Origin of the sequence: Alloacidobacterium dinghuense, from assembly GCF_014274465.1 — a bacterium.
In the GTDB taxonomy this organism is placed as follows: Bacteria; Acidobacteriota; Terriglobia; order Terriglobales; family Acidobacteriaceae; genus Alloacidobacterium; species Alloacidobacterium dinghuense.
The window spans coordinates 4,031,998-4,089,668 of record NZ_CP060394.1 but is presented as its reverse complement, the minus strand read 5'-3'; the positions used below and the strand labels follow the sequence as shown (position 1 = coordinate 4,089,668).

The window sequence follows — 57,671 nt, the reverse complement described above, 5'->3', positions numbered from 1 at the left end:
CTGTTCGCAATAGCGAGGCGTGAATCAGGAGCTGCCGAGTCGGGTTTCTTTTGCGGCGTATTGCCCACTGTCTTAGTGTCCATGGTCTGGACTAGAGGTTCCTTCGGCATTCACTGCTAGCCGACACCGGGTTGAAAACAGACGCTTGGCGCTGCACTCGGAACTGAGCGTGAAGAAAGAGTGCGTCGCGTAAGCGTTCGGGTGGAGGATCCAGTTTCTTCTTTTGGCCGCCTCAGCCGGGCCAGATGGAATGGTCTACCCTGAGGTTGGAGAATTAGCCATCGGAAGGCACAATCGCTTCTGAGTCGCGCGGTGTTGCATCTGCGGTTGGAATCGGGGACTGAAAGCCAAAATCCCCAAAGTCGCGGCTTGTCTTTACTCCTTCCGGGACCGCTCCATAATTCTACCTGTTTGTTGTTTGGGATCAACCCTTGGTGAAAAGGCCATTCCCATCAATAGGCAGATATGAATTCAAAAAGGTCCCAAAGGAACTGAGGATCGACGACTGTTATGGGGTTAAGGCTGTCACCCAAGCCGTTTCTAAGCAAGACTTGGTACGCCCCAACTGGAGGGTATAAACCGTCTTCTGGATTGTTGGGCGAAACGCCATCGAATTGGTCATGCAGTCCACGCGATCGTAACTGCCGCATAAAGGGTTAACTGCGGAAAAGTCTTGCTCGATAAAAAGCTGCCGTATAACCTTTGGACAATGTTTCTAAAACATCGAGCACGACACATCGTTCAAGATCTGGCCTTGGCAAACATGTTATTGAAAATATTCGCTACTGGGCAATCCCGTGAGTTATCTACTCTTGGTTCGGGATCTGCGAACTGGCGGGTGACCGACGATAATTTCTTAGATGTTTGTTATTTTTGGATAATGTTGTTTTCTTGTTATTGTGCCCGGGGAAAGAGAGAGAACTATTACATCAAAAATTCTCCAAATGCCTCAATCGAGAGCTTGTCATTTCCACATCCAGACAGTAGGTTCTGCTCAAGGAGTGTTTGATGAAAAAAATGGAGCTTGCATTCTTAGTGATGTTATTCATGCTTTCTCCGGTCATAATGCGGGCGCAAGTTGCTCCGGCTCAAACAGGGGGTAGCACTTTTAGGCTAGCTCTTGGAGCGGGTTTTTCCCCATTCAAGACGGACTATGCTCCTCAGTGGATGTATGGAGTTGCCGCATATGGGGACTTAGATTTCCGCAGGTGGATCGGAGTAGAGGTTGAAGGACGCACGGTTCAGTGGAATGTCACTGGCAATCTTCGCGAGGATACAATAGGAGGTGGCCCGCGGGTTAGAATTGCACATATTGGGCGATTTGTTCCATACGCTAAACTGATTACAGGTCTAGGGAGTATTGATTTCCCGCCCGGTCGTACAAGTCCTCACTATACCCACGATACCTTTTTTTACTGGGCTCTTGGCGGTGGTTCCGATTACAAACTTACACCGCATGTTTATCTGCGGGGTGAATATCAATATCAGTGGTGGCCTGGATGGAAGCCCAATGGCTTGACTCCCTATGGTTTTACCGTCGGGGCAAACTATCGGTTCTAGGGTCTAAGTCCAGATTTCTACACCAGAATAGTATGCCATCAAAGCCAACGCTCCCAGCACTCTTGAAGCATTCTCGTCACAAAAGGATCTTAACCATAGGGACCTCTATGCCATAGTTGTGGGACTGCAACCCTTGCAATTCGCTACGGAGTCGCGTGCCCTTGTGTGAGGCCATTCCGTGTATTCTGAGTTTAAATGTGAACTATGATCTCTATGGCATGTTGAATAGCTCTGCAGTACGAGTGAAAATCTTACATCACTTATACTCGCCGTCAGTATTCATGCCGATTCAATTAGCACTTGAGGTGCGCACTGCATCATGAAAAAGGCTTTAATCACCGGTGTTACTGGGCAAGATGGCTCATATCTTGCTGGACTGCTCTTATCAAAGGGATACGAAGTACACGGAATCAAGCGTCGTAGTTCGCTTTTTAATACCGATCGAATTGATCATCTCTATCAAGATCCACATGACCGGAACCGCCGGTTCATCTTGCACTACGGCGACATGACTGATACGAGCAGCCTTCAGCGTGTCATTCAGGACGTGCAGCCGGACGAAATCTACAATCTTGCTGCACAGAGCCATGTTGCAGTCTCGTTTGAGGAGCCGGAATACACGGCCGACGCTGATGGGATTGGCACACTCCGAATACTAGAGGCGATCCGGATTCTTGGCCTTGCTGCGAAGACGCGTTTTTATCAGGCCTCTACCTCCGAACTCTATGGAAAAGTGCAGGAGGTGCCGCAATCGGAATCAACGCCATTTTACCCGCGCTCCCCATATGCGGTCGCCAAGCTGTATGCCTATTGGATTACCGTAAACTACCGTGAGGCATATGGAATTTATGCATGCAATGGTATCTTGTTCAATCATGAGTCGCCAGTCCGCGGCGAGACATTTGTCACGCGCAAAGTCACACGAGGACTGGCTCGCATCAAGGTAGGATCGCTGGACACAGTTTTTCTCGGCAACCTCGACGCGAAACGCGACTGGGGGCATGCCCGCGACTACGCCGAAATGCAGTGGCTTATGCTTCAGCAGCAATCCCCCGACGACTATGTGATAGCAACCGGAGAACAACATAGTGTTCGTGATTTTGCCACTATGGCAGCAAGCAAGTTAGGCATTCAGATTACCTGGCGAGGGCGGGGCGTTGAAGAGCGAGGCTATGACACAAGTGGTAAGTGCATTGTCGCCGTTGATCCGCGCTATTTCCGTCCGACGGAGGTCGATACGCTGCTCGGTAATGCTGCGAAGGCTCGTCAGAAGTTAGGTTGGCAACCCCGAACTTCTTTTGAAGAATTGGTAACCGAGATGGTGAATTCCGACCTTGAAGCTGCCGAGCGCGATGCTCTGGTCCGTAACAGTGGCTATAGAGTCCTCGAACATCATGAGTAATGCAATGGATTTTGGTGCTCCTATTTTTGTAACTGGGCATCGCGGTTTAGCGGGCTCAGCTATCATGCGGCGCCTGCAAGCTTTGGGCTACAAAAATATACTACTGCGTAACCGGCAAGAATTGGATTTATTCGATATCAGGGCGGTTCGCGCATGTTTCCAGGAAACTAGGCCGGAGTATGTGTTTTTGGCTGCAGCGAAGGTTGGCGGTATTCTAGCAAATCGCGATTCCCCGGCAGATTTCATATCTCAAAACCTTCGCATTCAGAACAATATAATCGAGGAGTCATATCGCTCTGGCGTAAAGCGTCTTCTGTTCTTGGGGTCCAGCTGTATTTATCCTAAGCTTGCTCCACAACCCTTACGTGAAGAGTATCTGCTGACGGGGCCACTTGAGTTTACAAATAGAGCCTACTCAGTCGCAAAGATAGCGGGCATTGAGATGTGCCGTTCCTTCAATCGACAATATGGAACCCACTATCTTGCGGCAATGCCCACGAATCTCTATGGCTTGGGTGACAACTATGATCCGCAGACTTCACATGTCTTCGCGGCGCTGATACGTAAATTGCATGAAGCAATGGAGCGTGGTGAAGATCAACTCAGCGTCTGGGGAACAGGCAATCCTCTACGAGAATTTCTCTGCAGCGATGATATGGCTGATGCTTGTGTTTACCTAATGAATATGCCACAAGCTGAATTCGACAGGCTCGCTGCCAATGAAGTCGAGCCGCCAATGATTAATATTGGTTTTGGCAGTGACATCACAATTCGTGAACTGGCACACACGATGGCTAAGGAACTCGGGTTCCAAGGCAGAATCATATTTGATACAAGCATGCCCGATGGAACACCGCGTAAGCTACTAGATTCAACTAGGCTGTTTTCGTTTGGATGGCGGCCTAAGATACAACTTCAAGAAGGAATTCGATTAGCCTACGATGATTTCTTAAGACGTGGGCGATCCGACACTGCAGAATAAGAATCAATGAGTGCTTTTTGTCCTATCAAGGTGGTCGAGGTCTATCGGGCGGAGGATTTCAAAATATCAACGACATTTTCGATCACATAGTCGATTTGTGTTGAGGACATTGTTGGAAAAATAGGCAGCGAGAAATAACGCGCATATTCTTGAGTCGCGACCGGAAAATTGTCTGCGCTGTATCCATAAGTTTGTTTATAAAAAGGGTGCATGTGTAATGGAATGAAGTGAACGCTGCAGCCTATCCCGCGCCCGCGGAGTTTTTCAATCATCTCAGAACGTGTTATGGAGAGTTGTTCCAAATTCAGGCGTAGCACATACAGATGCCACGACGAATCACACTCGCTGCGAACGGTGGGGACCTGCAGGGAGGGTTCAGTCGCAAATTCCTTACTATAGAGACGCGCAATTCTTTCGCGAGCTATCCGCATTTCATCGCACTTATCGAGTTGAACAAGTCCGATAGCCGATTGGATATCAGTTAAATTGTATTTGAACCCGCTATCCAACACCTCATAGTACCAGGAACCCTCCGCGCTATAGCGTTTCCATGCATCGCGACCAATGCCGTGAAGCCGCATGATACGCATACGATTAGCCAGATCTTCGTTGTCCGTAGTGACCATGCCGCCTTCTCCAGTTGTTAAAGTCTTAGTGGCATAAAAGCTAAAGGCTGTGAGTTCACTAATCGCGCCGACTGGAACTCCGCGATAAGATGCCGGCAGCGAGTGCGCGGCGTCTTCGATCACGCGCAAATTATAGCGAGTTGCCAGATCTCGAATTGCATCCATGTCACATGGCTGACCAGAAAAGTGCACCGGAATAATTGCCCGAGTCTTGCTCGTGATTCGCCGTTCTGCGTCGATCGGATCTATGCAAAGGGTCTCCGGATCGATGTCGACCAACACCGGCTTTGCCTTGAAATAAACAACGACCTCCGCGGAAGCGGTGAATGTCGTTGTAGGGACCAGAACCTCATCCCCCTCTCTTAGTCCAATGGCATCCAAAGCCAGGTGCAAACCTGCCGTACAAGAGTTAACCCCGACGGCATGCTTCGCACCGACATACGATGCAAATTTCTGCTCAAATTCGATAGTCTTTGCACCCATAGTGAGCCAACCGGAGCGAACGACGTCAGCAGCCGCCTGCGCCTCCTGTTCGCCCACATCAGCGGAATGAAACGGAATAACCTGTTCTTGCACTTCTGTCATCTGATATCACACCCAAAACAACCATATAACATGTCGAAAGCACCACAGGCCAGATTTCATGTTGTGTCGAATACAATCAGCCTGAACCAACATCATAACTAATGTTTTGGCAATCATTCGTCCTGAAAACAATATGCTGCCTTTCCAGAGTCATAACATGCTAGGCGAAGGCGAAATCGGTTTATCCCTGCGGAAGATAGCAGTGATAGTCTGAATGATAATGGCCATATCTTTTCGGAAGTTCCGCGAACGTAAGTATTCTTTGCTAATCTTAATCTTGTCTGGAAGGATTACTCCTGTATAGTGTTTCACTGGATCTGGTGCAGCGCCTAAGAGTTCAGCCTCGTGTCGATACCGGATGGAAGCAGGATCAGTAATTCCCGGCCGCACGCGAAGAATTTCTTCATAATCTGAGCGAAACTGCTCGACAAAAGTCGCGACCTCTGGACGAGGTCCGACAAAACTCATATCTCCACAAAATACGTTCCATAACTGCGGTAGCTCATCAAACTTAAATCTGCGAAGGAACCCACCAATTCGTGTGATACGAGCTTCTTGCCCGCTAGTGATTTCTGCGCCAGAATTGCCATTGGTCATGCTACGAAGCTTCCAAAGGCGAAATCTACGGAAGTTTCTACCAATCCTGATTTGGAGAAAAAACGACGGTCCCGGTGAGTCGAGCCGCACCAATATTGCCATAAATAAGATAAGGGGCCATAGCAGCAATAATGCGAGCCCTGATACAGCGATATCAAAACCCCGCTTCAGCATTTGCTGGATGATCCTAGGGAATAAATAATGTTGGTTGATATTTCTTTGATATCTTGATCTATTTCTGCGCAAGAGCGACTGTATAAATTCATCCAGCGGTCTCGTTCTTTTAAAAACGAACTATTCAATTGAAATCCATTGACCCGATAGAAGGTATTGACCAATTCATTATTATCTCGATCGGTGGTCAAAAAAATATTGAGAACCCCAGCTTTCCTCGTTTCTTCACAAAATGATGCAAGTAGGGCTCGTCCAATTCCTTTGCCCTTTGCCTCTGGAGCAACGCCAATACTGCTAAGAAGGGCCGCAGAACTCACGTTAGTAGGCTTTTCGCCTCGATAATGGATAGCAAAGACGAATTTTCTTCCAACACGTATAGGATGACGGAGAAACGACGCCGCGCCCGCCCACAGAAATGCAAATCCCCGACGCTGAAGTAGTCGCCGAAAAAATCCCTCGGGCTGTATTGTCCCAGCGACGAATCCCGTTACAATCCCATCTATGCTAATCGCTACTAGACAGATGCCTGATGGCTCGACGATGAATCCACGATAGAGTTCGCGTAGAAAGCGTCTTCCCAGTGATTCGAGAAAGAATCCTTTGAATGCATCTAAGTGAATTTGTACGACGGCATCCACGTGCGAGCGGTTAGCAGAAATCACCTTGAGATTGCAAGGCATTACGGAATAATCATAGCGCGACGTCATCGACTAAGACTCACTCCTTGGGGAAGCTTCTCCTTAACGCCTTGGAATCCTGCGGCTTTCAAGATGACGTGCAAGACACGAGGCAATGTGAATTCTCGCGTAAGATTATGAAGTGCATATTCTCGTCCTGCCGCACCCATCTGATTCAACGTATCTTTAGACCGCCCGCTTGCCCTTATGATGGCATGCGCAATTATTTCAGATGAATCAGGATCAACGACCCATCCAGCTCCTGTTGCAAGTAAGGTCAAAGCTGTGTCTGATTCCGGTAGAACCGCAGCGATTACCGGGCGCGCCGAAAGGAGATAAGAGATGAGCTTCGATGGAATTGAACTAAGTGATTGACTCCTTTTTGTTGGCAATAACAAAACATCCGCCATTTGCAGAACAGACCCGGTCTCTTCAACTTTCCATGGACTGTGAATGATCACATTGTCCAATTGCTTTCTTTCAATTTCCTCGCGGCATGTTGGTAAACGCGAGCCATCGCCCGCGATCACCAGGAATAGCTTTCGGTGATTTTTCAATCGATCAAATACATCCACCAGCATCTCGGCGTTTGAAGCCATTCCTACATTGCCCGCATAAACAGCCACGAACGCGTCATCAGCAATCCCGAGGCGGCGACGGAACGCCAGAGCCCTGGATGTATCGGTGGCGATGAAATCTTCCTTTCCCCAATTGGGAATGACATGCAAGCGGTCCGCTTCGATCCCACGCTCTTCCGCATAGAGTCGCCGAAAACGGTCTGATATGACAACGATCTGTGCGGCCGAACGACTAGTCGCGGCATCCATTCGCTTCAACAGTCTGTAGAGCCACTGACGCGTGGACGAACGTTCTTGAGACTCAAGGGATTCAGGATAGGCATCCTGCACACTTAACACGAGAGGAATACCGCGCAGTCTCGCTATGATTGCTACTATTCCCGTGGCAAAGATTGGCCATGTGTTTGAATAGATCACATCGGGGCGCTTGCACAACAACGTTCGTAAGCCGGATGAAATTCCGAACGACAAGTTTTCCGCAAAGCGGCTTAACATTGTAGAACTTGGAGAGAATGTGCCGAAGCAACTGGTTAGTACGCACCCATCATCCATCATCTTGGTTGAGTACAGTGACCGGGTGTACCCCTTATACAATCGCCCTTGTGGACGACTGGGAAAAGGAGCGAAGATGCGTACGGAATGACCGCATCGCGATAATTCTTTTGCGATCGCCGCGCTCGTCTGTGCGGATACCATTGGTTCCGGAGGAAATACCGCCGAGACGATTAAGACTCTCATTCGACCTCAGATTATCACGATGATTCGACAGGCACTTTTAGATAGCTGAGCGCCGTGTGTTGGAAGCAATGCATTTTCTGATGATTAAATTCTTAATCGTGATGTGCGACAATGTTTATTCTAAACTATGAGGCTTTTTCAGAATTCCGGGGTGTACGCTCCTTATCTTTCTCACTTCCACCAAGTCAATCGAGAAGCCACGACGTTTAACGCTCAGGTCGAGATGTTCTTGGAAGATCGCTTTGGGGCCCTACATTTTCTGGCCCCTGTGCTGGCCGGCAGCTGCACAGCTTTCTTTACGAATGGAGATGATGAAATACTGCAGCGCACCTGGGCGCGCGAACAGGGAATGTCACCAAATGCGAGTCTAGAAAGTATCCTACTTGCCCAGATCGAGTCTCACCGCACTGAGGTTTTCTATAACTTAGATCCAATGCGATACAGTAGCGAGTTCGTTCGCAAGTTGCCGGGCTGCGTCCGAAGGACTGTTGCTTGGCGCGCTGCTCCGTCCCCGGGGGCAGACTTCAGTCGATATGACTTGGTAGTCTGTAACTTTCCCACTATCCTGAAGAGCTATGAGGCGCGCGGATGGAGGGCAGCCTATTTTGCTCCTGCTCATGATCCCGTGATGGACGAATATGCGCTCAATAATGACCGTCCTATTGATGTGTTGTTCGTCGGAGGATATTCGAGACATCACACCAGACGCGCGGCAGTGTTGGAAGCAGTGGCAGCTCTAAGAGATCATTATCGAATTGAATTCTGTCTTAATCGTTCCCGATTTACGCGCCTAGCGGAATCTCCGTTGGGCCGATTGGCACCATTGGGCAAGTACCGACGCCCCAAAGAGATACGCGCTATCTCCCGCGATCCAGTCTTTGGACGGCGTTTATATTCACTAATTTCAAAGTCTAAGATCGTTCTGAACGGAGCTATCGACATGGCGGGCGAAGACCGGGGAAATATGCGCTGTTTTGAGGCAATGGGTTGTTCTGCATTACTTCTGAGCGATGCGGGCGTATATCCTGATGGTATGCGAGATAATGAAACCCTGCTAACTTATGCGTCTCCATCCAAAGCGCATGGATTGGTTCGTTGCGTTCTTAACGATTGGACGTGCTATGCAGAGATGGCGAAACGAGCTACTCGGGTGATGCGTTCTCTTTACAATAAAGAAGGCCAATGGGAGGAGTTCACTCGGTTGGTTAGCGATATTTAGCATGGGTTTATTCGCGAGGAAGTAAGGAACAGCCTAGTATCATTTTGGGACCTTAACAAAGCTTAATTTTTGCCTGGGATCTAGAAATGCTCAGAAATTCGCTCGGATTGAAGGATATGATTCCTTTCAAAGTGAAAGGATGGCTCGACGCCATGTGCTATCCGTTCTACATAGCACGGGGACGCCGCCCATGGGGCCTCGGATACTACACTGCGAAACGGCGACAAATCGAAAATTCAATCGACGCCGAATTACTCAAGCCGGGTTCTATCCTCCCGGAAGGCTATGGGTACAGGCTGGATGAGCGTGTTATCGAATATCCATGGGTATATTCTCGATTGCCGAGTAATCCGGGACTAATGCTGGACGCTGGGTCGACCCTCAATCATAGTTTTCTTTTAAAAAGAGCCCCTGTTAGTAAGTCAAAACTCGCGATTTGCACTCTAGCACCGGAAAGGCAGTGTTATTGGAGGCAGGGGATTTCATATGTGTTTGAAGATCTCCGCGCGTGCATGTTCCGATCTGAAACATTCGATACTATTGTCAGCATATCAACGATCGAACATATCGGCTTAGATAATACGTTGCTTTATACGCCTGACGAAACTAAGCGGGAAAGTGAATCAAGGGATTTTCGCGCCGCAATTCGCGAATTCCGTCGAATCATTCGTCCAGGCGGAATCTGCTACATTACAGTGCCATATGGAAAGGCATGTAAGCGTGGTTGGTTTCAAGTGTTTGACGCACAGATGGTGCAGATGGTGCTTGACGATTTTAAGCCCAAGTATCACGAGATCGAATACTTCGGATATTCTCCAAGTGGTTGGCACGGTGCTGATCCTGGTGATCTAACTGAAGCGACTTGTTTCGACATACATCAGGAAAAAAACTTTGGCCCGGATTTCGCAGCATTTGCGCGTGGTCTAGCATGTATGCAGCTAGTCGCGTGAACACAGACGATGGCGGGCTTTGTCCCGGCGGGCTCTTCACCTACATTTTTGCCTGGGGCACCCAAAGTCAGCGTTTGCGTCGGAATTCTCATGGATGGGCAATGTTCGTAAGATCCCGCATTCCCTGTTGAACCTGCAGAGGGGGTTTCAGTGTTTCATTGCAACATAAATAAGGAGCCCAGATACGATGCAAGCATTTGCTAGAAGGCCGCGAATGCCGCAGACAACTCCAGAGTGGGACTGTCAAGAAGTGGAGTGGTGGGACGCGAACGCTGAGCATATTGAGAGGATTTGGGGCCTCTCGCAGCCGCTTTGCGTCGGGGTACGACAGAGATACATTGAAGATATCCGGGGGATATTTCTGCGACTTAAAGAAGTGAAACCCCTCAGGATATTGGAGATTGCCTGCGGGTCTGGGTGGCCGGGACGAATTCTGGCGTCATCGGAGCTTAGAGTGACAGGTGTGGACTTCTCTGAAATGCAGATTCAAATCGCTCGGTTGAAGGCGGCAGAGATTGGCCAAACCAATTGCGATTATGTCCAAATGGATATCAACGGGATGAACGAGTCGTTTCAGTCCGGTCAATTTGATGGAGCGTTCATTCATTGCGGCATTCACCATTTGAGTACTCCTGAACTAGTTGAGTTTTCAGAGCTCTTGGGCCGCAGTCCGAGGGGCTTCCCGGTCATTCTTGTTGAACCCGTCTATCTCGATCAAAAGCATTTGCTTGGCAGCTTATTAGGAAAAGCGATCAATGCGCTCTTTTACTTACTAGCGTTTTGTAGTTTTGCAGGCTTTCCTGCGGATGAGACTGTCCGCAAAACGACTCAAAGACTAGCGGACCTCGCAACGGATAAAGGATGGTTCTTTTCCCCTAAGGAGGTACCGTTTGACACCGATGAGATTCGAAGCCTGTTTTCGCCCTACTTTGAAATTATGGAAATCACCCCGGTTACTTATTTTGGACTCCGTGCTGCCCAATACGCGGCCACGTTGAGAGATGAAGATCGGGCCTCACGAGCGGCCTTAAGAATCATTCCCCTACTCAACTTTGTCGATCGTTTGCTGATTAAGACTAAATTGCTTCCCACCACTACAAGGGACTATCTCTTCTGTCGAATTGTGTTGATGCGATCTTAGGTACGAGATCGGTTATCAGAACGAGGGTATTGTTAGGATTTTAGGGCTCGTCGTAAATGCGTATTTGGATTACAGGAACTCATGGTTTTATCGGCCGCCATCTTGCGGCGTGGCTTTCTCGTCAAGGACACGAAGTGGCTGGCATCGGGCACGGTGCGTGGCCGCAGTCCGAGGCCGCAGCGTGGGGCGTTCGGCGCTGGCTCAATGGCGAAATTCACTCGAGCAACCTGCAGCAGTTGGCGCGAGAGGGTGGCGCACCTGATCATGTATTTCATTTGGCTGGAGGGTCATCGGTCGGAGCGGCGATTGCCAATCCACGCGAAGATTTCACGCGCACGGTGGCGACTACGGCTGAATTATTGGAATGGATGCGCCTTGAGGCGCCAAAAGCCAGGATCATTGCGGTATCGAGCGCGGCCGTTTATGGATCAGGTCACTCGGGCCATATCCGCGAAGACCAAACGCACAGACCCTTCTCGCCATATGGTTATCACAAATTAATGATGGAAAATCTGTGTCGCTCATATGCGGCGAGCTATGGGCTATCAGCAGTTGTATTACGCCTTTTCTCAGTATATGGAAGTTGGCTGAAAAAGCAGCTTTTGTGGGATATGTGCTCAAGACTTTCCTCGAACAAAGACGAGTTAAAGCTTGGCGGTACCGGTGAGGAGTTACGTGACTGGACTGACGTTCGCGATGTCGTACGGGCATTAGAGCTAATGATGGACTTCTCATTTGATTCCGGGGCGACACCGATTATTAATGCTGGATCGGGAAATGCGACAAGTGTGTCCAGGATTGTGGAACTGGTACTGAAGTGCTGGCCAACGGCGGCCGGGGTGACCTTCAGTGGCGAGTCCAGGCCCGGCGACCCGTATAGCTTGGTGGCGGATGGCAGCATGCTGCAAGCAATGGGCTTTCGATGGAATATTCCGGTCGATACAGGTGTTCACGATTTCGTGCAGTGGTACTTGCAATATTCAAGGAGCGGTGTTTGACGCGAGTGGCTTTCCCACTTATAGGTGGCGTAAATTGGACAGGAACTGGTGTTTATAATTACCTAGTGAATCTAATGCGTGTACTGACCGAACACGCCAGAAATCGCATACAACCGGTATTGTTTGTGGGTATAGATGCCCCGCTGTCGAATATCGAACCTTTTGGTGCCATTTCTGGCGTGGAGGTAGTCCGCTCTGCCGAATTTGACGATGAGAGAAAAAGCCAGCGCCTGCGCGATGCTCTAATTACAGGTTGTGATCGTGCGGCAGCCCAGTCCCTACGAAAACATCGAATCGACGTCTTGTTCGAATCAGCGCAATTTTGTGGCTGGCGTTTTCCGGTTCCATCCATAGCTTGGCTACCGGATTTCCAGCATCGGCACTTAAGAGAACTATTCACCTTTGGAGCATATTGGAAACGCGATCTAGGTTTTCGTGCGCAGATACTAAGTGGGCGGCACATCATGTTAAGCAGTGAAGATAGCCGGCGTGATTGCGAAAGGTTCTTTCCGAAGTCTATCGGTAGAACCTCAGTTGTTCGCTTTGCGGTTCTACCCCCTGACGCGTCCGATTTTGAAGGCCTTCGCCCGATCGTGAACAATTACAATTTACCTGAGCAATATTTCTACCTGCCGAATCAGTTTTGGAAGCACAAGAACCATCGAATTGTAATCGAAGCGCTGCATGTGTTAAGGCAAAAAGGCATTGATCTTGTTGTGGCGGCTTCAGGCAAGCCGGAGGACTATCGGCATCCGCATCATTATGAAACGCTTCAATCGCTTGTTGGTTCGCTCGGACTAAAAGAAAATTTCCGCTTTCTTGGGATTGTGCCTCGTCAGCATGTGTTCGCGTTGATGCGCGCCTGCACTGCAATGATAAATCCCTCCTTGTCGGAAGGGTGGAGTTCGACTGTTGAAGAGGCAAAGTCGCTTGGAGTGCCCATGCTTCTTTCAAATCTATCGGTGCATCAGGAGCAGGCTGGAGATTCTGCTCTTTTTTTTGATCCGCATGAAGCAGAACGGCTTGCCGCGCTAATGTCTCAGCAGAAAAATTTACCTGCTTCTTCACGCCATGAGATGGAAAAACTTGCCTCGACCGCTTCTCGGAAGAGAGTGAGTCAATTTGCCGCAGACTTTTCGTATACTGTCGAGCGTGCGTTAGCCTAGTTTAGTGTGGCTTTCTTTTCTCAACCGAACTTTCCGTACAAAGTATCCGCCGGTTAGTGACTACCTTCAAGTCAACTATTCGAAGTTGGACATATAGCTTTAGAACTGGGATCGAACCTCGAGTCAAGGTGAATTCGAACAATATCGTTCGAACAGAAAAGGCGCAAATCAGGCCCTGACGTGGGTAACCATTTCACGTTCTCCGGCAGCCTAAGTAAGACGTGGACCCACTCATCAACTTTCCTCGATCACAATTACAGCCGGGGAGCTATTTCGGAAGTGTATAATTGAAGCGGTCGCCGGAAGACAATGAATAAAAACAGTTTAATTTATGCGTTGCATAGATCTGGAGTCTATGGCCTCTTAGACCGAGGCCGTGATTACAGAGAGCTGTCGAAGGTTGCCAGCCGCCGGAGCTTTTCGCAGTTTGGCGAGGATTTATTCCTGCGCGACTATTTTGGCGATCGGAAAGGACTTTATATCGAGGTTGGCGGCAACCACCCATTCAGTCTAAGCAATACTTATTTGCTCTATAGGATGGGATGGAGGGGATTGGTTATTGAACCTATCCACAGGCTGTATGCAAAGCATAGACGGTTCCGTCCACGGGACATCCAAGTAAATGCAGCGGTTGGAGACGGTGATGGTGATCTAAGATTCTACGAGATGATCCCATCTGTTCTTTCCACTTGTGACCCGCAGGAAGCTGCAAATATGATTGCAGCCGGATCAGCGAAGTTATTCCGCGAATATTCTGTTCCGATGATGTCCGTCGCTGACTTGTACCATACGCATCTTGCTCCTCATCCGATCTCTCTCCTCTCCGTCGATACCGAGGGCCATGACATGGCGGTATTACGCGGAGTTGACTGGGAATTGATACAGCCCGAGATCGTCATATGCGAGGCAAACGATGACATCAGGAGATTGGAAATCAGCCAGTTTTTGACCAGTCATTGCTATGAAAACATTAAGAGTCTGGGCTGTAACATGCTCTTTAGACATAGCCAAGGTTAGAAAATGCCGCAATGATTTGAAACATCCCTCTCGGGTGTCGCATGATCAGCATTACGAAGAACAATATGGTTTCTCCTTGGCTCCGAGTGTAAGTGCGCATGTGCCTTTACCTCCAGTTTTGACTGTAACTAGAAGACAAAAACCTTTCCTGTTTCACAGTTCGGAGCAGAAGGAGACAGTAAACCTGATGATACGAAGTCTTTTTTGCTGCAATCACAGCTGCAGTCAATAGTCGGCGTACGTCCTCAATTAGATAATGGTAGTAATATCCTGGCATCAACTCTGCTGATACCCCAGACCGCAAAACCAATTTCGATAACGGGCGGCGATCTTACTCCGTTACGATTTATTACGAATCAGCCGATCGAACATGGGTCTGCCATCGTATGCGGCTCTGATGTTGAACTAGAGTCTTCACTATTTCCTGGCTCAGGGACAGATTTGGCCGACGGAATATTGGTCGTTAATTCTACGAATATCGTGTCGGATGATTTTCTGGCCCTCTGCTGGCCCGCCCCGGACTCCGCAGAGTTGACCCTGTAAATTTAGGCTGTCACCGGAGCTGTGGGAAAGTGGCAAACGCCGCAGGCGTTTGCCAAGTGAGCGGAGCTCACGTCAATTCTATGGTTCTGGGTTATGGCGACGCGCGCAGACACTCTTCGCGCAATCGGTCGTGAGCGCTTTCTATATGTCCGTTCTGCGTTGGCTTGCCCGGCTGGATATGTCGCAACTCAAGCTTCCACTTCAGTGCCCAAGCCAGGAAATGACACTGGTGAGTTCCGGGCCGATCACCGGGCGCCCGCGCATGGCGATGAACTCATCCAGCACCCGTGTTACGCGCCGACTGGCGAAGCCGGTGTCCAGTTCCAGCACCAGGCACTCTCGCGTAAAAGCATCAACGCTCAGCACTCGAATCACACGTTCTACCGCAAGCACATCGTGAGCGAAGTCCAAGGCCCACTCCTGGCTGGCGCCGCTCATCGGGAGTTGAGGAGTTGACAACGATGAGAAAGAACAGCCAAGTCAAGATTAGGAGATATCTCACAAAACTATCGTTTGTTGGTAGGGATTCTCCCGCTGTTACCTCTGTAATCTCCACGTTCACCTTCCATCATATCGACCCTAAAGCCTTCGACCTGAGCACTCCATGTCCTGAGTGCGGATACAAGATCCAATCGAATGAACTGATGTGGCTGGACCGCGAGCGCATGTTCTGCCCGCAATGCAAAAAATTGTGTTCGTGCCGACGAGGGGAATCTCAACCCTCGGCCGCCGATTTAAAACCAATAGCGCACTCCGATATTTGGGAACAGCGGTATCTGGTAGATCGGTGAGACGGGAACGTTATCGTAGCCCTGCATACAGCGGCCGCTTGTAGTGCATCGCGGCAGCCACTCATAGGCCAACAAGTTCTCGCGATTGAAGGCATTTTGCAGTCCTCCATAGATTGCCAGCTTTCGATCGCCGAGATTGAATATTCGATCCACCTGGAAATCCAGACGGCTATAGACCGGCCCACGAACAGCATTGATCCTGCTCGTGTCGTAGATCGGTCTGTTTTGTGCGATGGATGCGGCAAGCAGAAATGGCGTATAGGGCCTTCCCGAAGCGTACTCATAGCGGGCGCTTGCCTCATATCGTTTCCCGGACATGTAGGTCATCATCAGGTTTCCGACAAATGGATAATCCAAATTTCCGGGCCTGAAGATTCCGTCGAGTCCTGCGAATTCGCTACGGGCATACGCAACATTCGCCTGAGTATGAAGATGGCTGGGAATACTGCTCTCGGCGCTCAGTTCAACTCCTTCTGATCGCCCAAGGCCGCTACTAGTGAGTGGCAGCCAGATGAACTGCTCTCCCAGGTTATCAACCATATCTGCGAGCGACAAAGACGGATATTCGGTTGAGACCGGATAGTCCCAATACTCCTTTTTGTAAGCTTCGATCTTTGTCTTGATCGCGTGACTGTCCCAGAGATTGACCCCGGCAATATAATGCCGTGCGCGGATTGGCAATAAGTGACGATTTTGGGGAAAGGCGAAAAGGTAGGCTGCAGGTGCGAGCTGAGCATAATCGCCGAATGCAGCGTAAAGGCCAGTATGCTCGCTCATCCGATAGTTGAGTGCTGCTCGAGGAGTCACAGAGCTTGATCCATCAATCGCGAATGTCTGTATGCGCCCGCCTAGGCTGGCGGAGAATTGCTTGGTAAACTGAAAGCTGCCCTCGACATAAAATCCCGTTTCGCCCGAGGAAAGACGCGGAGCAAAACTTGTGGCATCCGATCGCGCCGGATTGAGACTGAGCGGTGATTGTGCGCCAGTCGGTTGCGCTATTTTGTAATTGAACCGCTTCAAGCTTCCCGCTCCGCCCATCTTCAGGTTGATGCGGGTGCCCAGTTGCGAGAAATAGTCGTAGCGAAGATTCGTGACGCCGTCATTTGTCAGTTCCTGGTAGACCGTAATCGGCGTGAAGGCACTTGCTGGAAGATCGCATGTGCTCCATTTCTCGCTGACGGCGCCAAGGAACTGATCCTGCTGGTTGATGTGCTGGTGCTGTTCCGAATCGGAAAGGGTCATGATGCCAAAGGCAGATGGAGAGAACAAGTGTTGCCAGCGCATTCCGTTTGTCGTACGCCAGCCGCTGTACTGAGTATTGATTGTGTTCGTTTCCCTGATGTCCTTAGCACATGGCTGAATCGCGATCGAGTCATCCCCTGACAGACTTAGAAGCGTGATCTTATCCCTCGCGGAGGGATTCATCGTTGCATTTCCAAGAGCATTCTCGAATATCGGGACACCGTTCAACCCAATATCGTTGGTGAACAGGTTCAATAGGCTTCGGTGGGCCGAAGCTAGAACGCCTCCCTGCCCCGACAGTGGAAACTCCACGAGGCCTCCAGCCCCAACGGTGCCCACTTCTCCCTGCTCTCTTCGCTTTCTGCCATCAATTTGCTTCGTCTGAATTGAAACCACTGATGAGAGACGTTCTGGATAGGAACTGTCATAGCCACCAGTGCGCAGATCTACACCCTGAATTGATCCCGTGTCGATCATCGAGACGAGGCCGCCCGTGGTGCCTTCAGTTGAAAGATGGTTGATATTCGGCACTTCAATGCCATCTACCAGATAGAGATTCTCGATGGGATTTCCGCCTCTAACAATCAGGTCATCGCTCTCGTCATTATTGAAGGCGACACCCGGGAAAAGCTGCAGATATCGAGAGAAGTCACCATAGGTTCCTGCCGAGGAAAGAATGTCCTCCCGGCTCGCATGGAGCGGGGCAACTCCCTTTATTTTGTTATCGTTTTGCTGGCCATTCACTTCAATCGTCGCATTGACGACAATGGGAATGATCTGGAGCGGCGACGCGCTCGTTGTTTCTTTTGCATTTAACTCAGGCGCATGGGAATCCGAAGCGAGATATTCCCTTGCCACAGCTTGGCCCCAGCAGCAGATTGCATTGGATATCAGGGCACTAGCCACGAGCATAATCCGCGCATTTCCCATATCCACCTCCCGCCTTTTCCTTATCGGCGGCGATGGGAAATGCAGCTAGCCAGAAATAGGCAGATGGAATTAGGAAATTCTAAGACTATTGCTTAGAAGGTATGCCTACGAGTGTTTCATGTAGGACACATCCTGCGCCCCTGTCCATGTATCACGAATGGCACCATGCCCACAGACATGATTGTGAACAAAGACTCGAATAACCTGCTTCCTCCACCGGGTTATTCGAGATAAATACGCGCTCACGCGTGAACTCGCCGCGAAGCTGAGTGAACTGGAGTCGGAGCGCGTGATCGAGCCATATTAGAAGATGACCGCGAAAAAAGGGGTAGATTTCTAGAGGCTTTGGAATCTATTAAGAGATGAGGTGATGATCAGGCTTAATCTTCCATAAACGAAATGGCCCGGCTTTTGCCGGGCTTCTTCGTTTGATTGTCTGTGGAGATTTGGATAGGATTCCGCCGCGTGAGTATACTTTTCCTATGCGTCTCGCCATCTGGGTACTCTTCCTGTGTTTGGCAGCGGCAGCGTTCGCTCAGACTCAGCAGCAGGTTTCATCTGCTCCGCAGGTACCCTCATCGGTTGAACAGATTCCATCCGATCTAGCCACTGAGCAGGTCCCATCCGGGTCTCTTGAGCATTCCCACGCCGGTCCAACATCCATGGTTCAGCCGAAGATGCAGCCGATGGCGCAGCAGGCTATAACGCGCATGTATATGCCGATGGGCAAAATGACCACGCCAGGAGCACCATCGAGAGTCTGTTTTCAGCCTGGAGTCGGGTGGCAGACTATGCCAGCATCTTCTTCCAGCACCCCCGCCGCCAGCCATAGAAGCGGAAATGAGTGTCCTGGAACCCTCACTGGTACAGCCCTGAAGAATTCAGAGCCGAATGTCAATTCCGAACCCCAACCCAACTCTATGGAAATTCCGTCTGCGATGGGTTATTCACCGACCAAGCAGCCCTATTCCTTGGGGGCGAAATCGACATCTGACCCCGAGGAGTTTGAGCAATCCAGCTATAAAAGTCCAGTCAAGCTTCGCAGGATGATGCGCGAATCCTCGGGCCTTGAGACTAAAATAGAGCTTCAAAGGATGGCCGAAAAGCAAGAGAAAAAACCGAAACCGACACCCGAATGGGAATCCGCCAGCAAAAAGACTGGGAGCAAGAGTACACATCCTTCATCGGCCAGCAAATCTGCAGAGTCCTCTGATAAGGAAGCGCAACCACAACCATGAAATTTCTTCTGCAACTCTATGACGAACGGTCAGAGGACGGCATGAAACTCGCGCCCAGGATTCAGGATTTCGGGTGAATATATCGCCTTCCGATTATTCATCGTAGACTTTTGGACTTGGGGGCACATATGCTCTCGATATCCCTAAAGCCATTGATTTGGCGATTATGATCCCTGCAGGCCTGTGCTTGATATCATTCTCCGCTGCCTATATGATTCGCCATCGTCGCAGATGCAAAGAACTGGGAGTTTCGCCGTGGGATTAATACTGGCTCTCTTGTTATTTCAAATCCCGCAGTTTACGATGCCAGCGGCAAAGCCTGTTTCCATTGCTCAATTCGGAGCCAAGGGAGATGCCAGGACTGATGACACCAAAGCCTTTATTGCTGCGATCAATGCTGGCGGCAATATCCAATTGGACGGAAAAACTTATCTGCTGACTTCGGCGCTCCAGATTCCACATTCGCTGTCAATTACCAGTACAGCAAAGAGCACATTGCTCTTCCGATCAGCCACCCCGCTGGAAGCTGCCTTCATCATCAATGACCAATCGAATGTTTTATTATCCGGCTTTATGATCCAGGGCGCCGGATCGAGCCTTGCTCATGGCATTGAGATCACGAACAGCCAAAACATCCACCTCGACCGTCTCCAGATCGATGGCATCCGCGGGACGCTTCCAATTTCGACGGCAGGAATCGTTCTCAATAGTGTTGACGGCGTGTGGATCACCAACAGTACGTTTACCGATATCGGCTCAGATTCGCAGAAGACCTCTCTCGCAATCTGGAATTATTACAAGAAACGCTCGGAACACGTTTATGTAGATCACAATCAAATTCACAACAACGTGGCCAACATCGCTATCGGATTATTCGATACCGAGAATTCTATCGTCTCAAACAATGTCATCGATCAGGGGAATACTTGTGTAAATCCCTGCAGAAACAACGGCTACGGAATTCTCTTTTACCTGGTAGACCACAGCAAACCCGATCTCACGGACGATTCCGCCCTCAACAACCAGGTTAGCAACACCGCTGGCAGTGCGATCTATTTCGTTGCGGTTAACAACGTTCACGTTGAAGGGAATGTTGTATCAAATTCAACGCAAAAGATGGACGATGCCTCACTTCCAGCCGCGGCCATCGCTCTCAATGGCACCGACACCGGAGAAATCAAGGGGAATATCATCCAGTCAGACCACAAGGGTGGAATATGCCTCGCGACAACAAAAAACGTGACGATCGAGGAAAATCAAATCCACAATGCTGGGGCGTGGGGAGTCCATTTACGTGTCGCTCAGAGTCACACGCTCATACGCAACAACACGATTGACGGAGCTCCAACAGCAGTGCTCGAAGAGAAAGATGCAACCGACACCAAGATTGAAAACAATGCAGAAAATCGGGTAATGCAAGCCCACGTTAAGCATCAGTGAAGTTCCGTGGCATATAGATAAAGAGCAGCATCCAGAGCAGCAAACCTCCGCCCAAAAGCGTCGTGAACAGTGATGCATTTGTCAGCGAGATCATACACATGCTCAGTGCCGCGCCGATGAAGGCAAGCCGGTAATTTCGCGCACAACTGTCGAGAAACCAAAACATGAAGGCGCAAATAATTCCAATAATCGGGATACCAATCAAACCAAACCCCGCGATGCCGTCCATCGCGAAGAAGCTCGCGTTCTCATTTCCCGTTCCTCTTGGGCCCGACCAGCCCATGAAAAAAGTGCCAATTTCCTGCCCTAGCGACTTTTCATAAGGATTCGTTACGAATAGATTCACGCCAGTGACATGCGATAAGTAGGTATGCGGGAAGTTCTCAAAGAAATATTGATAAGTGGCTATGAACAGTCCCGGAAGCGCTGCTGAGCGTACCACCGTTGCCGAAGCCGCTGCAAATAGCAGTTCGCTAATCGAGTGGATTGCAAGGAACGGGAGAGTGAATGTCACCGCAGCAAAGACTATTGCGAGAGCAGGAACCCATCCTCCGCGGTCCTTCTTGAGGGTGAAGTAGAAGACGGCGATTATAACGATCGACAAGAGAACTGACTTCGCCGCTGCCGCCATATAAAGCAGGACCTGGCCTCCACAACCAATCAAGATGAGGTGGTACTTTCGCTTGCTCCATCCATAAGCACACAGCAGCGGATTCATGACATTTGCCAGCAGGGAAGTCACATAGGTCATCCCCGGATGTTCAGCCGTTGCCTGCCGCGAAGCAAATCTGACGTCATACACCTCTTTGATACCGGCGAATTTCATCTCATTCCGGTAAACGAGAAAGACAGCAACATTCGCGAGGACGTAAAGGATTGCGAAGGCTACCCAGAACATTTCCGGACTTACGGGATAGCGCGGTAGTTTTATGGTGTGCAAATGATATGACAGGGCAATCAGCAACATTCCCGCAGTCATGCTCAATTGCAGCAGAAATAGCGTATAGCCCTCATCCAATTGCACGAAAATCGACACGAAGAGCGCCGGGACATACACTGAAAAAAAGATGAACCAATAGATAACTTGACTCGGCCGCGTGATAGTTCGAGGAGAAAATGCGCTCAGAATCATCGGCAACGTATAGGCGAGGAGCATCAGTCCCGGCACGGGAGCCTTGTACGTGACCCCGAGATATCCCCAGGATGGCGAAATCCATGCGATGTATGCCCAATGGAACGCCGCGCAGTAGAGAAAGACCCATCCCGGTGTTCCAATGCGCAAAAGTTGTCGAAAAGGGACTTGCATGGAACAAGTCTACTAGTTATCGACTTGCATCGCTGCTGCTCGGAGAGCAGAGTGATTTGGTGGCCGTCTTGATGAGTTTCCCTCCCAGCGCTCAGGCTCTTCTGAACACTCATCAAGAGATTGGCTATTAATTCCTGCCGCACCAATTCCTGTGAAACATCATTTGCGACCGTCGCAACGCTGTTACGTTCCATCGATAGACTAGGCATGATTGCTTCCACATTGCGCCTGAATCTGCGCCACAGGAAGGGCCTTTCTCATTCCTGCCCGGCTTTCCGCTTTTCGATCTTCGCAATCCTGCCAACCCTGGCATTTCCTAGTAAAAACTTCTCGTGCAAAATCGCCAGCGCCATCTGCAGTGGATGAAGCTTTTTTCCTTTGCCTGTTAGCGGGAACCATTTCAAAGCCCGGACTTTTGCGAATGGTGAAATACCGCCCAAGGGGCAGGAGATGTCCCCGGATGGAACCCAATCATCCCGAATCTTGTTCCCCTGCATCATGTGAACGGACTACGATTGTCCAGTAAATTGGAGGTGTGGCGTGTCCCGTGGTCGCATTTTTTGGTGTGTGCTACTGCTTTCCAGCATGGCGATTGCGCAAAGCCCTATTGTGGAGAGCCACGATCTTCCGTCAGCCATTGGGACTGTAGGAAAAGAGCCGGCTGCCTCCGAGGACGATACCGCTTATGTACAGGGGCTGGTTGATGCAGGCGCAATTGTGCCGCCGGGCACTTATGTCCTCCGCCGTACCATTGTCGTGCGGAGGCCCTACACAGTAGTTCAGGGATCCGGGCCCAAGACGATTTTTATTTTCCAGCCCAGTTTGCCGCTCGAAAGATGTGTGAATGATCGCGCTTTCACCACCTCTTGCGATAGTTTCTTCAACCCCATCACACAGACAAATGTCAATCGTCGCCAGATCGCGGCGCCAATTTCAATCGGAGACAGTTCGTTCCAGACCGTTGACGATTCGAGTAAGTTGCGGCCGGGAGACTGGCTAGTCATCACAGACAATGACTCGCACATAGGTCCTGTGGCTATCGACTGGGTACAAGTGGCCTCTGCCGTCGGCAACACTGTACGAGTGACAATTCCCTTTCGGACAGCTTTCCCTATTGCCTACAGTTGGGATCCTGTCTACTCGGGCCTTGGCTTCTTCAAGGTCGTGAACCCGGTTCATCACGTTCGGTTCCGAAACTTCACAGTCGAGGTGCCAGATTCCAGCATACATACGGCAGGAATCTCGATTTACAACGCCCAACATGTGGTGGTCGAGAATTTAAACGTCCAGGAGAGCAACGGCCAGGCTCTCTATAGCTTTCTATCCCAAGACGTCACGTTCCGGAACTGCTTTGCGTACAGCGGAAAAGTCTTAAGCGAATTTGCCTCGACAGTCGATTTGACGTTGAGAGGAAATGAATTTTCTTCCATTGGAGATGCTAGCTTTGGTCTTGATTTGGGGATCGGGTTTTTTGATGTTAGGCACAACAAGGTAACAAGCAGCCTTAACGTGGGTATGTATGTGCTCTACGCGGTCCACGATGGGAACATAGAAAGAAACTCGATCGGTATCGTGCCCTCGCAGCAAAGCGCAATTGGAATACTCGTGCGCGGTGCGCAAAACGTCACAATTACACACAACTATTTAGCGGGCGGTCAGGGGCCACATAGCATCGGTCTTTCTATCGGTCCTGAATTAAGCCTTGACGTTCCCATAGAATCATACGGGAATGTTGTGTCACCAAATACTTTTGGAACGTGGTATGAGGATTACGATCCCGATAACCAGCCATAGAGTCTGGGGATCAAATCAAATCGTTTTGCTCTGGCCAGTGCCTCCGCCTGCTTAATCAGCGAGTTTGCGAACAGAACGAGCGACACGGCTTGTTCGGCCCCTTGTAAACGCGTCGAGGCGATGGCGGCGGTCGCCGAAGGAACTGCTGGAAATCAGTCATGCGACGCTACGAACGCGCCAGTTCGCTGATTACCTCGAACAGACCCGTTGAAGATTGGGAAAGCTGCTTTGCGATTAGCGCAGCTGCCTCCGCTACGCTGGATCGGCTGCTGCATCACGGACACGTGCTCAAGTGCGGCCCACGTAGCTTGGTGAATCAAAACCGGCAGTCCGGGAGAAAGCCAATGACAATGCAAAGGCAAAAACAAAAAGGATGTTGGGCAAAGAACGCCCGGCGGCGTCGCGACTCGGGATCCAGGAGCCTCCCCGACGGAACCTCACCAAAGAATCCGAAAATCATCTCAGTTTTGTGCGGATCCAGGGGAGCAGGTCACTGCCACGCCTGCCAAGGCCGTAGGCCCAGGGCGGTTCCCACAGTGTTTTATGGCGTAATAGGACTGTGTCCAGTGAATGCCATACATTAAAGTCATTGCTGCACCGTAGCAAAGGATTGCGATTCTCGTGCCAAAGCCGAGATGAAACGGAAGCGTTATCGAACCTATTGTAAGTGCTAGTCTTGACACATCCCATACAAGTTGGGATCTTTGCCGTTCAAGGATACTTAAGGTCATTGTAACGGGCGAGTTGATGAAACTTGCATAAAACATCAATCCTAGATAGCGCGCATATATGCCTGCCTCGTACCAGATGTGGCCGAAAATAAATTGAAAGATGGAAGGTGCGAGCATCATGAATACGGCACATGGAGCAATCCCCAAATACAGCATCCTCCGAGTGGTCTTGAGGAAAATGTACATGAGACGCTTTGGATCGGATCGAGAGAGTTTGGCCGCCTCGGAAGTATAAACTTGGGCGATGCTCGCTCCTATAAGTGCAGCGGGAACACCCAAAACACGGTTTACCAAGGCAAACCATCCGGTATCCTGCGCCCCATAATACTGGGCAAGAAATAATGAGGGTAACGCGAGGCCGGAGAAGTTAATTAGAGCGCCCCAGAGCGAAATCAATGGATATTCACGGTACCGAAGGGCGAGTTTCAGCATCTGCGACAGGCGAATAGCCCGAACCTGGTCCGCATATTCCTTCCATAGATCGCGTAGGAACCGCCCGCTTCCCACAACTCGTCCAACGGCATCTCCAATTAGCAGGCCGATAGAGCCGTGGGTTAAGAGGCCCACGCCCAGTTGTGTCCCTACCTGCGCGCTAACTTGCATGAACTTGGTAGTAGCGATTTGCTTGTAGTGGCTGCGCCGCATTGCCCAGTAGCTGAGCACTTGATACATGCCGGCTCCTACTATGCTGACGGGAAGAAGCCACAAGTGTCCCCTCAACACAAGGACACTGGCGGGCAATATCCAGTGATAGTGACAAACAATGACGACTCCAGTTACGACTGCGGCCGAAAAGAGTACACACAGGACTGACAATCCAATGAGATTAATCGAGCTCTGCTCATCCTCCGGAAGCAGTATTGCCACATCGTAGCGGCCAGTGGCTGCCACCAGAGCAAGACCCATCACCGAAATAAAGATTTGGAGCGCTCCAAAGTCGCTCGGCTTATAAAGGCGGGTCAGAAGCGGCGACGATATGACGGCAATTACTTGAGCCATCACCGTTCCACCTGCGAGTATTGACACACTTCTGGCGAGCCCGCCGCGTGGCAATGCTCGATCTATGAGTCGCGAAAGCGATCGCTTCACGAAAATTGTTTAACCTCACCCAAATGGCGGAAACCATCTGCAATGTATGCGATAAAGTGGCTCGGAATGTCATTGCCGGTTTCGCATTCTGGCTCAAGATCAATCGTAGACGAAGATGTCACTACATACTCTCGTCGCTGGTTGGGAAAACATATCCGTGGAACCTGGCGGAGATAAGCAGCCCACATACTGAAACCTGAGCCCGAAGAAATTAAGGTTGAAGCCTTCGAAAGTTCAAGCATGTCACGCAGGGCGGAATAAGGTTCCTCCAACGATACATTTGGTAGGTCTAATAAGGGACGCAGCAATTCCGCTGAGCCATCCGAAAACACCCTCGCATCCACGTCGCCGCCGATTTGCTTCCGAATTGAAAGGAGAATGCTTCGATACCATTCAATGGGCAACTGGACATTGCGCATTGTGCGCAGTGCATCAGGATCAGTAACACGAGTGAAGTCACCCGTTCGGACATGGATTCCGATAAACGACTTATGCGGATTCACAGGGGGGATGTGATCAGGCCGTGCAATTCGAAGGAGTTCTAAATGCACCTCTTCCGGTCTTCCAGAGATGGATTGGAAGAATCTTGTATTATTGGCTGCTTCATTCTCAAAAACAAGGATTCTTGCTCCTCGTTCTAGCTTGGCTTCCGATTCCTGATGCGCCTTGAATCGTTTAGCAGTAGCTAATAACCATGTCCGATAGCTGCCGTGAATATAAGCATCGGTTCGGAACAATTTATGATACGAACGCTTATCCATTTCGCGACGGAGGTAAGGACCGACTCGGAGGTAGAACCAGCGGGGGGCTAGCATAGGAACTTGGTTGTCCTTGCACCAAAGGAAGCATCGCGCCCATGCGAGAAGACTGTGTCCTAGTCCGTAGCGCCCTGGAAGGGCATATCCAAAAAGCCTTCCATCCCCTGGATCTTGGGTCATTATTGAATCCTCAAATATCTCTTTAGAAGCAATACGACGCCGTTTATCCGCTTTTATTTACTAGCTTGTTAAAGCTACGATGGCTAACGGGCGTATTAGGGAATTTCTAACAACAGCTATTCTTAAATGTTGTAAGAGATTGTTTGGGAAGCAGGTTCAGTCATGAAATCTCTTGGTGTCGTAGGCCTAAACAGATGAATAAATTCTTGAAGAGCAGAGATGACATCGCTTATTTGCTCTTCAGAGAGCTCAGGATACATCGGCAAAGATAGAATTTCACTCGCGAGACCTTCTGTAACGGGTTTGGAACGCGGCCCTGGGGCATCCAACGCTTGGTATGCACCGGTGAGGTGTAAGGGAACGGGATAATGAATACCCGTCTGAATTCCCTTTTGCTCAAGAAACTGCTTTAGTTCATTACGGCAGGAGCAGCGAACTACAAACAGGTGAAACACATGTTCATCCCCTTCCGGAATCACAGGCGGGATAATTGGGGAACCAGTAAGAGCACCTACAAGCCTTTTTGCATGATCGCGCCGGGCGCTGTTCCATTTGGTCATGTGCGGCAGCTTAACTGATAGTACCGTTGCCTGAAGAGCATCGAGTCTGGAGTTCCATCCGACCACACTGTGTTCGTACTTTGCGGGGCTGCCATGCTCGCGCAAAATTCGAAGTTGTTTCGTCAGATGAGGATCGCTCGTAGTTATTGCTCCACCGTCTCCATACGCACCCAAGTTCTTGCCGGGATAGAAGCTGTAACAAGTCAGACGCCCCGAAGAGCCAATTCTTGTGCTGCCAATCGAGGCGCCATGTGCCTGCGCACAATCTTCAATTATCAGCAGGTTATACTTTGCGGCTAGAGCCTCAAACGGCTCCAGATTCATTGCACGGCCATACAGGTGTACCGGAACAATCGCCGCCGTACGACTGGTGATCGCCTCCTCGGCGAGTGCTGGATCCATGTGAAAAGTCGTAGGATCAACGTCAACAAAAACTGGAGTAGCTCCTGCATTGCTAATAGCTTCTGCAGTGGCAAAGAAACTGTTTGCCGGAACGAGCACCTCATCACCGCGGCCCAAATCCGCGACCCTCGCCGCTAGAGTTATAGCGTCAGTCCCATTGGCCACACCAACGCAATAATTGGCACCTACAAACTCCGCAAATTCCCGCTCAAACTTCTCAAGAACAGGGCCTCCTACAAAATGTCCCGAATCGAGCACATTTTGAACTGCTTTATTCATTTCTTCGCGGAGCCCGGCGTATTGAGCCTTCAAGTCTACAAATGGAACCCGGATTACTGGATTACGCATTAAACTCCCTTCTTCCCGCAGGATGGTCTACCTTTTAGCTAGGCCTGACGCCACGCGCTCAAAAACTGCGCCGCAATGTTGACAGCTACAAATCGCACCAACTTCAGATGTGGCCCGCATCGGAAGCTTCTCTGCGCATTCGCACATCCAGCCGATCGGACGTGCAGGGTTCCCAACAACCATAGAATAGTCCTGTACGTCATGAGTCACGACAGCACCTGCGCCGATGAACGCGAATCGCCCAATCGTACGACCACAGACAATTGTTGCGTTGGCTCCGATGCTTGAATTCGCCTTGACAAGTGTGGGTACCAGGCTCTCCGGCCCCTTCTTGATATAGGCTCGTGGATTCATGTCATTGGTGAATACACAATATGGGCCCAGAAAGCAATTATCTTCTACGGTTACACGCGCCCACACCGAGACGCCGTTTTTGACTGTAACGTTATTGCCAATTGACGCTCCACCCTCGATAAAAACATGCTCGCCGATGTTGCAGTCTGAACCGACCTGCGCGCCATGCGTGACATGTGCAAATGCCCATACGCGCGTGCGATCGCCAATTTGGTCGGTATCAATGAGAGCCTTCGGATGCGCGAAAAATCCTGCCTCCGCGGCGGTTTGCTGCGCCATCGTTTAAAATCCCATCCGGATACCGGCAATGGCCGGTTGCGGAGTGTTCAAGTGAGAGCGATCAACGAGTTCAAGGACTTCCACTACTTGAGCTCCAAATTCGCCAGAAGTGATCGATCGTTCCCCCGTCGTAAAACAGTGAACAAAATGCTCTATCTCTTTTAATAGTGGTTCGGCATTGCCGAGATAGGGAGCGTGCATATCGCCGATGCGATAGGTCAGCTGAAATTCGCCAAAAGTCTGTGGCTGGCAAAAATCGACGCCGCTGTCATAAATCTTTACTTTCTCTGCTAAATCCATGTCGTCATAGACGATCATGCGCTTGGACCCCACTACACATGTGCGACGCATTTTCTGGGGAGATAGCCAGCTGATTTCATTCGAAGCCACGACTCCGCTGGGGAACTCAAGCCATAAAAACGCAACATCGCGCTTGTCATGCTGCACGCATGCGCGACCAAAAGAGGCTCCGTTAACGGGCATTTCTCCCAGCCAATACAACAAGATAGAAATATCGTGAACGGCGAGATCCCAGACCACATCTACATCTTTCTGATAAAGTCCTAAGTTAACGCGGGACAGGCTGATGTAGTGAACATCTCCGATCTCACCGCTATCAATGAGTTCTTTGATTTTGATAACTGGTGGACTGTAAATGAAAGTGTGACCAGTAAATAAAGTCTTTTGCCGGTCAGCTGCCAGCTCAACTAGCTCACGGGCAAGATCAGCTCGATGAGCCAACGGTTTTTCTACAAAAACATGTTTCCCAGCAAGCAATGCACGCTTAGCCAAGTCATAGTGGGTTGAAATCGGCGTGGCAATCACGACGGCGTCTACATCACTCGAGATGAGTTCATTGAAGTCGCGATATCCCTTAAGAAAGGGATATTGCGTAGTGATCTTCTCAAGACTTATCCGATTCACGTCACAGGCAGCTACAAAGTCGCACGTCTGCGATTGGTTCAATACACGTGCGAGGTTCGGTCCCCAATATCCCAATCCGGCTAATGCGATCTTGGTCATGCTACGCCTCCGTTGTCACAGCCAAAGTCTTCAGGCTTTCAGCCTTTAGCGCATTGCTCCGGACGATAGCATCGAGAAATTCTGAATTCACCTGTGACCGGAGGATATCAATATTTGGCATGACACAATGACCACCAATGAGCCCAGGGAAAACATGAGGGAGGAAATCTACCTCGTCGATATAAGCATTCACTTCATCGTATGTAGCTCCACGCTCCTGAGCTAGTCGTTCAACCTCCTGCGCCCACCCGACCAATACACCAAGCCATGTTGTTTCCAGCAACTTAGCCAATTCTCCGATCTCCGCATTCCGGAAACGAGCTGTTCTGAACCCAGCTGCCGCAAAATGTTGAATAATTGCTTCAGTCGTTTGAAAGTCATCGGCGCCGACAAACTTGCAGTAACGCAGCATGTCAGCTTCCATCTTCGCGTGTTTGCCGCGCACCGGACTATAGGCAACTGCAGCTCCGCTGCGCTTAGCTATAGCCCTTGTCGTCCCTGGAGCAACCGTGCTGTTTACAACACAATACCGAGGTCGATACTTTGCAACATAGGAGCAAGTGATCTCTACAAAATCTTTTCGTCCAAATGGAATACAAATATGTAATACCGAGCACGGCCTCGCAATCTCAACTGGCTGGATATCGACGCCTACACATTCGTGAGATCGGCTAAGAAGGTTTAGCAAAGGCTTGCCTACTTCTCCGAGGCCCACCACCACCACGAGTTCATCAGACACAGGCATAACTCCAAAGTATGTTTTCTTTATCTAAGGCAGGAAAATGTAACTGCAATCGACTAAATCATAATAAAGCACTCAAAGCGAGTTCCTATTACTATGCCCTAGTTGGGCTTCTCATCTTCTGCGTAATAAGCAGAATATTTTGAGTAAGCGTATCCGTAATAGTCGTCGGCCATACCAACGTCATTGATCACGATGCCGGCAACGTGTACGTTGCTGGACTGGAGCAACTCACTCACGCGTCGTAAGCTGGCACGCGGAGTATGTCCAATCCTCGATACTAAGAGAACTGTATCGGTTTTCTGAGCTACCAGAACACCATCCGTAATCGCTAGACACGGAGAACTATCAATGATCACGTGATCATATTCTGCACGCCAATCTTCTAGGAGCTCGTGCATCTTGCTTGACCCTAGCAGGTCCGCTGAATTCGGTGGACGCAGCCCCGACTGAAGAATATCGAGGTGAGGAGCCTCGGGCAGGTTTGCAACGGCATCACGCCAAATCCCTGCACCCGCAAGGGAGCCGCTCAACCCAAAATTCTGGGGGATATTCAGTTGCTCTGCTATCAAACCACGTCGTAGATCAGCGTCAACTAGGAGGACCCGGGCACCTTGCTGGGCAAGGACTGAGGCAAGGTTCACCGTCACAGTTGTCTTCCCGTCTCCGGGGAGCGCGCTCGTGATTAAGATTGTCTTGGGCGGCATTCTAGCGGAGGTAAGCAAGAGTGCGGTCCGCAGCGAACGGAACGCTTCAGAAACCTGCGAGTTTGGTCGCAAGAGCACAATCGGACCGACACCCTCAGTTTCGAATGGCGCCTTCATATTTGAACTAGCTCCCTTTAGCCGTGAGTTCTGATTCATCTTGAAGTGGGGAACCCATCCGAAGACAGGAATCGTCGTTAAGAATTCGATATCTTCAGTGCTACGGATGGTGTTGTCCAGATTTTCAGCTAGAAATGCAAGTCCGACTCCAGAACCGAGACCTAGAAAAATGCTTAACGCAAGAGTTAAAGGGATGTTAGGTTCTACAGGTCTTGTGGGTAGAGTTGCCGGATCAATGACGTCAATCGTGGCAGCCTTAAGGCTGGCAACTACACCGGCTTCTTTTAACTTCTTTAACAGGTCTTCATAAAGATCACTGCCTGATTCCACTTCGCGCTTCAAAATGCCATATTCGCTCAACCCTTCACTCATGTCGTAAGCTTTTTGTTTTTGCTGGTCAAAAGAAGCTCGCAGTTGCTTCTCGGCAACCGCCGATGCTTCGTAATCTGTGCGAAAGCGTTCTTGAATGTCCGCAACTTCCTTGTGGAGAGCCTTTTCTAGTTGGGCCATCTGATTCTGCAATTGGATCACCTTTGGATAGTGAGGCCCAAACTCAGTGCTTGCCAGAGCGAGCTGATTTTTCAAGTCCGCCTCCTGGCTGCGCAACACCGGCAAAACGCTGTCAGGGACAATCGTACCAATGAGTTCGGGATTGCCAGACTGCGCGACTCTGTACTTTGCTTCTTTTACGATCCGATCAGCTTCTGCGTCTGTAAGCTCTTTGCTGAGATCGTCAAGTTTGGAAAGCACCAAATTATCGTTCTCGTCCGTACCAAAAATGCCGGTTTCTTTCTGGAATTTGGCCAGTTTGACCTGCGACTCCTCCACCCTGGACTTAAGTTGATCGAGTTGACCCGACAACCAGTCGGAAGCCTTCATTGTGTTATTGAATCGAGTTACGAAATTGCGCTGTGCATAGGCACTGGAGAGTCGATTGACAACTTCTCGAGCCAGGATTGGATTTGCATCGCGAAAGGTGATCTCCACTGCCTGAGTACGAGCGATACTCTGCACAGTTAGCGACTTGCGAAACTTGCCCAATAGCTGATTCTGGCGCTCGGGACTCGTTTTATCTATCTGTGCTGGCGCATCTGGTGTCACATATGGCCCAAATAAAATGTATTTGCGACGGCCCGCAAAGGTCGGTTCCTTATCGAGTCGTAGCTGACTGATGACGGTCCACGCAAGGCTATTGCTCTTGAGAATACGGACTTGCGTTTCAAGCTTTTCGTCAAAATCAAGCCCCCCTCCCCCGATACTGGCGGTGATATCGCCCATATCCAAAGCATCAGATCCTTCGGGGTAGATGGCTAAATCCGAAGTAGCCTCGTATCTGCGAGTCTTAACGACGCAATATAGTGACCCGAGCACAAATACAATCACAACGGCAGCGATGATAATCCGAATACGGCGACGCAAAATTCTGACAAGGTCACTGAGACCGATTTCGCTAGGTCCGGATGGAATGCCGGGTCCCTCGGGGATGGGGGCGTTAAAGACCACTCCCGAAGTACGACTAGCTGGTCTGTTTTGAGTCAAGAAACTCACAAATTCTTCTCCGACTGGCGAATCTCAGATGGTTATCGCAAAACATATATCGAGGCAATCGCTGCCGAAATGGCACCTTGCAGGCCGATCGCCCCATAAGTCTTCACATTGCTCGTTGGAACGAACACAATATCTTCGGCATGTAGCTGTAGATCCGGAGCCTCACCCTGGTAGATTTTGTTCAGTGGAACTTCATACTGCAGCGTTCCAGTGGAAGTCTTTCTGAGGATCAGTGTGTGCTTCTGGGAAGCAAGCTTGGTGGTACCCTGCGCCAGCGCAATAGCCTTCAGAAAAGACATGGAGGTGTTATTTTCCATGAGAAATGCACCCGGCTTGGCCACCTCTCCAACAACGTAGACCACACCCGTTTTAGAAATAACGATGGTGTCCCCAGGATAAATTGTTACGTTTGCTTGTTCAAAAGATGTTCCTTCGGGAAGAGTGATGATCTCGGGGTGATCTTTTTGCCCAGCATGAATAATTGTTACAGCGCGGCCGGCCTTTACAGTTAATCCCCCCGCCGCCGAGATCGCGTCGAAGAGCCGATGCGGACCCATTAAGGGATAGATTCCAGGCGCATTGACTTCGCCAGAAACAGTCGTTCCCTGGGTCGCAAACTCTTCGATGAGCAGCGATACTTCTGGCTTCTTCACCATCTCCAGTTCTACGAGTTTCCGGGCAATCAGGAGCTGGGCTTCGCGAACTGTCATCCCAGCAAACTTCAAATCGCCAATTAAAGGCAGGTTAACGATGCCGGTGGAGTCGACACGCACCTTTAATATCAATTCCGGTACATCAAAAACTGTGAGATCGAGCAAGTCGCCTGGCCCAATGATGATCGCGCTCTGATCAGCCACCTTTGTGGGCTGAGAATCGTTCACCGAATTGACTTGCGCCCAGCTACGATGAGAAACAGTCGCAAGGACGCCGGCGAGTAATACATATGTGCAAAATTTGAAAAGTCTCATCGAATTAGGTCACCAGGATTTTCGCGCGACTTGCAGTTGATCCACGAGCGAAATCCCCTTATTCAAAATGAATCCTAAATTATTGTCCCGAAATGAGGCAATGAATACAGATTCAATCTGCATTCACCGTCTTTACAGGGTCCACAGTCAAATCCGATATGGCTCCGGCAGATATAGGAAGAATTGCAGTATCCAATCGCGAGTGCCGGTCAATGGTAGAAGGCAAATTTGATTGAAGTAGTAGTCAAACAACCGATATCGCAAAACAGCGAATTCTGAGTCAATCCCCGCCAACGCAGCTACGCATTCCAGTTAGCTGGATAATCGCTTGGATTCTCATAAATTAGCCATAAATGTTATGAGCGACTCACGTCTTTCGCCTAAGAAATAACGCTTCCTCTATTAAAAAATCTCCGGTCAGGGAATTAGTCTGCAATTAAAAACGATAAGCTTGAGAAGAACTTGACGGGCCTACATGTAGATCGAATTAGTTCAGCGGCCGTCTGAAGCTGAACTTGTCAGAGAGCCACTCTGGATTCCCCTCGCCAGAGGTTAAAACTACTTTTAATTGGAGATAGCTGGCATTGCGGGAACATACTATAAATTTCGTATCTTCATGACGTCATCAGCTTCATAGTGTCATGATATGGTCCCGTTTGGTAATCAATTGGTAATTCACGCAGCAGATCCTGAATGACTTCGTTGCTTTTCCGATCCCGCCCTGCCTTTTCAAGCTGCTGAAGTAACACGGAAAAATCGGTTGGCACATGCGAGGCTTTAACTCGAAATACATGGGGAAACGTTGTGGGGCCGACTTCGGCGCCTTCATTCCAAAGCTGCTCGTGAATTTTCTCGCCAGGTCGCATTCCCACTACTTTGATCTCAATATCTCTTCCGGGAGTCAATCCAGACATCTCAATTATTTCTTTTGCGAACTCAATAATTTTCACGGGGTCGCCCATTTCTAGCATGTAGACGTCTCCAGTTGAAGCTAGAGTAGCCGCCTGCAGCACCAGCTGTACGGCTTGCGGAATGGTCATGAAATATCGCGTCATTTCCTCATGGGTAATCGTCACAGGACCGCCATTCGCTATCTGGCGCAAGAAAATAGGAACGACACTTCCGCGGCTCCCAAGCACGTTGCCAAATCGCACGCAGGCAAATTGCGTGCCATGCTGGCGATGCTCGATCCCTCTAATCGCTCGTTGCTGAATCAACATCTCTGCGGCACGCTTCGAGGCACCCATAACACTTGAGGGCCGCACTGCCTTATCCGTTGAAATCATTACCAGTTTCTCGCAACCGAAATCGATTGCAGCGTCTGCCAGCTCACGTGTTCCGCATATATTGTTTAGGACAGCTTCGCAGCAGTTGTCTTCCATGACCGGCACATGCTTATATGCGGCAGCATGCAAGACAATATCTGGACTAAATTTTGCGAATGCATGACGAATTGCAGAATGATCGCGGATATCGCTAACGATCGGAATGGTAAGTTGATCCCTACTCTTGCCCTTGAGCTCATTCATTAGCTCAAAAATAGAGTTTTCATCGCGATCTAACACGATCAGCTTTTTCACGGACAAATCAGCTACTTGTCGGACTAACTCCGATCCAATCGAACCGCCTGCGCCCGTGATTAACACCACGCGGTCAGCAAAGCAATCAACCACCGCCGCGTGCGCCGTGTTGGCCGATTTTCGCTGACGCACATGTGAGATTTGATCGATGCCAACGACGCGTCTCACTTGCACGTTGCCTTTGACCAAATCGCCCCATGACGGCAGAAGTCGAACTTGCACTCCAAAGTGGGCAGCGACTCGCAGAATTTCATCTGCGCCGTGTATGTCAGCGCCTGCAACTATTACCAACTCGATTGGATGGGTGGCCAGGAGGTTTGGTAAGGAAGTAATGTGGCCGCGAACCAAAATCCCATCGATCCTTAATCCAACAAGACGCTCATTCTCCGTTACAAGGCCTAAGATATTAATGTTGCCTGAGCACCGAAGATGCCGCACAGCACTGGCTAGAGTGGTGTCGCTCCCAATGATGAGTGCATTTGCGCCGCTTTCAACCCGGTTCAATATCTCATGTCCATATCGTCTGAAGGTGCGAAGACCACACGCGAGCCACATGAATAAAAACAACTCGAACAAAAGAACAGAATAGGGAACGGCGGCGCCATTGTGAACCGCCGCTCGAAACAGCAATAATCCAGCGGTAACAAGTGCCGAGCGTGCCCCTAACTGTACAGCATCCCGAAGTGCAAAGAATCGCCAAGTCGCCTTATAGCCATTCGTGATCAATATGACGCAGGGGCGGACGAAAGCAATGATGATAAGCCATCGCGCCATCCCCCTGTGCTGAGCCGGCGGTATTGAGAAGTCAAAACGGAGCAAATATGCCATCCACAGGGCGGCTATTGCGGCCGTGCCATCTAGCAGCATTTGCACATTACGATGTAAAAGCCATGAGGGGATCTTGCGTGAAATTTGCCGACTCGTCCTTAAAAACACAAGGCGTCGACTCTCAATATTAATGAGCTTTGCCACCCCACTAAATGTCATTTCGTCACTCGCTTCTTCTTATAAAAAGGCCGCTTATGAATCACGTGTATTCAACAATGTGCGGCGAACGGTTTTCCACCAGAGCTAACTAAGCGGCTTGAAAGGTGCTCTTTTGTGAAGATATCTAAAAGCTAAACAGCAACGAAGTGTACGTATTGAGCATAGCAAAATTCGCAAATTCAACATGAATGTAATGTCATGTCATGTTGAGATCGGCATTTTGATGATCTTAGCTCACTATCGTTCACAAATTGATGAAACTCAGATAAGCTCGAAGCTGGAGCTTATCAAAAATTGTACCGGGCTATCTGTAGCAGGCTTTTCAGCACACTATCTTTCACATAGTTTAGTTAAAGACTCTCAATTATATCCCGCAGTTGCTTCGCTACTATTCCTGCTCCTTGATCATACTCGAGCAGGCCAGCATGAGAGTTCATATGCATATTCTCTCGTCGTCGCCGTTTGCGCAGACGCTCCCATTAAGGGAGGTCGATCTAATTCAACACCTGAAGAGGAATCGAAATCCGGACGCATCCCATCGTCTTCCGTGGCAATGAACTCCTTTGAATCCGCAAGTTGCGATGATATTCTCCCGTTCAGGGTTGTATCTGCAGAGAACTTTTCCAGCATCTCAGTCGTCTACGTATTAGCGATTCTGCAGTTTCCGGTTCAAGGGACCACTGGAAGGTTGATAAAGCTGGCTTGTTCCGGAGAATGCCACAGGCGCTGTGTTGCCTTCTTATAGTCTGTGGGTTTCGCGTCAAAGATATTCTGTACAAAGGTTTGCGGATTGCGGTCATACAGCGGAAAGAGGGTCGACTGCACCTGCACCATGATGCGGTGTCCCGGTTCGAAGACATGGTTCACTGTGGGCAATCTAAAACGGTAGGGCAGCGGTTTGTCCGGTGTGATGGGTGCTGGATGCTCGAAACTTGTACGATAACGGCCGCGAAAGATATCAAGCGAGATAGCCAATTCGTAACCGCCCATCCCCGGTTGTGAAGGCACCATATCGGGATAGACGTCGATCAGTTTGACGACCCAGTCGCTGTCGCTGCCGCTGGTCGAAGCGTAGAGATTCACCTCGGGCGCGCCGCTCAGGCGCAGAGATTTCGTCAGCGGAGCGCTCACGTAGGTCAACACATCAGACCGGCCATCCACAAAGCGCTGATCATTTATGAGCCAATATCTCCAGGCGTCCTCGTCGCCGACGAAGACTGGTCGTGGTCGGTAAGGCACGGGGTTCGCAGGGTCTGAAACATACTCGTCAAATTTGGCCGACGATCCGTCCGGGGCCTGGAATGACAGGCCGCCACCTGCGGTTAGATATAGCGGCTGGGAAGCGTGTGGGCAATTCGCATCACAGCTTAAAGGCCAGGACTTGAACCGATCCCAATGATTCTCACCGGTGTTGTAGATAAAAACCGGCGGAGTATCTGCCTTGGGCGCGCCGTCCAATAGATATTGGTTGAAGAACGGCAGTAATACATCACGCCGGAATTGCAATGCCGTATTGCCATCCCATCGCAGAGGTCCAAGGGTGTAGCCCTCGTAATTTACCTGGCTATGACGCCACGGACCCATCACGAGATAATTCTTGTCGTTGTTCGTGTCCTTCGGCTCGACGGCTTCATAGGCGTGAATCGCACCCCACATGTCTTCCTGATCCCATAAGCCTTGCAGCCACATGGTTGGTACCTTTAAAGGCAAGTTTGCCATGATCTTGTCGAGTGCCTGCCCCTGCCAGAAAGGATCGTACGCAGGGTGTTCCTCAACCTTGTGCCAGTATGGTAGCTGATCGAGGCCACCATAGCGCGCGAAATCCCCGGCTGAGCCTTTGCGGAGGAAGTTGGTGTAGTCATCGTAGCCTTCGCGCGGAATAGCGCCTCCAGCTCGGCGCACAGAAGTCTGTTCAGTAAAGTAATCGAGATTCACCTGACGAAAAGCCCCGTAGTGAAACCAGTCATCCCCCATCCAGCCGTCGATCATCGGGCTTTCAGGCGCGGCTACCTTTAGTGCTGGGTGCGGATCGATCAGCGCCATGACCACGGTGAAACCCTCATACGAGGAACCAAGCATGCCCACTTTGCCATTCGACTCAGACAGATTCTTCACAAGCCAGTCGATGGTGTCGTAAGCGTCCGTTGTGTCATTCGGGCCGTTGGGGTTCAGCGGTCCGTGCGGCGGAGGAGTCATGACGTAGTCACCTTCTGAGCCGTATTTGCCGCGCACATCCTGAAACACGCGAATGTAACCCGCCTTGATGAAAACATCGTCGCCCTGCGGCAACTCGTCGAGCATATGCGGCGAATCATTGCGGGCGGCGCGGCTCGCTGCGTTGTAGGGCGTGCGCGTCAGCAGAATGGGAGCATGTGATGCTCCTTTGGGAATCACGATGACCGTATAGAGTTTTACGCCATCGCGCATGGGAACCATCTCCACGCGCTTGACGTAGTCGTAGTCTGTCTCCGGCGGGGTGAATTTTGAAGGAATATCCGGAGTCATCGGGTTTGTCTGCGCATGCGATTGCAACGAACAGAGAGCAAACACCAGAGCAGCAGCGGCGAAGCGACAGGTCAAAGCCATTCGATCATTCCTCATTGTGATGGAGCCGGAGAATAGGCCTGTTCTCCGCAAGCGTCGATGTTTTTGGCAGCATTGTGCTTCTATAGTTGGGCAGTATAGCAGCCAGCGACTGCCGGTCAGGCGTATCTCCTGCGAATCTCTACTCCATGAATTGTCAATGGGACGATTCACGATAACCGGGTGCGGAAATAGCCATTCAACAGCCGATTTTGTGGGCCATACTGCTTGCGCAGATCACACGAGATCTTCAGCTTGTCGCCGTATGCATTTTGCAGGATTGCGGGCACGCTTTCAAGCAGGCCTGATAGTGATCTACGAATGCCATTCGCAGAAACATGCTGTGCGCGATCCGCGAAGGCAATCATTTGTCGCTGATACTCGAGACAGGCCTCGGTAAGAGACAGAAAGAGAATGACCGTACCGGCGATAACGCCGGCCATGAGATGCAACCAGAACAGGGCCTGCGCGGAGTAGGCGCCACTCTACATCTCCGCCCAGCGGCGCAGCAGGTTGTGATAGATGCCGGTGAGTTGCACGGCGGAAGGATGCGAAGGCGCATCCGTAGCAATCCGCTGCGTGGCAACGTCGAGATCGAAAAGCAAAGTGCGCTTGCCGTCGTCGCGGATCATGCTTTGAATCCAGAAGAAGGAAGAGGTACGCGCACCGCGCGTGACCGGGCGAACGTGATGCAAGCTTGTAGACGGATAGAGAACCAGGTGTCCCGCTGGCAGCTTAACCGTGTGAATGCCATACGTGTCTTCGACCACAAGTTCGCCGCCGTCGTATTCGTCGGGGTTGGTAAAGAAGAGTGTCGCGGAAAGGTCAGTGCGAATACGGTGGCCCGTGCCGGTGATTTGCCGGATCGCGTTGTCGACATGGGTGCCAAAGGATTGGCCTCCGGAATAGCGATTGAACAATGGCGGAAAGACACGCAAGGGAAGAGCCGCCGAGATGAACAGGCTGTTCCTCGCGAGCGCATTCAGAATGACGTCTCCAATCTCTCGCGCAACAGGCGAGTCCTCAGGCAATTGCACATTGTCCTTCGTCAGAGCCGATTGATGGCCAGCTGTAACGCGGCCATCAATCCATTCTGCGGCAGAAAATTTCTCGCGTGCATGGGAAACCTGTTCGGGTGTGAGGACATCGGGAACCGTGAGTAGCATGGCTTACCTCTGTTGAAGCGCAGCCCGCCCTGATTCCACTCAGGTTGGACTGCCGTCATGTTGTTTAGAAATTGAATTTCATGCCGAAGAGCGCGGAAGTGCCCGCCCCGGGAACGATATGAGCAGGATGAATCTCGTCGATATAGTTCCTGTTGCCGACGTTGTAGACATTTGCCTGCAACTGGATGCGCTCGTTGATTTCGTACGTCGCCATTGCATTGAAAACGATGTAGCTCGGAACCTGCTTGATCAGGCCGGTTGTAGGATCAAGCGGCACGGTGGAGCTGGCAGTGCGGCTGTCAACGTAGTTGCCGCCCCCGCCAACTTCAAATCCGCGTGGTAGCCGATACTCGGTCCACAAATTGAAGAGGTTTGCGGGAACGTTCGCGAGCGGATAGCCAACCGCCGCAGGATAGAATTGCGACTTCACCACTTCGCTGTGCATGTAGGTGTAGCTCGAGAGCAGTTCCCAACGGCTGGTGAGGTGGCCCTGCACCACCGCTTCTGCGCCGTCGACTCGCTGGTTGCCGGCAAGCACGTAGAGCAGGGAATTGGTGGGCGAGACTTCGCGCGCATTTTCCTTGTCGGTGCGGAAGAGCGAAGCGCGCAGCGCGAGCCTGCCGCCCCTCAGATCCCATTTGCTGCCGAATTCGTATGTCTGGTTCTCTTCGGGCGGCAGATTTGCCGTTCCCTGGCTGAGAGACAGCGTTTCTGCAGATGGATTGAACGATGTGCCGTAAGCGAAGTAGAGGCTCCCATTCGATGCGGGCTTGAACACAAGGGCCCCGCGCCATGTGGGCTTCTCATCCACGCGATTGAACTGAGAATTCGTAACCGTCGTCTGTCTCGGCGCAGGGTAAGCCCAGTTTGCAGCCTTGTAGTCGGTGTTGAAGCGGTCCCAGCGTCCTCCGCCACTGACGATCCAGCGCTTGCCGATCTCAATCGTATCGAGTACGTAGACACCGACACTGGTGGAAGTAGTATGCACATTCGAACTGGGTTGCGATGTTCCGCTGAAGGTCTGGTTCTCATTCGGATTGAGCAGGCTTGCTGTGGGCACCGTGTTGATGCTGAGTACTTTGCCGTTGACAAGCTGCGGCGCATAGAAGGTGGGCCGCACAGGGTCAGAGGTCTCGCGTCCGCCCTCAATGCCGACAACTCCGAGATGCTTCATACCCAGAAGGCTCTTATTGAGCGTTACATCCGCCTGGTCCCACAGGAAACTCTCCGTGCTGTCAACGGCGATCTGATTACGGTTGACCTGAACCTGCTCGAGTGGCGTCAATGGCGTGATGGAGCCGCTCGTCGCGGTGTTCAATTGCGGCTCGGTGATCTGTGCCTTGCGCATGTAGTTGGCGTAGCGGAACTGATCGCGCAGGAGCGTGTCTTCCGCGAGATCATGCTCACCCTTAAGCGTTGCCATGTCGACGTCGGTCTTCAGGAAGTTGGCGTCGCGGAAACCATAGTAGTTATGCCGCGCAACGGGTGCTACAGTGTTGAAGTACCACGGAATACCATAGTCGGGAATGTCGTTCTCGGAAAAATGGAAGTAGTCCAGCATAAGGCGCGTGGGCGACTGGAGGCCGAAGGCAAAAGTCGGCGCGAAGCCGAAGCGGCGGTTTTCCGTCACATCGCGCTCGGCCACGTTGGATTCGTGCCCCATGATGTTAAGGCGGACGGCCGAGCCGTGGGCGAAGTCCGGGAGCGGCTCATTGATGTCGGCCGTGAAGCGGCGCGTAAGATCAGTGCCAAAGGCTCCATCCAGATTGATGAAGGGACGAAGCTGTGGAGTTTTGCTTTCCTGGTTGACCACGCCGCCGGTAGAACCGCGTCCAAATTGAACGCCTGCCGGGCCTTCGAGCACGTTGATCTGGTCATAGTTAAAGGGATCGCGATAGTAGCTGCCGAAATCGCGCATGCCATCCAGGAAAATGTCGTTGCGCGCTGTAAATCCACGAATCGTAAGGTTGTCGCCCTGTGAGCCGCCTTCACCTGCTGCCAGGCTGATGCCGGGCGCGTTGCGGAGCGCATCGCGGAGGGTAGTCGCTGCCTGTTGAGCAAGCACATCTTTCGGGATGGCTGTGATGGACTGCGCGGTATCAATGAGCGGCGTGGGTATTCTGTCGAGCGCGACGCTGTCAGCGATACTGCCCGAAACACTTACGGTATCGGCGTGCTGCAAGCCGATGATGATCGTGTTTTGACCACCAAATGAGTAGCTCAGGCCAGTGTTCGCGAGCAGTAGTTCAAGAGCCTGCGGTGCTGGATATAACCCCGAAACACCCGCGGAATGAAAGCCGGGGATCGTATCGGCGGGGATGCTGTACGTCAATGAGATTCCAGTTGCCTTGATGAACTGGGCCAGGACGACATCAAGTGGGCCGGCGTGTATATCAAACTGCTGAGCGGGAAATTGCGCCGAGGCCGCGTTGGTGTTCTTCGAAGAAGAGTTCTGGGGATAGGGTGTCTGAGCTCTACCGCTGGCGCTGATAGCTGCATAGGCTGTCATTGTTCCCAGGGCAAGCCAGGCGCGATGCTTGGCGAGTTTCCGCTGCTTTCTGCTCATGTGGCTCTCCTCAAAACTGGCCCGTAGGCCAGTGGTTGAAGTTGTTCGTCAGCGGAACTTATGATGAAAAACAGCCCGCAGTGTAATCGCTGGGTCACAGGTCCTCGCGGTTTCTCCGCCAAGAGATACAACCGCGGGGACTTGCTATGTCTGGCTCTCTCAGGCCCAAATTTACGTAACCAGCCAAACGCTGCCCTTTGAGCAGCTTGCAATATAGGACAACTTTGGTCCTGTTAAATATACGACAACTTCAGTCTTAGTTACAAAAGCTGTGTGAAAAAAAGGTGAACGAGAAGCGCAATTTTTATTTGCGATCGAATCGCTCGGAGCTGCGTTAGCGAGAGAGGAACCGCATACTTGACAACTCTGGATGGCGCCGCCTAATTTAGAAAACGTTTGAGAAATCGTTTACTCGGGTCGTACAAATCTAGAAAAACGATTCTCTGCTAGCTGAAGTTCTTTCAGGAGTGCCAAATATGACGAAGTATCTAAAAAGCCTACCGGCCCTGTGCACTGTTGTGTGCCTTTTCCTTGCCTTCTCTCCTAAGGGCAGAGCTCAGGCTACAACGGGATCCATTACTGGCCAGGTAACGGATGCGACTGGCGCAGTTGTTCCGAACGTCTCGATTACCGCCACCGATATCAATAAAGGCATCACTTTCACCGGAAGAACAGACGGCGTGGGCATCTACGTCGTATTGAACGTCACGCCGGGGATGTACAAAGTGACCGCCTCCGCCCCGGGATTCGAGACGGGTGTAGCGCTCAACGCCAACATCGTAATTGACCAGAAACTGCTACTGAACTTCAGGCTGAGAGCCGGTGCCGTGGATACAACCGTCGTTGTTACTCAGGCACCGACGATGCTGCAGACGCAAAGTTCCGAGACCGGTGCCGTCATGGAGACGCAGGACATCACGGACCTGCCGCTGCAGGGACGCAATTTCTTCGCCCTCCCACTGCTGGTGCCCGGGGTGGTTTCCGTGGGTGGCAGCATCAATTCCTTCGCTCTATCCGTGAATGGCAATCGTGAATACGGGAACTCGATCAAAATTGACGGCGTCGAATCGACGACCAATCGTACGCAGGACGTTACGGTCATTCCCAGCGTGGATTCGGTGCAGGAGTTCAAGGTTTCCACTTCGGCCTATAACGCAGAATTCGGCAGCTCAGCTGGCGGCGTCGTCTCCATCCAGACCAAAGCTGGCACAAACCAATTCCATGGCGTTGCGTATGAATTCTTCCGGCCGAATTTCACGGCAGCGCGCCCTTATGGATTCTCCGGCGCAACTGTACCTCCTTCGATCCTGAAGCAGCACAACTATGGCGGAACACTGGGTGGCCCGATCGTACACAACAAAGCCTTCTTCTTCGGATCGTATGAGAGGACGAAGCTGAGCAATGCTTACACGTATCTGGACTCAACACCGCCGACCAACCAGATCAACTTCTTGCCAGATGGGTCTGTTGATCTGTCGCAGATGGTCGATCCGAATGCAGGGACGAAGGGAGTTCCTGCCGGCATCAAGATTCCGATCTTCGATCCAAGTGTTTCTTTTGCCTGTTATGGCGGATGCTCGCAGCAGTTCCCCGGCAACATCATTCCTGCGTCGCGTGTGAGCCCGGCTGGTAAGAGTACACTGCTCGACTTCTTTGCCAGGCCGAATCTTCCCGGAACCAGCAACGGCTGGTATAACAACTACTTTGTCGACTCCCCGGTTACCACCGATCAGAACCAGGTCGATGCTCGCTATGATCAGGAAATATCTTCGAAGGATCGCCTGTATCTAACGTACCACTACCTCAATCAAAATCAGCTTGTGACCGATCCCTACAACGGTGCGACTGTAGTCCCGGGCGGGGGCGATGCAGATCAGGGAAACAAGGAAGACCTGGAGACGCAGACGCTCTCGGCCTCATACACGCACATCTTCAGTCCAACAACCCTCAATGAATTCCGCTTTGGCTATTCGCGCTATGCTCAAAACCAGTTCAGCCTGCTAAGCGGAACGGACTATTCCACCAAGTACGGGGTGGGGAACATCGCGGTGCCAGGCTATGAGGCGACCGTAGGTTATCCGCAGATTTTTATGGGGACAGGATATTTGGCGGGCGGCTCGACCTATAAGCCCTACCATGTGCTGGACAGCAACTATGCGATCACAGACAACTTTACCTGGAGTTCCGTCGCACGGCACGAATTCAAGTTCGGCGAAGAATTCCGCCGCTTGAGCTCGCGTCCTGTTTTTTCATTGTTCCCGACAGGTTTTGAGTATTACGGAAGCTTTGGTTTCTCGCAGACGGCTGACCCGACCTACAGCTACTTCCAGAATGGGGCATTTTTCTACAACGGCGGATCAGACGTTGCCGATCTGCTGCTTGGCCTTCCCTTTACAGTTGATATCGGTTTGCAGCTGACCCAGCCCCACACGCAGAGCTGGAACCTCGGTCTGTATGCTCAGGACACTTTTAAGGTGTCGCCGCAACTTACTTTAAACTATGGCCTCCGCTACGAATTCCAGGACCCCTACGTTGAGAGCAACAACTACGAATCGAACGTTGACGTGGCCAGTGGCTTTATTCTGCTCGCAGGGCGGGGCGGCAATGCGCGATCGCTCATGGTGGCGCGCAAGAATGACATAGCGCCGCGAGTTGGATTCAGCTACCTGATCAATAACAATACAGTGGTTCGCGGCGGATACGGGTTGTTCTTTTCACCGGAGAATGATGGCCGTGAAGATTTCCTGACACAGAATAATCCATTCGCGCAGCAAGCCGTCTACACCAACTATTGGTACGACGGACCGCCTTATGAATATGTGCTGGACACGGGCGTCGCTCGCGATATCACCATCAATGCTCCCGCGAGTGGCAAGATCGATCCCTCGACGCTGGCCAACGGAAAACTTGAAACGACCTATGCCGTGCGGCCAAACCTCAAGACTGGCGTCTCGCAACTATTCAACATGGCCGTACAGCGAGAGCTGAGCACAAATCTGTCTCTTGAGGTAGCCTATGTCGGTTCGCTTGCTCACAACCTGTCGTACCAGATCGGGGACGTCAATGCGAATGCTGACGGCAGCGAAGGCCAAATCACGCCCTATCTCGGAAAGATTCAATACTTGGGTGACTACGGATCGGCGAACTTCAACTCCATGCAGGTGAAATTCACCAAGCGCGAGTCGCATAATCTGAGCTTCCTGCTTTCCTATACTTACGGACACAGTTTCGACAATGGCCCTGCGCCGTTCAATCTCGGCAAAATCAATAACGACGAGCCGCAGAATCCTTACAACCTGCCAGCGGAGTGGGGATCGTCGGATTCAGATGTGCGCCAGAACTTCGTCTTCAGCGGGCTTTACCGGTTGCCGTTTGGACACGGACAGAAGTTCTTCTCGAACTGGGGAAGGACGACGAACATGCTGCTCGGCGGGTGGCAGCTTAACTCGATCTACGTGATGCAGTCGGGATTACCGGTCAACGTAGTCCGTGTAAACAACCCGACGTCAGCTTTTCCAGGGCTCAGACCGGATCAGGTTAGTGATCCAAACATTCCCCGCAGCCAGCGGACGCTGATGAAGTACTTCAACACAGACGCTTTCAGCACAGCGCGTTTCACCTGCCCGACCTGCGATGCCAACGCTCCTGGCAATGCAGCCAGAAACATTGTTCGCGGACCGGGCAACATCAATCTCGATTCATCGCTGTTTAAGGAATTGCAGTTTACGGAGCGCTATCGTCTCCAGCTGCGTTTGGAGGCGTTCAATACACTGAATACTCCTCACTTCGCAAATCCCGACGGAGATCTGGCCAACAATACATTCGGCGAGATCACACGTACGACAGGCAACATGCGAATCGTTCAGATCGCGGGTAAGTTCATCTTCTGATCTTGCTCATGTGGCTCTGCCGCAAGTGTGCTGTATTGCCGTAGAGCCATCTTCTACTTTCAGCACAAGCTCTTCTGCGCATGTCATCGTTCAAATACATTTTCCTTGCGACCCTCTTTTCTGCGGCGGCTCTCAGCATGGCACAGAGCGCGGTTCCATCGGTAAATCAGAGAGTCTTTTATCTCGACTGTATGGCAGCGCAGTCGGGAGATGGCTCTTCGGGGCAATCTGCCTGGAACAGCCTCGATCTGTTGCAGAAACGATCATTCAATCCCGGCGACACAATCTATATCCGCCGCGGATCCGAGTGCCACGGAAGGCTGGCGCCGCAAGGCTCCGGCAGCATGCATGCGCCGATCCGCATCACCGCATACGGCGAAGGCGCGCGCCCCAAAATAATCGCCGCGGCTACGAGCGAGGAGTCTTTCCGTCTCTTCAATCAGGAATATTGGGAAATCGATTCGCTGGATTTCTCCGGGGGCCGCACGTACGGAATCTTCATCAGCGGCGACAAAGGGATCTTGCATCACATTCACCTGAAGAACCTGGCCGTACACGACGTGCTGGGCGGCGAGATGAAAAGCAAGGACAATGGCCTGGTGCTGATCACACCCGGAAGCGCTGATCAGCGCTTCGATGACGTACTGGTGGATGGAGTCACCGCGTGGAACACGCACGAATGGATGGGCATCATGATCGGCGGCGGCAGATTCGGATACCCTCCGGAAAGCAGCTGGAGCACGAATGTCGTCATCCGCAACTCGACGGTTCACGATGTTCAGGGCGATGGTATCGTCCTTTTTCGCGGGCGTGCCGGGAAGATCGAATCGAGCGTGGCGTGGAACACCGGAATGCAGATTACCGAGACCACAGGTACGCCAAACGCCATCTGGACGTGGATGTGCGATGACTGCACCGTGTCGCAGAACGAAGCCTTCCTCACAGACAGCCCCGGCGTCGATGGTGGCGCATTCGACATTGATTACGGCAACACAAAGAATTCTGTCATCGACAACTACGGACATGACACGCAGGGCTACTGCGTCGCCGTCTTCGGCGCGGGCTTTATCACCCGCGAAAGTGTAGTGCGAGGAAACGTCTGTGTAAATAACGGACGCAGTCCGCGCATGGCGAACTATCAGGGCGCCATCTTTCTGCTCACATGGAATGGAGGATCGATCGACGGTCTGACCGTTGAGAACAACACGGTTTATTGGAGTCCTTACGAGAAAGCTCCGGCACTGTTGAACGACGCGCAGATTGCGACCGGAACCGGAGTGTTTCGAAATAACAAGATCTATTCCACGTCTCCATGGCTGACCAGGAGCAATAGCCTCCTGGCATTTGACGCGAACCAGTACGCTTACTTTGGCGAGTCAAGGCCCGAATGGACATGGAATGGCCAAGGCTTTCGAAGCCTAACGCAGATGCAACAATCGGTGCAGCAGGAGAAAGAGAGCAAGTTCGATCAACGACCCTTCGCACAATGGTCAAGCGTCTTTCAACGGACAATCCCACAAGCCCCCGACACGAGAATCTTTGATCAGCGTTTCACCGATGATGCCGGTCATCCGTTTGCGATTACGCGCGAAGATAAATCCTGGCGTCTGTACTGCTGGCTACCCGTCTCCTTCGACGAGAATGGGCTGATAAATGACGAGGCTTTGAAGCAAATCGTATTTCTCAAGAGCCTCGACCAGCAGTATCGCGCACGTGGGCTGCAGACCACTCTTCTATTGACGCCGCCCAGTTCGATTTCCGTAGCAAGCAGCGTAATGCACAACGCGATCAGTGACCTTGATTTGAAAGGTATGCCTGTCGCCTACGCAGTGCGGAACTCAGATACAGACCAGGCCTATACGATCCTGGTCTCTCCGAAAGGCGAAGTGATCCAGCAATGGGAAGGATTCGCTGGTCCCGCGGAGTTGGGTCTTGCTGCAAGGTCATGGCTCGGTGAACCCGCATATTCGCAAATGGGAGTGAACGCAAATGATTAAGATGGTACGCAACGCGGTTATTGCCGTAGTATTCGGCGCGTCTTCACTCCTTTTCGCGCAATCCCCACAGAAATTCTCGGCGGATAAGCTTGGCTCTCCCACGCTGCGCGATCCCATTTCTGTCTACAACAACTGGTCATCATACGACGAACTCTCTGACAACATCCCGCTTACGCAGGAACTCGCCATGCGCGAGCTGAACGAAGTGCTACGCCTTCGAAAACTCGGTGTCCGCTTTGACTACTACATGATGGACGCCTTCTGGTTTGATCCTGACGGCGGCTATCGCACGTGGCGCAAACCAAATTGGCCCAATGGTCCAGACATCTGGATCAAGACATGCCAGCAAAACGGAATACGTCCCGGAATGTGGTTCAGCTCGAATACGCTCGTCAAAATCAACGCGGCTGCCGCGTGGCGCGATTCGCTGAATAAGCAGGGAACGGCCATGTCCTTTTACGAAGGCGGCTTCCTGCCCGACTTCATGAACACACTGCAGTATTGGTATGACCAGGGCATCCGCATGTTCAAATTCGACTTTGTCGATTTGACCGTTGCGCCGGCCAAAGACGAAGGAAGGCTCAGCAAGGACGAGATCATTCAGCGCAATACGAACGCGCTTAGAGGTGCGCTCGCATCCTTCCGAGCAAAGAACCCCGACGTCGTGCTCGAAGCATTCAATGGCTTCGGCGGCGACATGGATTCCACCTACTACCCCTTTCCGTTTAGGAGCCCGGTAGACCTCCGCTGGCTCGAAGTCTTCGACGCACAATATGCAGGCGATCCGCGGCCGTCCGATGTGCCCGAGATGAGTTTCTGGCGCTCTATGGACATCTACAGCGATCATCAGGTGCGCCGTTATGAGCAGGCCCATCTGCCAATCGAACGCATCGACTCGACCGGCTTCATGGTGGGCAAAACCGGCACGATTTACTATCGCGCGATGCACGCGTGGAAGAGTGCACTCATCCTGATGATGGCGCGTGGCGGGTGGATGGACACCACCCACGGCAATCTCGAACTCATCAGCGAAGATGACGCCCGTTGGTTTGCTCGCGTGCAATCGCTCTATCTGCACTTCCAGTCTGAGGGCAGAATCAAGAGCTTCGGCGGCATCCCGGGCGAGGTTCAGCCCTATGGTTTCGGCGCCCTGGACGCGGATGGTAGCGTCTATGTCGTCATGAATCCTGCTCAGGAGATTGCCCGTGTCGCCATGCCGTTGCTCTCGCAGGTACAGAAGCCACTCGGCGAGGGACGTATTCTCTTCCGCGACGCAGGATTCGTGCCACCCCTGAGCGGCGACTCGATTGAGCTTGGCCCCGGACAAATGGCCATGGTCGGGTTCGGCAAATATGCCACGTCCGCCTTCGATTTTGGCATCCAGCAGGATGTTGTCATTCCGCGATCCATCCGGCCTGTAGCTGCCGAGTTCCATGAGACTGGCAAAGGCACCATACAAGCGACCATTCCAGCGCCGAAAGGTGGGGATCTACGCCTCATCATGCAGCAGTATTCGCCCGATGGCAGCCTCCGCCGCACCTGGGCTGGGGGACCGCCCTCGGGCACGAACATGGGAAAGGTGTTTCTTCTCGAAGCTACCCAGAATGGAAAGCAGCTCCCCATTCGCGAAGACTATGACAAGATCGTCTGGAGTGGCTTGTCTTGGGCAATAGGAGAGGTCAGCGCAAAGGATGTAAGCGCGAATCAGCCCCTTACGCTGACATTCCAATCGATGGAGAAAGATCCGGTTACGTTGAAGGGCACGCTATACGTCGTCAATTACTGATCTTGTGACTCATTAAATGTTACTCGGCGCAGGCCGCGTGTGGTCTTGCGATACCCAAATATTGTAGTTATTAAACCCACCTTGGTGATGTCATCGGGTTGTCACATACTGCTGGAATTCTTCTCGCGTGCGACAGCTTGTCTGGCAAATGTCAAGTGCACCAACGCAGATAAGCTCTGGCCCGGAAGGTGGCGGGTGAAGAGTGACAGAGCAATTACATCTGCATGACATGCACGATATCCAGCCTCCCTATACTCCGATTAAGTCAATACCGATTCGAGGAAGTCATTCCTTGAAGAAATTGATTCACCGTAGACATGGGGGCTGGTGTTTTGCGATTTGTTCCTCACTTAAGGTTGCTCCACTTGGGCATTGCGCTGGCGCTTTGCTTCTGTATCCTTGGTCGAGCCGCTGCTCAGGATGTAGACGATTCTGAGAACCATGCTGGGCATGTTCCGGTTCTTTCCGGCGGCATAGCTTATGTCCACAATGTGAATGGCGGCGTCACGACACTGTTGCCGCAGATCAACCCAGTTCTGCTGGTTCCTTTCGGATCCCATGTGCTACTGGAGTCCCGAGCGGAATTCATTGGCGTCTATCAACGGGAACACCAAACCAGCGGCTCGTTCGGTGGAAAGGTCTTCAAGAATGTCGACTATGCGCAGGTCGACTGGCTAGCAAACACTCATCTCATGGTTTCGGCAGGCAAGTATTTGCTGCCCTTCGGGATATATAACGAGCGGCTGGCGCCAGTGTGGATACGAAACCTCCTGGATCAGCCCATTGACTCAAACATCGGCGTCGAGACAAGTGGCGCAGGTGACGGCGTAATGTTGCGCGGGGTCGCTTTACAGAAGCCGTCCTACACCTTGCAATACACCGCATATTTCTCTGCTCGTAGCAATATCAATCAGCTTCAGGCGGCGCGGACAACGGGTTACGACGCAAGCATTTTCTTAACGCACCCTCGCCTTGAGATTGGCACATCGTATCAGCGCTTTCTTCAGGATCACCAGATCAACAACGTCGCTGCCTATGTTTCCTGGCAACCGCCGAGCGTCCCAGTTGACCTGAAGGCGGAATACGATTACAGCTACAACGGCAACGGATACTGGCTGGAAACTGCATATGATTTTGAGAGGCTTCCGATTCCCTCATTTCTGCAGCGCCTGCAAGCCGTTGGTCGAATGCAGCAATTCTTTCCCTTGAATGGCGGCGGCAATGGCCTGCCCGGAGTCAACACGCAACGATTCGATTTCGGTCTCAACTATTACTTCCGTGACAATCTGAGACTCATGTCCAGCTATGGTAGAACCTTCAGTTCGCAAAGAGACGCGAATATCTGGAATCTAGGCGTAACTTACCGCTTCGTGCTGCCGCTGTGGCCTGAAAGGAAAAAATGAAACGCTATCTCATTTGTCTGTCACTCTTAGTTTTGTTTCTTCTTGGAGGAATGGGCGCTGTTGCTCTCCAGCAGGATCCACCGCCGGTCCAGACGAATCAAAAGTCCGCGTCCAGCGTCAGCAATACGAACGCACATGGTGAATCACCCACAGGCGAAGAGGTTTTTCAGGCAAACTGCGCACGATGCCACCGGCCACCAATGTCGATTTCTCCGCGAACCACGGGAACGATCATCATGCACATGCGCGCACGTGCCCGCCTGTCTCGACAAGACGAACAACTATTGCTCAAATACCTGGCGCCTTAAGTAGAACACTGCCAAAGTGAACAACAACATTAGATCTTTACCATCTCAAAAAAGGGAGAACTGAATTTTAATGACGAGATTACCGAAATTAGCAGCCTTATTAATCGCGGGCATTCTCGCGCTCTTGCCTGCGTCGTTGCATGCGCAGGATGCATCACAGACGATCGAAGTCCATGCCCACCGCTTCAGTTTTGAACCCGCGGAAATCACAGTCAAACAGGGCGAAACAGTCCATCTACATCTCGTTTCCGACGACGTCGCACATAGCCTTTTGATCAAGGACCTCGATGTCAATCAGGCAGTCTCAAAGGGTCATCCCGCTGACGTGACGTTCACGGCGAAAAACGCCGGCGATTTTCATGGTAAGTGTGGAAAATTCTGCGGCAGCGGACACGGGTCGATGGTCTTTACAGTTCACGTAACGCCAAATTAGTCCAATGCGACACCTCAAGGACATCAATGCTGAGCGCGGATGATGTGAAGACTGACCACCGCATGCGAATCGCAGACGGGAGATCCCTGATGCCGCAAGTGGATCTTCCGCTGCGCGCCAGGTTTTTTCCGCTTGGGTTTCCGCTTGAATTGGCTACGAATTCTAAAGCAGTGATGGCCGCGGCGGAAGAAAGCTGGAAACACTTCCGCTCGCAACTTGTAGAGGAGGTTTTAGAGCTTCACATCGCTGTACAGGATGCTGATGGCAGCTCAACACTGCCTCCGGCGCCGGTCTACAGTCAGCAGTGGAACACATGGCTGTGTGTCGCCGACGCCAACAACTTTGTCATGTGCGATCCAAATCACGGCCGTTCATTCGGATCGGTTGCGCAATCGACGGTCGACTCGTCCTTATATTTCCGCTACCACTTTCTGGAAGCGGCAGCTATGTGGATGATCAGCGCGCGCACAGCGCCCGTTCATGCCGCTTGTGTATCCATATTCAATTCCGGAATGCTGCTATGCGGTGATTCGGGAGCCGGTAAGTCGTCGCTGGCTTATGCCGCGGCCCGTGCCGGCTGGACTTATTTGACTGATGATGCCAGTTATCTTCTTTTGAACGGCACGAACCATCAGGTTGTGGGCAACAGTCATAGCATTCGCTTCCGCAATTCCGGAGTCGAGCTCTTTCCGGAACTGGAAGGACGTCGCATTACTCCTCGTGCGGCAGGCAAGCCAGCGATTGAAGTTCCAACCACTGAGCTGCACAATCTTGTCACAACGGATTCGGCAATCGTGGAGTACATTATCTTCCTCAACCGCCGAAGTATGAATAGCGATTCTCTCGTGCCGCTCTCAAAGGAGTCTGTGCTGCCATGGTTCATGCAGTTCATTACCGGAGCCAACGAATCTCGCGTCTCGCAGGAAGCTGCCTTGAAGGCGCTGCTCTCGGTCCCGATATACGAGTTGCGTTATAGCACCCTCGACTGGGCCGTACAGCGGCTCGATAAATTGGCGACATCAGGAAGGTAAGTTTCGATGCAGCCTCATCCTATCGGCAACGGCATATGCGCTCCTCGCATTCCCCGTGAGGTCGCTGCTCTGATAGCAGCATTGCAGCTTAAGGGCGCGAATACCGAAGCGCTTATGCGGCTCGAAGATCGTGAGTGGGAATCACTCCTACGGTTTTGCGATCCTTCACACCTAACTTTGCCCCTGTCCCAGGTGGAATCGCGTGGATTCCCTGAATGGGTAGTAGAACGCCTGCAAAGGAATGCTGCGGACAATGCGGAACGCTTTACGCACGTAAAGTCAGCATATCAAGAAGTGGCGGTCGTTTTCCGTGAGTGCGGCGTTGATTGTGTCGTGCTCAAAGGCTTCACCCAGGCTCCGGAGTTCGTGGCAAATACTCGGCTTCGTCAACAGTCCGATCTCGATTTGTACTGCCCGAAGAAAATGATCCGGAGCGCGAAGGCTGCTTTGGAGTCCATCGGCTATCAGCCGGAAAATATCCAGGACTATAGCCGTGCCGATCATCTGCCCACGATGATTCGTCATGGCGACTGGCAGTGGCGCGGCAATGCGTTTGATCCTGATATGCCGCTCTCGGTCGAGCTTCATTTCTGTTTATGGAATGAAGATGTCTCAAGGTTTTCTGTGCCTGAGCTGGACAACTTCTGGGAGCGCCGAATCACACGTTCACTAGAGGACATTTCATTCCGCGCGCTGGATCCTGTCGATCATCTTGGCTATCTGGCCCTTCACATCCTTCGTGGCTTGCTCCTCGCTGATTGGGTAATTCATCATGTACACGAATTGGCTACCTTTCTACACAGGCATGCGAAGGATGACCGGTTTTGGAAGACTTGGAAGGAGAGACACAGCACCTTTTTTCGCGCATTGCAGGCCATAGCGTTCTTTCACGCCATGTCGTGGTTTTGCTGCGACGTCCATGAAGAGGTCTTGTCCACATGCCGGCAGTTGGATGAAGGCATTCAGGAGTGGCTGCGCCGGTTCACTGGAGCTTCATTGGAAGGCATGTTTCGACAAAACAAGAAGTGGGTCTGGCTGCATGCATCGCTGCTGAAATCTCCAGTGGAAAAACGCCAGTTTCTCCGACAGGCGCTTTTGCCCTCCGTTATTCCAACAATGAGCACACCGTCCGTGCGCCTGAAGAATAGGGAGCCCAGACGTTTTGGACGTTCACATCTTTACGGCCAGTATCTTTCTTATCTTGCATCGCGCGTTGCAACGCACGCATACCTTATTCCCGCGACGCTCTTTCAAGGTCTAGCCTTGTGGCTGTCACAACGCCAACCCAGGAAGCAACTCTGAGCATTCGTGCTCGCCCTCAATAAGTAGTGCTTTTATCCGGGAAATAATCCTGACCATATTTGTTCTTATGCGCGGGCACGCCACTTTCTACCAGTTGCAGAACACCCAGATCAGTTTGTGTTGGACCGATCCGCACAGTGCGGGTCAGACCATTCAATTGCTTTGAATCTACCCCTTCGGCCCAGACGTGCATCTCGTAGGTGCCTTGAGGAACGTCATGCAATTCAAAGCCTCCCTGTTGAGAAGAAACTCCGACATACGGCGTCGCAAGCGAAATAACGACAGCACTCATCTCCGGATGAATGTTGCAAAAAATATAAGACACACCTTCATGATCAAAGCGGACCGTCTTATTACTGCCCTCTTCATAGAGTCCGAGATCGAATCGCTTGCCATTGAATTGAGAGAAGACGTTATGGAAGAAGGGATCCATATTAGGGAAATCAACCGAGCTACCCAGAGGTATAACCAGCAGGTGTGGATGAAAACTCTTGTCTTTTTGCACGAGGCGAAAATGTCCGGGCTTTGCTGAGGCCGGTGGATCGTCCGATATGGGATTGAGCCAGATCACCACTCCGGATGACTGAACACGGGTTGCTTTCTGCTGGTCGACGTGAGTGAATTGAACCTGAGCGACTACATCGACAGGCAGAGCGCTGCCTGGCCTGCAAATGAGCAGCGTCACCAGAGCAGTGATGAATCGCGTGCGATGAAAACTCATAACATTGAACTAGAAAAGATATCCTGCGGCCAGGCCCAGGCTTTGATTTGAATTTCCATAGCCGCTGATCGGCCAGCTATGAATGTTTCTATATTCTGCAGAGAAGAGCAGGTATGTCTTGGGTCGGTAAATCACGTTTGCGAATCCAGTGCGATTTCGAGCCAGGTTCTGGTAATCATTTGTTTCCCCTTCCAGATCTGAGCCGCGAAGATCGAAGGCGAAAGCGTTATCTTCACCCATGGCAAAATTTGCTTCGATGGATCGAGTCATTCTGATTTTGAACTGCCCCCAGCCGCCCTCTGCATTCAACCCACGCTGGATTGTGTCGTTATCAAAAGGCGCATAATCCTTGAAGGCTCCGCCTCCGAGTCCGCCAATGCTACGCCCGCGATAGAACTCGCCTGAAAGCTCAAGCCTTTGCGTAAATGGAATTCTCCAGTCGACTGTGCTCGCCCAGGCGTCTAGATGATGCCCTTCCTCATAGGCTTGCCTGCTGTAGTAACCTCCGACGCCAAACTCTATCGTGCGATCTCCAACAGGTATAGACGAGCTGAGCCTGGTTTCGTATCCCGGTTGATGACTTTGCTCTGAGGGACTCGGTGTGCGCAGGTTGGCGTTGGTTGGCGGTCCGGGAGCAGCCACGTCCATCAAACCGGCTTCGATCCCCAGCTTGCGATTCGAAAGCAGAGAGGTGTCTTTGAATTGAAGCTGCGGCGACCACGTCCACAAATTCCCTGACCACGCGAGGGCAGGTTCGCCAACGCTGAGGAACGACGTCGGTTGAAGTGGAGAAACAAGAGGCCTGTCGAATGCAGCGATGAGCGAGCGGTGAGACCAGTCCAGATTTGCATGAGCGGTGCGCATGCGCAAAAGCCCGGCACTCGTCGTGTAGTCAGCGTATGCAATTCCGCCGAAGAAGTCGACGCTGATATCGGCAGAAGACCGAGCCCCCCATATGGAAGGCCCGGTTGCCTCAAGTCCAAGAATAGTCTGACGGGCGGTTGCGCTCAGACTGCCCTCCGGCTGGTTGCCGTATTGATGCCGCGCGATGATGGGCACGTCGATATTGTCGACATTGCTGCTGTTTAAGAGCGAAGTAAACAACAACATGCCGGAGATGCGAAGAGGATATTTTGACAAGCTCTCGATCTTTGCCTGATCGTGCTGCTTTACCTCTGCTTGCAGTACATCGGTGTCTTCCCGTAATTGCTGCACGCTGCCTTGAAGTGCGGAAGCAGCTTGCGTAGGCTCTTCACTTGAGCGTGACTGAGCGAGTTGTGCCCTCAATTCCTGCACTTCAGCACGCATCATCTCCATCTCGCGTTGCGACTGGTTCAGTTGATCGCGCATATTGTCCAGCGCATTCATAAGCTGGTCCATGCGTTGTTCCATCTGTCGGGTCGAACCATCGCCAGGCGCGGGAGTCGGTTGCGGGCTATTTTGCTGAGCCTCAACAATCCATGCACTGAGAAATGCTGCAAGTACAAGTATGAGGCGGCTGTGTCTCGATCTTTCGCGATTCATTTTGACATCCTTGAACAAGCGAGATCATTCCCGGGAATATTCTTAGTGGGGCATTGCAATGGGCTCGTGATGCTGCTGCGCTATTTCTGCGAGATTCTTTAAAGTGGCTTTGCAGAGTGAGAGCGAAAACACAGTTCGTCCAGGCTGGGACTCTTCAAGAGCTACATTTCCGCCGTGCTCCTGGGCGATTTTGCTGGCCAGCGTCAACCCAAGTCCCGCGCCACCTTGCTTTCCTTCGCTTACAAAGGGTTGAAAGAGTGTTATGCGAATTGAGTCAGGTACGCCGGGTCCATTATCAGTAATGTATAGCCTGATCCACTCTTCAGTTTCCCAAAGAGAGAGATGGACCGAGGCGGCATGTCCATTCACTTTCGCCGCTTGGCTGCCGTTTAGCAAAAGGTTGTAGATTGCCCGTTCAACTTTCAATGCGTCCATCCACACTTCAATTTGAGGCATGGCGTCAATAGCAAAAGTCACGTCCTTCGCATCCGGATGGGCTCGCACCAACTGTAAAGCGCGTTCTACAAGAAAAGGCAGAGATTCGTAGGTGGGTTGAAGAGCCTGCCCGGTTCTACTGAACAGCAGCAGGGAGTCAATCAACTCAGTCATTCCCTCTACGCCGAGGCGGACCTCAGCCAGCAGTTCCGCGCGCTCCGCCGGGCTGGCGGCATCATAGCCAAGAAACTCGGCATTCGCGTAGACAGCAGACAAATAATGTCTCAGGTCATGAGAAATCGAGCTGGCCATGCGCCCGATCGTCGCCAGTTGCTCCGAAGCAAGCAACTCCTGCTGCGTTTTTTGTAGACGTGTCCGCATCCGATCAAACGCCGTGCTGAGTTCCTGGATCTCTTTGGCGCCCTTGTTCTGGAATGGATAGTCAAAATTTCCTGCACC

The 57,671-nt window shown here is 51.5% G+C and carries 45 protein-coding genes and 1 pseudogene (1 of these 46 running past the window's edge); 21 read left to right on the top strand and 25 right to left on the bottom strand.

Annotated features, from left to right (window positions below; genetic code table 11):
• The first annotated feature begins 1,008 nt into the window (after positions 1–1,008).
• The 3 genes from H7849_RS16870 (at position 1,009) to H7849_RS16860 (ending at position 3,944) form a co-directional block, all read left to right on the top strand.
• Positions 1,009–1,560 carry a porin family protein gene (locus H7849_RS16870; protein WP_186740889.1) on the top strand — a complete coding sequence of 184 codons (552 nt, stop codon included), beginning with the start codon at positions 1,009–1,011 and terminating at the stop codon, positions 1,558–1,560.
• Between the two features lie 319 nt (positions 1,561–1,879).
• A complete protein-coding gene (gene gmd / locus H7849_RS16865) occupies positions 1,880–2,962 on the top strand; it encodes a GDP-mannose 4,6-dehydratase (protein WP_222439674.1) in 1,083 nt (360 codons plus the stop codon).
• Positions 2,955–3,944: a GDP-L-fucose synthase family protein gene (locus H7849_RS16860; RefSeq protein ID WP_251106325.1), complete on the top strand. Its 990-nt coding sequence runs from the start codon at positions 2,955–2,957 to the stop codon at positions 3,942–3,944. Before gmd ends, H7849_RS16860 begins: the two co-directional genes overlap by 8 nt.
• A 41-nt stretch (positions 3,945–3,985) precedes the next feature.
• Here the strand turns inward: H7849_RS16860 and H7849_RS16855 are convergent, their stop codons facing one another.
• The 4 genes from H7849_RS16855 to H7849_RS16840 all read right to left on the bottom strand — a co-directional run bounded on the left by H7849_RS16855 (position 3,986) and on the right by H7849_RS16840 (position 7,877).
• Positions 3,986–5,155: a DegT/DnrJ/EryC1/StrS family aminotransferase gene (locus H7849_RS16855; RefSeq protein WP_186740888.1), complete on the bottom strand. Its 1,170-nt coding sequence runs from the start codon at positions 5,153–5,155 to the stop codon at positions 3,986–3,988.
• 150 nt (positions 5,156–5,305) lie between these two features.
• Positions 5,306–5,926 (bottom strand): sugar transferase, encoded by a 621-nt coding sequence (locus H7849_RS16850; RefSeq protein ID WP_186740887.1) that lies wholly within the window; start codon positions 5,924–5,926, stop codon positions 5,306–5,308.
• On the bottom strand, positions 5,920–6,633 hold the full coding sequence (locus H7849_RS16845; protein ID WP_186740886.1) for a GNAT family N-acetyltransferase: 714 nt from the start codon (positions 6,631–6,633) through the stop codon (positions 5,920–5,922). The genes H7849_RS16850 and H7849_RS16845 overlap by 7 nt, the downstream gene beginning before the upstream one ends.
• The gene (locus H7849_RS16840; protein WP_251106821.1) at positions 6,630–7,877 is read right to left on the bottom strand and encodes a glycosyltransferase family 4 protein; all 1,248 of its coding nucleotides are present in this window, start codon (positions 7,875–7,877) and stop codon (positions 6,630–6,632) included. The genes H7849_RS16845 and H7849_RS16840 overlap by 4 nt, the downstream gene beginning before the upstream one ends.
• A gap of 271 nt (positions 7,878–8,148) precedes the next feature.
• Between H7849_RS16840 and H7849_RS16835 the strand changes: the two genes are divergently transcribed.
• From H7849_RS16835 to H7849_RS16810, 6 genes are all read left to right on the top strand, one after another.
• The gene (locus H7849_RS16835) at positions 8,149–9,138 is read left to right on the top strand and encodes a glycosyltransferase family protein (protein ID WP_222439673.1); all 990 of its coding nucleotides are present in this window, start codon (positions 8,149–8,151) and stop codon (positions 9,136–9,138) included.
• An 86-nt stretch (positions 9,139–9,224) separates the two neighbouring features.
• Complete coding sequence (locus H7849_RS26920) at positions 9,225–10,088, top strand: class I SAM-dependent methyltransferase (RefSeq protein WP_186740883.1); 864 nt, start codon at positions 9,225–9,227, stop codon at positions 10,086–10,088.
• Between the two features lie 214 nt (positions 10,089–10,302).
• Positions 10,303–11,229, top strand: a complete 927-nt coding sequence (locus H7849_RS16825) for a class I SAM-dependent methyltransferase (RefSeq protein ID WP_186740881.1) — start codon at positions 10,303–10,305, stop codon at positions 11,227–11,229.
• Between the two features lie 56 nt (positions 11,230–11,285).
• Positions 11,286–12,227, top strand: coding sequence for an NAD-dependent epimerase/dehydratase family protein (locus tag H7849_RS16820; RefSeq protein WP_186740879.1), 942 nt, complete (start codon positions 11,286–11,288; stop codon positions 12,225–12,227).
• Positions 12,228–12,301: 74 nt separating this feature from the next.
• Positions 12,302–13,393 carry a glycosyltransferase family 4 protein gene (locus tag H7849_RS16815; protein WP_186740877.1) on the top strand — a complete coding sequence of 364 codons (1,092 nt, stop codon included), beginning with the start codon at positions 12,302–12,304 and terminating at the stop codon, positions 13,391–13,393.
• Between the two features lie 309 nt (positions 13,394–13,702).
• A complete protein-coding gene (locus H7849_RS16810; protein ID WP_186740875.1) occupies positions 13,703–14,410 on the top strand; it encodes an FkbM family methyltransferase in 708 nt (235 codons plus the stop codon).
• A gap of 634 nt (positions 14,411–15,044) precedes the next feature.
• Here the strand turns inward: H7849_RS16810 and H7849_RS27555 are convergent.
• The 3 genes from H7849_RS27555 to H7849_RS16795 all read right to left on the bottom strand — a co-directional run bounded on the left by H7849_RS27555 (position 15,045) and on the right by H7849_RS16795 (position 17,916).
• On the bottom strand, positions 15,045–15,140 hold the full coding sequence (locus H7849_RS27555; RefSeq protein ID WP_186740873.1) for an integrase core domain-containing protein: 96 nt from the start codon (positions 15,138–15,140) through the stop codon (positions 15,045–15,047).
• 14 nt (positions 15,141–15,154) lie between these two features.
• A complete protein-coding gene (locus tag H7849_RS27550) occupies positions 15,155–15,364 on the bottom strand; it encodes a hypothetical protein (protein ID WP_186740871.1) in 210 nt (69 codons plus the stop codon).
• A 323-nt stretch (positions 15,365–15,687) separates the two neighbouring features.
• Entirely contained in the window at positions 15,688–17,916 is a 2,229-nt protein-coding gene (locus H7849_RS16795; RefSeq protein ID WP_186740869.1) for a TonB-dependent receptor plug domain-containing protein, read from the bottom strand.
• Positions 17,917–18,707: 791 nt separating this feature from the next.
• On the opposite strand from H7849_RS16795, the gene H7849_RS16790 reads away from it, so the two are divergent.
• Positions 18,708–19,154, top strand: coding sequence for a hypothetical protein (locus tag H7849_RS16790; protein ID WP_186740867.1), 447 nt, complete (start codon positions 18,708–18,710; stop codon positions 19,152–19,154).
• A gap of 303 nt (positions 19,155–19,457) precedes the next feature.
• Positions 19,458–20,594: a right-handed parallel beta-helix repeat-containing protein gene (locus H7849_RS16785; RefSeq protein ID WP_186740865.1), complete on the top strand. Its 1,137-nt coding sequence runs from the start codon at positions 19,458–19,460 to the stop codon at positions 20,592–20,594.
• Here H7849_RS16785 and H7849_RS16780 read toward each other — a convergent pair.
• On the bottom strand, positions 20,581–21,900 hold the full coding sequence (locus tag H7849_RS16780) for a hypothetical protein (protein ID WP_186740863.1): 1,320 nt from the start codon (positions 21,898–21,900) through the stop codon (positions 20,581–20,583). The two genes, H7849_RS16785 and H7849_RS16780, sit on opposite strands and share 14 nt — an antisense overlap.
• A 257-nt stretch (positions 21,901–22,157) precedes the next feature.
• Positions 22,158–22,340 (bottom strand): hypothetical protein, encoded by a 183-nt coding sequence (locus H7849_RS16775; protein ID WP_186740861.1) that lies wholly within the window; start codon positions 22,338–22,340, stop codon positions 22,158–22,160.
• 100 nt (positions 22,341–22,440) lie between these two features.
• On the opposite strand from H7849_RS16775, the gene H7849_RS16770 reads away from it, so the two are divergent.
• Both H7849_RS16770 and H7849_RS27545 read left to right on the top strand, forming a co-directional pair.
• Positions 22,441–23,694, top strand: coding sequence for a right-handed parallel beta-helix repeat-containing protein (locus H7849_RS16770; RefSeq protein ID WP_186740859.1), 1,254 nt, complete (start codon positions 22,441–22,443; stop codon positions 23,692–23,694).
• 158 nt (positions 23,695–23,852) lie between these two features.
• Positions 23,853–24,011 (top strand): annotated as a pseudogene (locus H7849_RS27545) (ATP-binding protein); the annotation flags it as partial.
• A gap of 144 nt (positions 24,012–24,155) precedes the next feature.
• Here H7849_RS27545 and H7849_RS26905 read toward each other — a convergent pair.
• From H7849_RS26905 to H7849_RS16705, 13 genes are all read right to left on the bottom strand, one after another.
• Positions 24,156–25,424: a lipopolysaccharide biosynthesis protein gene (locus tag H7849_RS26905; RefSeq protein ID WP_251106323.1), complete on the bottom strand. Its 1,269-nt coding sequence runs from the start codon at positions 25,422–25,424 to the stop codon at positions 24,156–24,158.
• A gap of 86 nt (positions 25,425–25,510) precedes the next feature.
• Entirely contained in the window at positions 25,511–26,275 is a 765-nt protein-coding gene (locus H7849_RS16760; RefSeq protein WP_186740855.1) for an alpha-1,2-fucosyltransferase, read from the bottom strand.
• Positions 26,276–26,574: 299 nt separating this feature from the next.
• Positions 26,575–27,762 (bottom strand): DegT/DnrJ/EryC1/StrS family aminotransferase, encoded by a 1,188-nt coding sequence (locus H7849_RS16755; protein WP_186740853.1) that lies wholly within the window; start codon positions 27,760–27,762, stop codon positions 26,575–26,577.
• Between the two features lie 27 nt (positions 27,763–27,789).
• On the bottom strand, positions 27,790–28,395 hold the full coding sequence (locus H7849_RS16750; protein ID WP_186740851.1) for an acyltransferase: 606 nt from the start codon (positions 28,393–28,395) through the stop codon (positions 27,790–27,792).
• Between the two features lie 3 nt (positions 28,396–28,398).
• Positions 28,399–29,418 (bottom strand): Gfo/Idh/MocA family protein, encoded by a 1,020-nt coding sequence (locus H7849_RS16745; RefSeq protein WP_186740849.1) that lies wholly within the window; start codon positions 29,416–29,418, stop codon positions 28,399–28,401.
• Between the two features lies 1 nt (position 29,419).
• Positions 29,420–30,157 carry a Rossmann-fold NAD(P)-binding domain-containing protein gene (locus tag H7849_RS16740; protein WP_186740847.1) on the bottom strand — a complete coding sequence of 246 codons (738 nt, stop codon included), beginning with the start codon at positions 30,155–30,157 and terminating at the stop codon, positions 29,420–29,422.
• A gap of 104 nt (positions 30,158–30,261) precedes the next feature.
• The gene (locus H7849_RS16735; protein ID WP_186740845.1) at positions 30,262–32,532 is read right to left on the bottom strand and encodes a GumC family protein; all 2,271 of its coding nucleotides are present in this window, start codon (positions 32,530–32,532) and stop codon (positions 30,262–30,264) included.
• A 32-nt stretch (positions 32,533–32,564) separates the two neighbouring features.
• Positions 32,565–33,500 carry a polysaccharide biosynthesis/export family protein gene (locus H7849_RS16730; protein ID WP_186740843.1) on the bottom strand — a complete coding sequence of 312 codons (936 nt, stop codon included), beginning with the start codon at positions 33,498–33,500 and terminating at the stop codon, positions 32,565–32,567.
• A 614-nt stretch (positions 33,501–34,114) separates the two neighbouring features.
• The gene (locus H7849_RS16725; protein WP_186740841.1) at positions 34,115–36,067 is read right to left on the bottom strand and encodes a polysaccharide biosynthesis protein; all 1,953 of its coding nucleotides are present in this window, start codon (positions 36,065–36,067) and stop codon (positions 34,115–34,117) included.
• Positions 36,068–36,736: 669 nt separating this feature from the next.
• Positions 36,737–38,653: a CocE/NonD family hydrolase gene (locus H7849_RS16720; RefSeq protein WP_222439672.1), complete on the bottom strand. Its 1,917-nt coding sequence runs from the start codon at positions 38,651–38,653 to the stop codon at positions 36,737–36,739.
• A gap of 167 nt (positions 38,654–38,820) precedes the next feature.
• Entirely contained in the window at positions 38,821–39,093 is a 273-nt protein-coding gene (locus H7849_RS16715) for a hypothetical protein (protein WP_186740838.1), read from the bottom strand.
• A 42-nt stretch (positions 39,094–39,135) separates the two neighbouring features.
• Entirely contained in the window at positions 39,136–39,816 is a 681-nt protein-coding gene (locus H7849_RS16710) for a Fe2+-dependent dioxygenase (protein WP_186740836.1), read from the bottom strand.
• A 64-nt stretch (positions 39,817–39,880) separates the two neighbouring features.
• Positions 39,881–42,382 carry a TonB-dependent siderophore receptor gene (locus H7849_RS16705; protein ID WP_186740834.1) on the bottom strand — a complete coding sequence of 834 codons (2,502 nt, stop codon included), beginning with the start codon at positions 42,380–42,382 and terminating at the stop codon, positions 39,881–39,883.
• A 476-nt stretch (positions 42,383–42,858) separates the two neighbouring features.
• Here H7849_RS16705 and H7849_RS16700 point away from each other — a divergent pair, with 476 nt between their 5' ends.
• From H7849_RS16700 to H7849_RS16665, 8 genes are all read left to right on the top strand, one after another.
• Entirely contained in the window at positions 42,859–46,272 is a 3,414-nt protein-coding gene (locus tag H7849_RS16700; RefSeq protein WP_186740832.1) for a TonB-dependent receptor, read from the top strand.
• 80 nt (positions 46,273–46,352) lie between these two features.
• Complete coding sequence (locus H7849_RS16695) at positions 46,353–48,269, top strand: right-handed parallel beta-helix repeat-containing protein (RefSeq protein ID WP_186740830.1); 1,917 nt, start codon at positions 46,353–46,355, stop codon at positions 48,267–48,269.
• Positions 48,262–50,055: an alpha-amylase family protein gene (locus H7849_RS16690; protein ID WP_186740828.1), complete on the top strand. Its 1,794-nt coding sequence runs from the start codon at positions 48,262–48,264 to the stop codon at positions 50,053–50,055. The genes H7849_RS16695 and H7849_RS16690 overlap by 8 nt, the downstream gene beginning before the upstream one ends.
• Before the next feature lie 365 nt (positions 50,056–50,420).
• On the top strand, positions 50,421–51,458 hold the full coding sequence (locus H7849_RS16685; RefSeq protein WP_186740826.1) for a hypothetical protein: 1,038 nt from the start codon (positions 50,421–50,423) through the stop codon (positions 51,456–51,458).
• Positions 51,455–51,766, top strand: coding sequence for a hypothetical protein (locus H7849_RS16680; RefSeq protein WP_186740824.1), 312 nt, complete (start codon positions 51,455–51,457; stop codon positions 51,764–51,766). Before H7849_RS16685 ends, H7849_RS16680 begins: the two co-directional genes overlap by 4 nt.
• A gap of 70 nt (positions 51,767–51,836) precedes the next feature.
• Positions 51,837–52,199, top strand: coding sequence for a cupredoxin domain-containing protein (locus H7849_RS16675; protein ID WP_186740823.1), 363 nt, complete (start codon positions 51,837–51,839; stop codon positions 52,197–52,199).
• An 89-nt stretch (positions 52,200–52,288) separates the two neighbouring features.
• A complete protein-coding gene (locus tag H7849_RS16670; protein ID WP_186740821.1) occupies positions 52,289–53,230 on the top strand; it encodes an aldolase in 942 nt (313 codons plus the stop codon).
• Positions 53,231–53,236: 6 nt separating this feature from the next.
• Positions 53,237–54,532 carry a nucleotidyltransferase family protein gene (locus tag H7849_RS16665; protein ID WP_186740820.1) on the top strand — a complete coding sequence of 432 codons (1,296 nt, stop codon included), beginning with the start codon at positions 53,237–53,239 and terminating at the stop codon, positions 54,530–54,532.
• A 16-nt stretch (positions 54,533–54,548) separates the two neighbouring features.
• Here the strand turns inward: H7849_RS16665 and H7849_RS16660 are convergent, their stop codons facing one another.
• The 3 genes in view from H7849_RS16660 to H7849_RS16650 are tightly spaced (at most 42 nt apart) and all read right to left on the bottom strand, a layout consistent with a single transcriptional unit that may run on beyond the window.
• Positions 54,549–55,253, bottom strand: coding sequence for a cupredoxin domain-containing protein (locus tag H7849_RS16660; RefSeq protein WP_251106321.1), 705 nt, complete (start codon positions 55,251–55,253; stop codon positions 54,549–54,551).
• Between the two features lie 9 nt (positions 55,254–55,262).
• Complete coding sequence (locus H7849_RS16655) at positions 55,263–56,777, bottom strand: hypothetical protein (RefSeq protein WP_186740818.1); 1,515 nt, start codon at positions 56,775–56,777, stop codon at positions 55,263–55,265.
• Between the two features lie 42 nt (positions 56,778–56,819).
• On the bottom strand, positions 56,820–57,671 hold the end of the coding sequence (locus H7849_RS16650; protein ID WP_186740816.1) for a sensor histidine kinase. The gene runs 924 nt beyond the window's last position; the window shows 852 of its 1,776 coding nt (coding positions 925–1,776); its start codon lies off the right edge, out of view; the stop codon is at positions 56,820–56,822.

Excerpts from the sequence above, each read along its gene's own strand:
- H7849_RS16870 (WP_186740889.1), top strand. The coding sequence starts at position 1,009 with ATGAAAAAAATGGAGCTTGCATTCTTAGTGATGTTATTCATGCTTTCT.
- gmd (WP_222439674.1), top strand. The coding sequence starts at position 1,880 with ATGAAAAAGGCTTTAATCACCGGTGTTACTGGGCAAGATGGCTCATAT.
- H7849_RS16860 (WP_251106325.1), top strand. The coding sequence starts at position 2,955 with ATGAGTAATGCAATGGATTTTGGTGCTCCTATTTTTGTAACTGGGCAT.
- H7849_RS16855 (WP_186740888.1), bottom strand. The coding sequence starts at position 5,155 with ATGACAGAAGTGCAAGAACAGGTTATTCCGTTTCATTCCGCTGATGTG.
- H7849_RS16850 (WP_186740887.1), bottom strand. The coding sequence starts at position 5,926 with ATGCTGAAGCGGGGTTTTGATATCGCTGTATCAGGGCTCGCATTATTG.
- H7849_RS16845 (WP_186740886.1), bottom strand. The coding sequence starts at position 6,633 with ATGACGTCGCGCTATGATTATTCCGTAATGCCTTGCAATCTCAAGGTG.
- H7849_RS16840 (WP_251106821.1), bottom strand. The coding sequence starts at position 7,877 with ATGGTATCCGCACAGACGAGCGCGGCGATCGCAAAAGAATTATCGCGA.
- H7849_RS26920 (WP_186740883.1), top strand. The coding sequence starts at position 9,225 with ATGCTCAGAAATTCGCTCGGATTGAAGGATATGATTCCTTTCAAAGTG.
- H7849_RS16825 (WP_186740881.1), top strand. The coding sequence starts at position 10,303 with ATGCCGCAGACAACTCCAGAGTGGGACTGTCAAGAAGTGGAGTGGTGG.
- H7849_RS16820 (WP_186740879.1), top strand. The coding sequence starts at position 11,286 with ATGCGTATTTGGATTACAGGAACTCATGGTTTTATCGGCCGCCATCTT.
- H7849_RS16815 (WP_186740877.1), top strand. The coding sequence starts at position 12,302 with ATGCGTGTACTGACCGAACACGCCAGAAATCGCATACAACCGGTATTG.
- H7849_RS16810 (WP_186740875.1), top strand. The coding sequence starts at position 13,703 with ATGAATAAAAACAGTTTAATTTATGCGTTGCATAGATCTGGAGTCTAT.
- H7849_RS16795 (WP_186740869.1), bottom strand. The coding sequence starts at position 17,916 with ATGGGAAATGCGCGGATTATGCTCGTGGCTAGTGCCCTGATATCCAAT.
- H7849_RS16790 (WP_186740867.1), top strand. The coding sequence starts at position 18,708 with ATGCCAGCATCTTCTTCCAGCACCCCCGCCGCCAGCCATAGAAGCGGA.
- H7849_RS16785 (WP_186740865.1), top strand. The coding sequence starts at position 19,458 with ATGCCAGCGGCAAAGCCTGTTTCCATTGCTCAATTCGGAGCCAAGGGA.
- H7849_RS16780 (WP_186740863.1), bottom strand. The coding sequence starts at position 21,900 with ATGCAAGTCCCTTTTCGACAACTTTTGCGCATTGGAACACCGGGATGG.
- H7849_RS26905 (WP_251106323.1), bottom strand. The coding sequence starts at position 25,424 with ATGGCTCAAGTAATTGCCGTCATATCGTCGCCGCTTCTGACCCGCCTT.
- H7849_RS16760 (WP_186740855.1), bottom strand. The coding sequence starts at position 26,275 with ATGGATAAGCGTTCGTATCATAAATTGTTCCGAACCGATGCTTATATT.
- H7849_RS16755 (WP_186740853.1), bottom strand. The coding sequence starts at position 27,762 with ATGCGTAATCCAGTAATCCGGGTTCCATTTGTAGACTTGAAGGCTCAA.
- H7849_RS16750 (WP_186740851.1), bottom strand. The coding sequence starts at position 28,395 with ATGGCGCAGCAAACCGCCGCGGAGGCAGGATTTTTCGCGCATCCGAAG.
- H7849_RS16745 (WP_186740849.1), bottom strand. The coding sequence starts at position 29,418 with ATGACCAAGATCGCATTAGCCGGATTGGGATATTGGGGACCGAACCTC.
- H7849_RS16730 (WP_186740843.1), bottom strand. The coding sequence starts at position 33,500 with ATGAGACTTTTCAAATTTTGCACATATGTATTACTCGCCGGCGTCCTT.
- H7849_RS16725 (WP_186740841.1), bottom strand. The coding sequence starts at position 36,067 with ATGACATTTAGTGGGGTGGCAAAGCTCATTAATATTGAGAGTCGACGC.
- H7849_RS16720 (WP_222439672.1), bottom strand. The coding sequence starts at position 38,653 with ATGGCTTTGACCTGTCGCTTCGCCGCTGCTGCTCTGGTGTTTGCTCTC.
- H7849_RS16715 (WP_186740838.1), bottom strand. The coding sequence starts at position 39,093 with ATGGCCGGCGTTATCGCCGGTACGGTCATTCTCTTTCTGTCTCTTACC.
- H7849_RS16710 (WP_186740836.1), bottom strand. The coding sequence starts at position 39,816 with ATGCTACTCACGGTTCCCGATGTCCTCACACCCGAACAGGTTTCCCAT.
- H7849_RS16705 (WP_186740834.1), bottom strand. The coding sequence starts at position 42,382 with ATGAGCAGAAAGCAGCGGAAACTCGCCAAGCATCGCGCCTGGCTTGCC.
- H7849_RS16700 (WP_186740832.1), top strand. The coding sequence starts at position 42,859 with ATGACGAAGTATCTAAAAAGCCTACCGGCCCTGTGCACTGTTGTGTGC.
- H7849_RS16695 (WP_186740830.1), top strand. The coding sequence starts at position 46,353 with ATGTCATCGTTCAAATACATTTTCCTTGCGACCCTCTTTTCTGCGGCG.
- H7849_RS16690 (WP_186740828.1), top strand. The coding sequence starts at position 48,262 with ATGATTAAGATGGTACGCAACGCGGTTATTGCCGTAGTATTCGGCGCG.
- H7849_RS16680 (WP_186740824.1), top strand. The coding sequence starts at position 51,455 with ATGAAACGCTATCTCATTTGTCTGTCACTCTTAGTTTTGTTTCTTCTT.
- H7849_RS16675 (WP_186740823.1), top strand. The coding sequence starts at position 51,837 with ATGACGAGATTACCGAAATTAGCAGCCTTATTAATCGCGGGCATTCTC.
- H7849_RS16670 (WP_186740821.1), top strand. The coding sequence starts at position 52,289 with ATGCCGCAAGTGGATCTTCCGCTGCGCGCCAGGTTTTTTCCGCTTGGG.
- H7849_RS16665 (WP_186740820.1), top strand. The coding sequence starts at position 53,237 with ATGCAGCCTCATCCTATCGGCAACGGCATATGCGCTCCTCGCATTCCC.
- H7849_RS16660 (WP_251106321.1), bottom strand. The coding sequence starts at position 55,253 with ATGAGTTTTCATCGCACGCGATTCATCACTGCTCTGGTGACGCTGCTC.
- H7849_RS16655 (WP_186740818.1), bottom strand. The coding sequence starts at position 56,777 with ATGAATCGCGAAAGATCGAGACACAGCCGCCTCATACTTGTACTTGCA.